This is a genomic window from Clostridium sulfidigenes (assembly GCF_052067195.1).
In the GTDB taxonomy this organism is placed as follows: domain Bacteria; phylum Bacillota; class Clostridia; order Clostridiales; family Clostridiaceae; genus Clostridium_J; species Clostridium_J sulfidigenes.
In genome coordinates, this window is the sequence record NZ_JBQHQR010000009.1 from 1 (window position 1) to 57,671 (window position 57,671).

Sequence of the window (57,671 nt, forward strand, 5' to 3'; positions counted from 1 at the left end):
TAGCTATAGGTGATTGAACTAATCCACAGCGTCTTATGTTAAGTATAGTAAAAATTATTATGAAAGGGAAAGTATAGTGAATTTTTACTATGAGTTCATTATACAAGGTGATTTTATGAAATCTGTATGGAGTGAAAGCTGTAATTTTAAAAAGAGAGAATCCTTAAATGGAAATATAGAGGCAGATGTGGTAGTTATAGGAGCTGGTATAACAGGAATATTAACTGCCTATATGTTAAAGAAAAAAGGAATAAATGTAGTTATAATTGAGGCTGAAGAGATTTGTAGTGGAAATACAAAAAATACTACTGCCAAGATAACTTCTCAGCACTCCTTAATTTATGATAAGTTAATTAAAGAATTTGGAGAAGCGAAGGCAAGACAATATGCAAGTGCCAATGAGTTGGCTATAAAAAAATATAAAGAGATAATAGAGAATGAGAGAATTAAGTGTGACTTTGAAGAGAAGGATGCTTATCTATATACCATGGATAATGTTGAAGCTTTAAAAAAAGAATTAGAAGCAGCAACTAAGTTAGGAATAAAAGCTAAACTTTTAGAAAATACAGAGCTTCCTTTTAAAGTTAAGGCAGCTTTGAAATTTTATAATCAAGGTCAATTTAATCCTCTTAAATTTTTAGAAGTTATTACTGAAGACTTAACCATTTACGAAAATACTAAAGCTTTAGAAATTAAAGAGGATCTAGTTATTACGGATAAAGGGATGGTTGCGGCTAAGGTAATAGTAGTGGCTACTCACTATCCAATTATGAATACACCTGGGTATTATTTCATTAGAATGCATCAAGAAAGATCCTATGTTATAGCTTTAGAGAATGCTCAAGATGTCAATGGAATGTACATTGGTATTGATAAATGGGGATACTCTTTTAGAAATTATAAGGACTTATTATTACTTGGTGGAGGTTCTCATAGAACTGGTAAGAATGAAGCTGGTGGTAAGTATGAAGAATTAAGACAGGTAGCAAGGGAGTTATATCCCAATGCTAAGGAAAAATATCATTGGTCTGCTCAAGATTGTATTCCTATAGATGAAATACCTTACATAGGTCAATATTCCACTGAAACTCCTAGTGTATATGTGGCAACGGGTTATAAAAAATGGGGAATGACATCTTCTATGGTGGCAGCTATGATTTTATCTGATATGATATCCGGAAATAAAAATGATTTTGCAGAGATATTTTCTCCTACAAGATTTGATATGTCAGCATCAAGTAAAAACCTAACCCAGGATGTAATAGAAACTACAAAGAATTTTATAGCACAAAAAATTCACATTCCAAGTGAGCAGGTAGAGAAGGTAGAAACTGGTCATGGTGGAATTGTAGAATATAATGGAGAGAAAGTTGGGGTATACAAAGATAATAATGGTAATATATTTACTGTAACTACAAAATGTCCTCATTTAGGCTGTGAGCTTCAATGGAATCCTGATGAGTTATCATGGGATTGTCCATGTCATGGCTCTAGATTTGATTACAAGGGTAATTGGATAGAAAGTCCAGCTATTAGAGGTCTATATGATGAGTAGTTTCAAAGCTTATGCTAGAAAAAAGGATTTCTTTGAAGGCTGGTATTTTAAACATCAGAAGGGTGAGGATACTATATCCTTTATACCTGGCATAAATATAGATAGTAAAGGAAATAGATCAGCCTTTATACAAGTTATAACTAATAGAAATTCATATAATATAAATTATAGTTTTTCTAAATTTATAGTTTATAAAGATAAGTTAAAAATTAAAATTGGAGATAGTATTTTTTCATCTAAAGGCATTGAAATCCATATTAAAGATGAGGGCTTAACTATATATGGGAAAATAGAATATGACTTATTGACTCCTGTAAAATATGACATCATGGGACCTTTTAGCTTTATACCTTTCATGGAATGTAGCCATGGCATTATTAGTTTATATCATAAATTAAGGGGAAATTTAATTATTAATGGTGAAGATGTAAGTTTTAATGATGGAGTTGGATATATTGAAACAGATAGAGGCAACTCTTTCCCAAAAACTTATTTATGGACCCAGTGTAATGATTTTAAAAATGAAAAGATATCTATAATGGCAGCTATAGCAGATATACCTTTTATGGGAATAAATTTTAAAGGATGTATATGCGTTGTATATTATAAAGGAAGAGAATATAGATTATCCACCTATAATGGAGTTAAGATTCTTAAATATAATTGCAAGTCACTAATGTTAAAAAGAGGTAAGTATGAACTACAGATAAAAGTTACTGATGGAAATCCACAAAAGTTATTAGCACCCTCAAGTGGTAATATGTGCAGAACTATTCATGAAAATGCAGCTTGCTCAGCTAACTATAAGTTTTATATAGAGGATAATTTAGTCTTTGATATAGAAAGTGATAACTGTAGTTTTGAATATGTGGATAGATAGGAATTTAAATGTCTCGAGACCTGATAAAAACTAAATTCTAAACTAATATTAAACTAGCATTAAAAATATAAAGATGCTAGTTTAATATTTTTAAAAAGACTATTTCATAAATATATATCTATATGGTATATTAAAACAATAGCAAAAAAATATATATGGAGGGTTTATTCATGATATTTTATTTTTCAGGCACAGGAAATTCTTTGTACGTAGCAAAAAATTTGTCTAGTAACCAAGGAGAAGAATTAATTGCAATTTCAAAGGAAATGAAACAAGATAAAGATTTTTATGAATATGACTTAAAACCAGGAGAAAAGATAATATTTGTTTATCCTATCTATGCTTGGGCACCACCAGCACCAGTAGTTAAATTCATTAGTAAATTAAAATTAAATAACTATAAGAACAATTATTTATCAGCAGTAGTAACCTGTGGTGAGAACATAGGAAATAACATGAAAATACTAGAGAAAAAGCTAGGAGCTAAGGGGTTAAAGTTAAATAGTGGATTTTCAATTGTTATGCCTAATAATTATATTATCCTTGGAAGAGCAGATGAAGATGATATTGTGAATAGTAAGATGTCTAAGGCTTTGGAGAACATTGGAGAAGTAAATAATCTTATAGGTGATAAAGTTAGAGATGTATTTAAAGTTGAAACAGGACTAATGCCTAAGGTTATGACAGCTATAGCTAATCCTATATTCAATAAGTTAGCTATAAATACTAAAAAGTTTTATGTTACAGATGATTGTATAGGATGTAAACTTTGTGAACAGGTATGCAATACTAAATGCATTAAAGTTGATAAAGTTCCTAAATGGGGAGATAACTGCTGTCAATGTTTAGCATGTATAAGTTATTGTCCTAAGGAAGCCATCCAATATGGAAAATATACAATTAATAAAAAGAAATATAAAAACCCTAAAATTGCTGTAGGTGAAATGAAAATATAACTGGCAATAATCCTATATAGCTCAGTGAACTTTTAAAGACTCTCTTTAGGACTATGACTTTACTTTTAAAACATGTATATATTTTTATAATAAAAATAATAATAAGAGTACGAAATTTAAAAGGGGAGTTCATCCATGAAAAACTTACTTAGAGTTATTTTTGTATTACTTATTTTCAATTTTATATTATATGATATAGCTTTTGCTAAGGATAGAAGTTATGCTTTAGCACATAGAAAAGAAGGTAATAAAATTGAGGTAGCAGTAGTTATAAAAGATGATGGTATTTGGGCAGTGAATATAAATAACCCTTCAGAGAAAATAATGCTTAACAAAGGGGCTTATAGAGAGCCAAATATAAGTGGAAATGGTTATGTAGCCTATAGGGATATTAAGAATAACTTGTATGTAACAAAAATAGATTTTTATAAAAAGGTAGAAAATACTACTAATGTAGATGATAGTATTACTGCATATCAATGGGATAAAGATGGAAATTTAATTTATTCTAAGTCCACAGGTGGAGTATATATATTTGGAGTTAAAGATAAAACTAAAGAAATTTTCACTGCAGGGAAAGAGTTTTATACACAAATTTTATTAGGAAAAGATAACTCTTTATTTGCAACAAAGAATATTATGAAAAAAAGTAATTCGGATAATTATTCTTTTCCTCTAGGAATAGTTAAGTTAGATTTAGCAACTAAAAAAGAAAAAGTAGTGATACCATATATACCTATAAGTTCCCAAAATCATGATTTAGGGTTGGATCCAAAGATGGCTACCATCTCAATTAATGGAGTTAATTTAATTGTATGGTGTAGGCCTAATTCTGCATCTATGACAGCAGATGGAGTGCCCATAGGAGTTTATAATGATGAAAGTAACAAGTGTAGAGAAGTACTTAATGAAGAGATTATAGTTTTAACTTATGAGGATATGATGTCTATATCACCAATAGATGATAACTTAGTGGCTATTATAAATGGTGCATATAGGTTTATGAATGTAGATAAAACTTTAGGAATCTTAAATTTAGAAGATGAAAGTTTTAAAAAAATCACTAAGGATGGAGAAGTAGCTATGACTCCAAGTTATTCTAGTGATGGTAGAAAGATAGTATATTCAGCCTCAACTTATAGTGAAAATCTTCAGCAATGGGAAAATTCCAACAATCAACATATATATGAAGTAAACTTAGAAAATAATGAAATTACTAAATTGACTAACTCATCTGTAGGATGGGATTTTTATCCTAACTATATTAATGATGATAGTGAATTTGTATTTATAAGGAAAGATAAAGAAAATAAATTTTCTTTAATTAAGGGAAATAGGGAGGGGAAGGAACAAGTTATTATTGATAACATTTTACACTTGGATGATAGTGCAAGTATAAACGAGTATTTTTGGTATTATGGACATTACGATATGAAGAAGGTGTTTCATAATATGGAGATAACTCAATGATTTAAAAATTTAATATTTACACACTAAGATACACATATGATGAGAGGAAAGATAAATTTATGGAATTGACATTAGACATATTTCAAACAATGGCATTAGCTTCTATAGTTTTTTATTTTGGAAAATATTTAAAAGAAAAAATATCTATATTAGAAAAGTATTGCATACCTGCACCAGTTGTAGGAGGTCTTATTTTTGCAATACTTATGCTTATATTTAGGCTGACAGGATTTATCACTATTAATTTAGATACAACTCTACAAAATATTTTTATGACTGCATTTTTCACTAGTGTTGGGTTTACGGCTAGTATTAGAATATTAAAAAAAGGTGGTATAAAAGTATTAACATTCTTAATTTTATCAGTGTTTTTAGTAATTCTACAAAATACAGTTGGAGTTGCTTTAGCAACCTTGTTTAATTTAGAACCCTTATTAGGAATTTGTACAGGCTCTATTCCTATGATAGGGGGACATGGTACAGCGGGATCATTTGGACCTATTCTAGAAGAAATGGGAATTGCAGGTGCCACAACTGTATCCTTTGCTTCTGCGACTTTTGGACTGGTTATGGGAAGTATAATTGGAGGATTGGTTGCTAGAACATTAATTATACGTCATAAGCTTAATACTCCTATGAAGGAGGATGATGATAATACCTGTATGCCACTAGGAGATTTTAATGAAGACAATCAAGATATACTATGTCATAAAAGATTAATGTCAGGTGCATCTTGGATTTTTATAGCAATGGGAATAGGATCTATAATATCTAATTTTATTCAGGGAATTGGTTTAACTTTTCCATCTTATATTGGAGCTATGCTTGTGGCTGCAATTATAAGAAATATTTGTGATGCCACAAATATTGAGTTAGTAGAAAAAGAAATTGAAAATCTTGGAGGTATCAGCTTATCATTCTTTTTATCTATGGCTCTTATGGGATTAAAGTTATGGGAACTTCTAGATTTAGCAATTCCTATGGTTGTTATGTTAATAGCACAAACAATTCTCATAGGTATATTTACATATTTTGTAACCTTTAGAATTATGGGTAGAGATTATGAAGCGGCAGTTTTTGCATCTGCAAACTGCGGATTTGGAATGGGAGCTACACCTAATGCTGTAGCTAATATGGATGCACTTTCAAATAAATTTGGATTTGCACCTACCCCATATTTTGTAGTACCAATTGTAGGATGCTTATTCATAGATTTCGTAAATTCTGCAATTATTACACTATTTATAAATATAATTCATTGAAGCCATTGATATAGGTAATCATAGAACAACGACACATTAAAATATTAGAATATAAAAGAAAAAGCAATATACTATTAAAATGTAAATAGTATGTTGCTTTTCTTAGGTTAAAATGTATGAAATTAATTCATAAAAGATATAATAATTATGAGAATAGAAAAAGTTGTTATAAAAAGGTAGCATAAATTCTTTCTATTAACATAGGTATTATATAGAATTATATTTTAAGAAATAATAAATAATACTATTTTTATAAATACTTTTTTTAATTATATAAAATATAAAAAATTTAAATGAATTATTAAATGGGTTATAGGTAATATTTCAAAAATAATTATTTTGTATATGTTGACTTTATAAATTTATAAGTATAAAATTAATATAAATTTGCAAGTCGAAAAACGTAATAAAATGTTGAAATATATAAAAAATACATATTAATTATAAAATAAATACAAAAAATGGAGGGATTTTTATGTCTATATTAAAAGGATTAAATCCAGAAAAGGTTCTAGGCTATTTTGAAGAATTAACTAAAATACCTCATGGTTCAGGCAATGAAAAGGTTATCAGTGATTATTTGGCTAACTTTGGTAAGGAAAGAGGATTTGTAGTAATACAAGATGATGAGTTAAACGTAATCATTAAAAAACCTGCTACTCAAGGATATGAAAATGCACCAGTAGTAACAATCCAAGGTCATATGGACATGGTTTGTGAAAAGAACAAGGATAAGGTACATGATTTTGAAATAGATCCACTAGAGCTTAGAATCGATGGAGACTATCTTTATGCTAATGGAACAACACTAGGAGCAGATAATGGAATAGCAGTAGCTTATGGATTAGCTATTTTAGATTCAAAAGAGTTAAAACACCCTGCTATAGAATTATTTGTTACAACTGGTGAAGAAACAGGTATGTATGGAGCAATAGCAGTAGATCCTAAAAAGCTTGATGGAAAAATACTATTAAATATTGATTCAGAAGAAGAAGGAATATTCCTTGTAAGTTGTGCTGGTGGAGTTACTAACTATGTAAATATAAATAATCAATGGGAAGATGCTTCTAATGAGGCTTTAAAACTAGAAGTTAAAGGCTTAAAAGGCGGACACTCTGGTATGGAAATAATAAAACAAAGAGGAAACGCTAATAAACTTATGGGAAGATTATTAAATGCCATATCAAAAGAGGTAGATTTTAATATTTCTCATATAAGTGGAGGAGCTAAAAACAATGCAATTCCACGTGAGGCAGAAACTACAATTACAGTAGCTACTAAAGATGTAGAAAAAGTTAGAGAGATAGCTAATAACTCATTAGAAATTTTTAAAACTGAATTAAGAATACAAGACCCAGATGTAACTGTAATAGTTGATAATGCTGAAGCCAATAGACAATTAACTAAAGAAGTAACTGAAAAAATTGTTTCTTATTTAATAGTTGCTCCAAATGGAATTCAAACTATGAGTGAAGATATTAAAGGGTTAGTAGAAAGTAGCCTTAACTTAGGAGTTATAGAATTTAGTGAAGAAAAAGTTACCTTTGTTTCTGCTGTGAGAAGCTCTGTAAAAACATTAAAAAATGCCATTACAGATAGAATAGATGTTGCAGCAAAATTAGTTGGTGCTGAGGTTGTTAATGATTCTGATTATCCAGAATGGCAGTATGAACCAAACTCACCAATAAGAGATTTATGTATAGAAACTTATAAAAATGTTACTGGTGAAGAACCAAAAATAGATGCTATCCATGCAGGACTTGAATGTGGACTTTTAAAAGAAAAAATGCCAGATGTAGATATGATTAGCTTTGGACCAAATTTATTTGATGTACACACTCCAAATGAACATATGAGTATATCATCTGTTGAAAGAGTATGGAATTTTATAAAAGCACTATTAGAAAATATTAAATAAATGCCTAAGGTAAATTTTACTTTAGATATTTAATATAAAAATAAACAATTTGATTTAGGCATCCTGAAGAGTACTAATTAATGTGTTTATATTTTTATCAATATTATTAATTAAAGATAAAGATAAAGCTTGCAAATAAATTAAACTTTAAAACATGGTAATTAGTGGCTTTTTTAGGGTGCTTTATTAAAGAGTACAAAGGAGGAGAAAAGTTTATGAGCCAAGAGAAAAGAAAATTATCTCAAAGTGCTTATGGTGGATGCAAAGGTGAAGAATATGTTCCTTTTATTCCAACATCAATGGCAATGCCAGAAACAACAGGTTATTCAATTATTTTAGGTATTATTTTAGCATGCGTTTTTGCAGCAGCTAACACATATCTTGGTCTGAAAGTTGGTATGACAATATCAGCTGGTATTCCGGGTGCTATTATTGCAACTGGAGTATTAAAAGGAATGTTTAGAAGAAATAACATTTTAGAAGCAAACATGGTAGCATCTTTAGCTGCTATGGGAGAATCCATTGCCGGGGGAATTATATTTATTTTACCAGCATTAATTTTATGGGGATTAAAATTAAGTATTCTAACTGTTGTTATTGTTACAATAATTGGTGGAGTTATGGGAGTATTTTTCATTACACCCCTTAGAAGATACTTAATCGTGGAAGAACACGGAAATTTAGTTTATCCAGAAGGTATGGCTGCAGCTGAAGTTCTTGTAACTGGTAGTGAAGGTGGACAAGGATTCAAAACAGTTATGACTGGTCTTGGAGTAGGAGCTGGATATAAACTTTTCTCAGGTGGATTTGCACTTTGGGGAGAGCAAGCTACTTATGTTATTAAAAGTTATCAAGGTACAATGATGGGATTTGACACTTTAGCATCACTTCTTGGTGTTGGATTTATAGTTGGTACTAGAGCATCATTACTTATGTTTGGTGGTTCTGTTATAGCTTGGTTTGCACTTATACCATTAATTAAATTCTTAGGAGTTGGACTAGCAGAGCCTTTATTCCCAGCTACTAAAGTTATAGCTGAAATGAGTGCTAACGAAATTTGGGCTAACTATATTAAATATATAGGTGCTGGAGCCGTTGCAATGGGAGGATTTATTTCCCTTGCTAAGTCTATTCCTACTATTATCACAAGTTTTAAACAAGCTATGGGTGGAATAGGCGCAGGTAAAAATGATAAAGTAAGTAGAATTGATTTAGAAGCACCTCTTACTTGGGTTATTCTAGCAGCTGCTTTTGGATTCGCATTAACTTGGTTATTACCAATGGTTAACGGTGGATTTATAGGTGGAATCATGGCAGTTTTATTCAGCTTCTTCTTTGCTGTTGTTTCAGCTAGAATGGTTGGTATAATTGGAGCATCAAACAATCCAGTTTCAGGTATGACTATAGCTACAATGTTATTTGTAACTACTGTAATTAAATTAACTGGTGGAGTAAGCCAAGAGTATATGACTAAAGCTGTATTAATAGGTGGAGTTGTATGTGTTGCTATAGCAGTAGCTGGTGGAGCAGCACAAAGTTTAAAAACTACATTTATTATAGGTGGTACTCCTAAAAAGGTTCAAATAGGAATGTTTATTGCACTTTCAGTAGCAGGAGTTTTTGCAGCACTTGTAATTAACATGTTAAATACTGCTTATGGAATAGGTTCTGCAGATGTAGCAGCGCCTCAAGCTACACTTATGAAAATGATAGTTGAAGGTATTATGACAGCTCAATTGCCATGGACACTAATAATAATTGGTGCTGCAATTGCATTATTCTGTGAATTAGCTGGAATAGCAGTATTACCAGTAGCTCTAGGTATATACCTTCCAATAACTTTAAATGCTGCTATCTTAGTTGGTGGAATAATTAGAGAAATCGTTGAGAGAAAATTTGCTAAGGATCAAGATAGAAGAGGAGAAGTTGTTGAAAAAGGAACTCTTCTTGCATCAGGCTTAGTTGCTGGAGATGCATTGATGGGTATAGTAGTAGCTGGATTAGTAGCTGCTAATGTAAATATAGCATTCGGTAAGAATTTCTTAACAGGAATAACTCAAAGCAATCTATTTGCTTGTGTAATGTTCTTATTACTAGGATTATGGATTTACATGTTCTCTTGTAAAAAAGACAAAGCCGTTAAATAGTAAATTATAAAATAATTTAAAATCGCTTTGCCACAGGTAAAGTCTATCTGTGGACAAGCGATTTTAATATATGGTAATACTTAAAGTATATAATAAAGTATAATAAATTGAATTAAAGAATATCTTATATTTAATAGTTATAAAAAGTTAGGAGGAATTTTGCATGAAGAATAAGAAAACACAAGAAGAAATAGAAAAACAAGCTCAAGATACAAAGCATAATTTTGCCCTTTATGTACCTGAAATTAAACAAGAAAATTGGGAAGAAAAAGATGGTAAAGTTGTTATACATATAAAAGTTACTGATCCAGTTAAAAAGTTTCTAGCTTGGATGGTTAAAAGAACTCCTGAAACTAAATTAGAACTAGATGAGAGATGTTCTACAGTATGGAAGTATATAGATGGAAACAGAACCGTTTATGATATTGCAAAGCTCATGGCAGAAACTTATAAAGAAAATATAGATGGAGAGCTATATAGATTAGTAACTTATTTAAAATACATATCTAAAAGAGGATGGATAAAGTTTAAAGAATATGATAAAGAAGTTGAAGTTTAGTATACATTATATTTAATTAACATAAAATTTAAAATTATAAAACCTATGTAAATACAAGGGTTATAGGTATTAGAGAGGATAACCTTACATCATTGAAAGATATATGTAAGGTTATCCTCTTGTTCTATTTATACATGTAAGGTAAACTATATGTATGTCAAAATTGGTACAAGTAGCAAGGAGTGAAAATTAGTGGGTTTAGATTTGATAATTATAATAAAAGCAATAATTATTGCAATAGTAGAAGGATTAACTGAGTTTATTCCAGTATCATCTACAGGACATATGATATTAGTTGGCAATGCTATTAACTTCCGTGGTGAGTTTGCTGATATGTTTCAGGTAGTTATTCAACTAGGGGCCATACTTGCAGTAGTGGTATTATATTGGAAGAAGATTAGTGATAGTGTAATAGAATTTTTTAAATGCATATTCACATTGGGTAAGAAGGGTCAAACTGGATTTAAATTTGGAATTAATGTATTAATTGGATGTATTCCAATGGGAGTAGTAGGAGTTATTTTTTATAAGCAAATTAAAAGCTTATTTAATCTTCAATCAGTAATTGTTGGATTATTAGTGGGAGGATTCTTACTACTTATAGTGGAAAACTTCTTTAGAAAGAGAAAAAACAAAGCTGTTAAAAACATAGATGATATAACACCTATGCAAGCATTAAAGGTAGGAGTATTCCAAGTTCTTGCTGTATGGCCAGGAATGTCAAGAAGTGCATCTACCATAATGGGAGGTTGGGTTGCAGGTCTCTCAACTCCAGTAGCAGCAGAATTCTCATTTTTCTTAGCAGTACCTGCAATGGTAGGATCATCAGCTAAAGATTTATTTGAATTTAACTATTCTATTATGACTCCAACCTTATGGGTTGCATTAATAGTTGGGTTTATTGTTGCCTTTGTTGTATCAATAATAGTTATGGACAAATTTGTTACTTTCTTAAAGAAAAAACCTATGAGGGTATTTGCTATATACAGAGTAGCAGTAGGAGTACTACTTGCTGTGCTAGTATTTACAAAGGTTATTACTTTAGTAGCTTAAATTAAATGATAACTTTAATAAAAAAGAGAACAAATTCATTGCAAAAATGAATTTGTTCTCTTTTTTTATAACTACCAACTACCAGATGATCCACCGCCACCGGAAGAACCACCACCGAAGCCGCCAAAGCCGCCTCCACCGGAAGAACCACCGCCACCGCCGAAGCCACCAAAGCCACCGCCACCTCTAGGACCTCTTCCACCTCTACTAGTCCAAAACAACATTCGTAGTAATCTACCCCTATTGAAGATGGAATCTATAAATACAATGATGATGATAGCTATAAATATAAATATATTAAAACCATCATTATCCTCATAATCTTCTTCACTAGGCATTGTCACATTCAAAGACTTATCTAAGGTTACACCGTATTCTTCACTAGCATAATCACATAAAACACTATAACTATTTAGAATTCCTTCACTATAATTTCCATTTTTAAAACTTGGTTTTGCAATGGAAGTCATAACTCTACTTGAAAGTGCATCAGGTATAGCACCTTCAAGACCTCTTCCTACCTCTACTCTCCATTGCCTGTCATCTATGGCTACAAGAATTAAAAGACCATTGTCTTTGCCTTTTTCACCTATTCCCCAGGTTCTAAAGAGACCATTGCTATAATCTTCAATTGGAGTATTGTTTAGGGTGTTCATTACAACAACTACAGCTTGAGCACCTGTTTTATCCTCAAGCTCCTTACCTAGAGAAACAATTTTATTGGCATCTTCACTATCTATAATACCTACATAGTCATTTAGATATTTATATACAGTTGGACTAGGATAAGTATCCTGTGCTAATGCATTAAAAGAAGAGAGTAGTAGTATAACAACAAGCAAAGAAAGACAGTGTTTTAAAAATTTAATTGTACTCTTCATCTTTATTTAGAAAAGTCTACAGAAGGGACTTCTGCAGCACCTGCACTTGCTTTATAAAATGGTTTCTCGTCAAATCCAAATAATGAAGCAATTATGTTGGTAGGAAATCTTAAGATTTTAGTATTATAATTTGTTACTACATTGTTGTAATCTTGTCTAGCAATTGTAATTCTATTTTCTGTTCCTTCTAATTGCACTGATAAATCTAAGAAATTTTGATTAGATTTTAAGTCAGGATAATTTTCAACCACTACTAACAATCTAGAAAGAGCGTTAGATAGTTCAGTATCTGCAGCTGCTTGGTCAGAGATATTTGTAGCTCCTGCAAGTTTAGCCCTAGCATCAGCTATTTCCGTAAATATTTCCTTTTCTTGAGTTGCATATCCTTTTACTGTATTAACTAGGTTAGGGATTAAATCTGATCTTCTTTGAAGCTGAGTATCAATATTTGATTCCGCTGCACTAACTCCCTGTTTAAGAGTTACAAGATTATTGTAATTTCCAACTAAAAATACAGTAATAATAATCACAATAATTATTATAGGAAGGAAAACCTTCATACCTTTTTTCATAATTTATTCTCCTTTCAATCTTTAAATTAGTATATGTTTTAATTTCACATATTATATATGAATTAATCTTATTCTTAACAAGATTAATTAGAAACATAAAGTAATTAGTGATAAATCAAAACTATTGCTTTACATTATATTCATTATAATCAAGAAAATTTACAAAATCAATGTAAATAAGAAAATCCTGTGATTTACACAGGGTTTTCTTATTTGAGGGGTTAATTTTTAGCTTCACTTATAATCGGGGGATTATTTATGAAGTACTTTTTACTTAATACTTAGGGGTTCCACTTTTAATATTACTAAAAAGTAATATTAAAAGTGGAGATACTTATTCCAGGGGTTAACTTATTTGCTTTAAATATTAGGAAATTAATTATCTCTTATATAATCTTGGGGGAATTACTTACGAAATATTTATTATCTCCTGTTGATATTTATAATAAGGGTATATTGTGACATCTGTGTGACAAAATTATGATTAGATTATAAATAATTTTAGAAGGAAATTAATGAGATTAAAAATTAGGTGTGTAAATTGAATACAGTTATTTAATTAAATAAGTAGCATAAAGTATAATATATATAAATTTAATAAATAACTATGGAATTATATTGAAAATAAAGATATAATTAGTACAACGAAAATTATGTAATACAAGTTATAAGGAGTGGGGAGAATGGAGAACATTAATGAAAAATTAAATGAAGTAAAGGAGCATATTAAAAACGTAACTTATTTAATTCATGCAGAAAGCTTAATACATTGGGATATGCAAACAGGAATACCATCTAAAGCTATAGATGGAAGAATTGAAGTAGTGGGATATCTATATTCAGAGTGTATAAAACTTATGACTTCTTCAAAAATAGGGGAATGGATAGAGTACTTCTCAGATAAAATGGACAAATTATCTTTCAAGGATAAAAAGATTATAGAAAATTTAAAAAGAAACTATGATGAACTTATAAAGATACCACCTGAAAGAAATAAAGAGTATCAAATATTATGTTCAACATCAGAAGCATTTTGGAAACAAGCTAAGGCAAACAATGATTATGAAGGCTTTAAGCCATATCTAGCAAAGATAATAGAGTTTAATAAGGAATTTGCTGAATATATAGGATATGAAGGAAACATATATAATAAATGCTTAGATGATTATGAAAGAGGATTGACTGTAGATAGGGTAGATAAAGTATTTAAAGAGCTTAGGGATGGTATAGTAGAGCTTTTAGAGAAGATTAAAGCCTCTAAGATAAGTATAGACGAGTCCTTCTTTAAAAAGCAATTTCCTACTAAAGATCAAGATGAATTTGGTAAATTTGTTTTAGAAAAATTAGGATATGATTTTGAGGCAGGAAGACTAGATACTACTGTTCACCCATTTACAACTAACTTCGGAAATAAAGATGTTAGAATAACAACTAATTATGATGAACATGATTTTAGAAGTGCTTTCTTTAGCAATATTCATGAAGGTGGACATGGTATTTATGAGCAAAACTCAGCAGATGATTTAGAATATACAGGTGTTTCAGGTGGAACTTCTATGGGTGTACATGAATCACAATCTAGATACTATGAAAATATTTTAGGAAGAAGTAAGGAATTTTGGGCTTATTTTTATCCAGAGGCTCAAAAGAGATTCCCTCAATTTGAAGGAGTTAATTTAGAAGATTTCTATAAAGCTATAAATAAGGTAGAACCTTCTTTAATTAGAACAGAATCAGATGAATTAACTTACAGTATTCATATTATAATTAGATATGAGTTAGAAAGAGCTTTCATGAATAATGAAATCACAGTAGAAGAGTTGCCAGCTGCTTGGAATAAAAAATACAAGGAATATTTAGGTGTAGAGCCTAAAAATGATTCAGAAGGAATTCTTCAAGATACTCATTGGGGTGCAGGTTTAATTGGATATTTCCCAAGCTATGCTCTTGGTAATGTATATGGAGCTCAATTCTTAAATAAAATGAGACAAGATATACCTACCTATGACGAAGAAGTTAAAAATGGTAATTTTGCAGTGATAAAAGATTGGTTAAGAGAAAACATACATCAGTTTGGATCTCTTTATACTCCATCAGAGCTTATTGTAAAAGTAACAGGAGAAGAGTTAAATCCTAAATATTTCTTAGAGTACCTAAATAAAAAATACGGAGAAATCTACGAAATATAAGTGACACTCCAAATTTTATATTTGGTCAGTGGAACTTAAGTGAGACTCTAAATCTATGATTTAGTTAGTCGAACTTACTCATTCGAATATGTATGAGAAGGAGTTTCCTTAAAACAGTGCATGTGAGAAGGAGTTTCTTCGAGAGCGAAGCGAAAGGTTGCTTTAGCAACATCACTCTAAATCTATGATTTAGTTAGTCGAACTTACTCATTAAAATATATATGAGAAGAAGCTTCCTTTAAAACAGTGCATATGAGAAGGAGTTTCCGTAAAATACAATAGATTTAGCATGCATAAAAGAAAGTGAGATATGATGAATTTTTTAAAGAAATTAGTTGGAGATAAATGTTACCTTTCTCCAGTGGATGATATACTAGCAGATAAGGTAGCTCAATGGAGTAATGACTTGAGAGTTTCCATAAGAACTGGAGATATATCAGATATGATAACAGTTGATGTTCAAAGAGAGTATTTAAATGGTATGAATGAGAGAGGATATGCATTCTATATAGTTGACGCTGAAAACGACGAGGCTATAGGGGTCATAAGGCTTATGAGAATAAGCCACATACACAGAAATGCTGTTCTTGGAATGTTTATTGGAGATTCGAATCATAGAAATAAAGGTATAGGAACAGAAGCAACAAAGCTAATATTGGATTTTGCTTTTAATGTGATAAATCTTAGAAACATAATGATAGAGACTTTTTCTTTTAATGAAAGGGCTATTAACTTATGCAAGAAGATTGGCTTTAAAGAGATAGGAAGAAGAAGAAACTCTATTATATATGGAAATAATGAGTTTGATGAAGTCTTCATGGATATATTGAATACTGATTTTCATGAATCAATTATATGTGAAGCGATAAAATAGAAAGAAGACATTATATAACATTAGGCTGTCAAAAAATAAGGGCTATAAACTTTCAGTTTTATAGTTCTTATTTTTTTATTGAATTTTATATGAAAATTAGTTAAATCTAAATTTAGTGACTGCAAAATCCATCTGACCATTAATAATAAACAATAAGTGATTAACTCACATAAATAAAATATTAAAAAGGGTAAAATATATGTATAATAAAAAGCAGATTTTGAGTTATCATATATAGGGAGGCGTTACAATGTTTAACTTTTTTAAAAAGGATAATGGAAAAGTAATAAGTATTAATGATATAGATAGTTTGTTAGGTAAGATTAATTTAATTGATGTTAGAGAAATATATGAATATAGAAATGGAAGTTTAAAAACAGCTAGAAATATTCCAATGGGAAATCTTTTAAACAATCCAGATAGATATCTTAAAAAAGAAAATGAATATTACCTTATGTGTCAAACAGGTTCGAGAAGCTCACTTGCTTGTAGGAGATTGACTAAAGAAGGGTTTAATGTGATTAATGTTAGAGGTGGTATTGGAGCATATAAAGGGGCTAAAAGAAAATAACTTTAATTATTGTATAGAATATTTTAATTTTTAGTTGATATAATCACTTAAGAGTAATATAATTTAATTAAGTTAATGCTTAATTAAATTATATTATAAAAGGAGTATATATGATAGAAAGTGTAAAAGTTTTTAAAGCTATTGGTGATGAGACAAGGATAAAAATACTAATATTATTATCTAAGAAGAATATTTGTGCAAAGGCAATAGCTAAGCATTTACAAATTTCTGAAGCTGCAGTATCACAACACATTAAAATTCTTAAGGAAGTAGATTTAATTGTAGGTTACAAAAGAGGATATCATGTAATCTATGACTTAAATAAGAAAGTTTTAGAAAAAGCTATAGAATTTATTAATGTATTAATTACTGATGACATATGCTCAATAGATGATAAGTTTAATGTAAGTTTAGAGAGCTTTCATGCTTTACAATGTGAAAAAAATTGTAAGGTGGTAAAGAAATGCTGTAAAGAGAGATTAAAGGAGGAAGAGTAATGAAGGTTTGTTTTCCAGTTAAATCTAATGAAGGTATGGAGAGTGTACCATATGGACATTTTGGAACAGCTCCAATGTTTGTAGTATGTAATTTAGAAACTAATGAGGTTAAGACTATAGGAAATGGTGATTTAGGTCATCAGCATGGTATGTGTCAACCAATGAAAGCATTATCAGGAGAAGTAGTAGATGCTGTGGTTGTAGGTGGTATTGGTCAAGGGGCTATAGTTAAGTTAAACTCCCAAGGAATAAAGGTATATAGAGCAGCAGAAGGAACTATAAATACAAACTTAGAGAAGCTTAAAAATGGTGAGTTGTCAGAATTCGCTATGAATCATACTTGTAATCATGATGGATGTGACCATCATTAAATATAATTAAGAATTGAAAGAACTGTATGAAAATAGAAATAAGTGCTTCTATTTTCATACAGTTCTTTTAATAATGGCTCTGTTGAAAACTATAGTGATAGAATATACAATCTATAACATGTTTACGGATTATTTTTACACAGTCCAACTATACATTTAATCTATCCTCTAAATTAAGCTAAACTGTTTTAATGTGAATATCCACAGGAATACTGTAAGTATACAAAAGGCTGAAGTAAATACTACTATTTGGGCAGCTAATTCACTATCACCATCCATTTTTTGAGCCATAGTGAAGGAAGAAATAGCAGTAGGGGATGCAAAGATAAGCATTAACGCTATAAGTTCTATATCTCTAAAACCTAACCATATACTTATAGGCATATGAATACTAGGAACTACAATAAGTCTACCAGTTACACCTATAATAGTTTGTTTCAAGTGAGCTTTTACATCGGTGAAAGAAAAGGAACCACCAAGTAAAATAAGGGAAAGAGGTGTAGCAATTCGTGATATATCACTTATGGATTTTTCGATAGCTGTTGGAAGTTTTATTCCAAAGATAAGAAAGAATAGTCCAATTGCTGATGTTATAATTAAAGGATTAGTAATAATTCCTTTTAGAGTATTTTTAATATCTAGCTTTCCGCATCTAAAAATTTCTAAGGATATCACTGCTAACATATTAAAAAAAGGAACAACAGTGGCTATTAGTATAGCTACAACACCAACTTTGTCCTCACTAAATAGGGAACATGCTACAGGTAGACCAAATATTATAAAGTTGCTACGAAATATACCTTGTATTAAAACACCACGTTTTTTATTATCCTTTTCAATAAGGGGAATGAGAATGCATAGTACTATAAAGGTAAGGGTAACACTTATAAGTGCAAAGCAAATAAGTTTGGGATTTATAGCTCCTTTTAAATCTGTTTTATATATATTATAAAATAACAATAGAGGCAAAAAAGCCTTAAAGGTGATACTATTCATAACCTTTAGAGTATTGTCATCAAACATTTTCAATCGCTTTAATACATATCCTAAAGCCATGGTAAGAAACAGTGGTAAAACTACATTAATTGATAAAATCAAATTTTCCATAATTAATATCCTTTCTAGTCTTTTGTTAATCTATTTCTCATATTTTATATGGTTGTCCCAATTAATTGTATACAAAGTTAAAGTGTTTTTCAATGTATAAGTAATAATTGATAATATTTGTAATAGGTGTTAAAATAAAAATGTAGTCTTACTCTAAGGAAGTATCCAAGGAGGAAGAGTAATAGATTTAAATCGTTCTGAATTACATGAGGGTTAGCCCAAATGATAAGGCGGTGTCATAGGATAGCGATATACTATCTCTGCTCTCTATTGGGACGCAGAGAGTATTTTTTTGAGAGGAGCTTAAGCTTTGGAAACAAGAATCGCATTGATTGGAATTATAGTAGAGGATACTACAGCTACAGAAAAATTAAATAATATTTTACATGACTATGGACAATATATTGTTGGGAGAATGGGGGTACCATATCGCGACAAGGAGGTGTGTGTTATCAGCGTAATTATAGATGCAACTAATGATATTATTAGTTCATTATCTGGTAAGTTGGGTATGCTTGATGGTATTACTGTAAAAACGATCTATTCAAAGAAGTAGAGTAAATATATAAAATCAGAACGATTAGGTATATATTAGAATAAAGCACTTAAAATCTTATTAAGAAAGAAGAGTAGATGTATGTATAATGTAAAATCTAAGGTAGCAACTGAATTTATTGAAGATGGAGAAATATTATCAACCATTGAATATGCTAAGAAAAATAAAAATAATAAAGAGTTAATAAATAGTATTATAGAGAAGGCTAGAGAATGTAAAGGTTTAAACCACCAAGAAGCAGCGGTACTATTAGAATGTGATTTAGAAGAAGAAAATAAAAAAATAGAAGAACTAGCTATGGAGATAAAGAATAAATTTTACGGTAATCGTATAGTTATGTTTGCTCCATTATACCTTTCTAATTATTGTGTTAATGGATGTATATACTGTCCGTATCACCATGGAAACAAACATATAGCTAGAAAGAAACTTACTCAAGAAGAGATTAAAAAGGAAGTAATTGCATTACAGGATCTTGGACATAAAAGACTTGCACTAGAAACAGGTGAAGATCCTATAAATTCTCCTATAGAATATGTATTAGAAAGTATAAAGACTATATATAGCATAAAACATAAAAATGGTGCTATAAGAAGAGTGAATGTAAATATTGCTGCTACTACTGTTGAGAATTATAGAAAATTAAAAGAGGCTGGAATAGGAACATATATATTATTCCAAGAAACTTATAATAAAAGATTATATGAAGAATTACATCCAACAGGACCAAAGCATGATTACAATTATCACACTGAAGCTATGGATAGAGCTATGGAGGGTGGTATAGATGACGTTGGTATAGGAGTTTTATTTGGATTAAACATGTATAAGTATGATTTTGTTGGATTACTTATGCATGCAGAGCATTTAGAAGCAGCCATGGGAGTAGGACCACATACTATCAGTGTACCTAGAATTTGCCCTGCTGATGAAGTGAATCCAGAAGATTTCACTAATGGAATTTCTGATGATATATTTGCAAAGATTGTTGCAATCTTACGTATTTCAGTACCTTATACAGGAATTATTGTATCTACAAGAGAATCTCAAAAATCTAGAGAAAGAGTGCTTCATCTTGGAGTTTCTCAAATTAGTGGAGCTTCATGTACAAGTGTTGGAGGATATGCTCAGAAGGAAAAAGAAGAAGAAAATTCAGCACAATTTGATATCAGTGATACAAGAACTCTAGATGAAATTGTAAATTGGTTACTTGGTATGGGATATATTCCTAGTTTCTGTACTGCTTGTTATCGTGAAGGTAGAACTGGAGACAGATTTATGCAGTTAGTAAAATCAGGTCAAATTTCTAACTGTTGTTTACCTAACGCCCTAATGACTTTAAAAGAGTATCTAGAGGATTATGCATCTGAAGATACAAAAGCTAAAGGCGAAGAAGTCATAAAAAATGAAGCTATGAAAATTCCTAATCCTAAAGTTAAGGGTATTGTAGAGGAACACCTAAAAGAACTTAATGAAGGAAAACGTGATTTTAGATTCTAGATATAATAGAAATAGAGGGCTAGCCCTCTATTTTTTCATATCTTTAATTATACAAATTCCTTGAGTCATGGTACCCATTGGACAATAAACACACCAAGAACGCGGTTTATAAAGGGCCATGGTAATTATACCTAGGAGAGTTGAAGTTAACATTAAGCTATAGAAGCCAAAACTAAATTGAGCTATCCAAGGAGAAACATAGGATAAATCTGTGAAGTTCCAAGGTAATTTAAAGGTCCAAAGTATAGTAAGAACTTCTTTTAGAGTATTTGTCCCTTGGAAAACTAAATATGTGTTAAATACCATATTAATGAACATAGTTAAAAAGAAAATTAAAAATCCGTATCTAAAATATTTAGATTTTAAAAATTTAGGCATAGGCTTATTTCTTGATAATTTTAATTTATTACCTAATAAATCTAATAGTTGTCCTCTACCACAGTATTTATTGCAATAGCCTTTATTTCCTTTAACTATTGAAATTAATAAAGGTACGATGAAACAAATTAATCCTAGCCAAGCAAAGAGTATATTAAATAACCCTAAAATTAAATATAGGGATGATAATATCCAAAGATATTCATAAAGATGCTTTTTCTTCTTTTTCATTAGTTACCTCCTTGTTGTTTAATTTCTATAGTAGATGCAGGGCAAGCTTTAACACATTTTCCACATCCAACACACTTATCATAATCAACCTTTGAAAAAATACCCTTGTTAATAGCAATGGCTCCAAGGGGACAGACTTTTTCACAAGCACCACAGGCTACACAGTAGCTAGTATCCACATAAGCCTTTCTTTTAACAATTTTCTTTTCCATAAATTTATATCCTCCTGTTTTATAAATGTTGTAGTAAGCATATTATAACTGTATAATTAAAAGAAAATATGTGATATAGTCACACAAGCAATTTTTTTAGGAGGATAATATGTTAAATAGTTTAGATGTATTTAATAAAAGACTTGAAGCTTTGTATGATGCTTATCCTGTATTAAAAGAAATAGATGACAGCCATGAAATTATAAGAAAAAATGTAATTTTTAAAAGTTTATTAAGTGAGGAGTATTTAAAAACAGATAGTGGAAACTGCATAGGTATGTTATTTGTTATAAGTGGAATTATAAAGGTTCAAAAAGTAACAGAAGAGGGAAATGAAACTAATTTATACAATGTAGAGCGTGGTGAGCTATGTCATGAAGCATTAAGCTGTTTTGTAAATTGTCAATCACTAAATATTGAAGGCATAGCCATGCAAGATTCTTTAATTGCTATTTTACCATCAGATATAGTGAAAGCCTATTTATTAAGTGATTTTAGATTTATGCAAGTTATATATAAAGATCTATATGCAAAATTTAGAGGGGTTATAGAAAACAAAGAAGCTAGAATTCATGAATCTTTAGAAAGTAGATTGGTTAAATTATTACTTAGTAAGAATACTAAAATAATTTATACAACCCATGGGGAACTTGCTTTTGAATTAGATTCTTCAAGAGAAGTAATAAGCAGAAAGCTTAAGGAACTAGAGAAAAAAGGGTATTTATTAATATCAAGAGGTAAAATTCAATTACTAAAAGGTTTAGAAGAACTATATAATTAGTAAGGAAATTACAATACAAAGATAACTACATAAACAAAAGAAAGGGTGAAATTTTTAATATGAAAGACAAAAGTTTAAGTAATGGTTTTTTAAATATAGTAAAAAAAATGAATAATGAAATAATAGGGCAAGGAGAATTCATTCATAAATTGTGCAATTATTTCAAAGAAAAGTTTGAAGAAGATAAGAAGGGCATATTACTTTTAGCTGGTAAACGAGGAACTTTTAAAAAAGCTAGTGTAAGGCTATTATTTGAAAAACTTAATGAGGAAGGAATAACTGAAGATTATCATATAGATGAAATAGATTTAGCCTCTTACAATTTTAATTTAGGATATAATGCTTTTCTAAGTGACTTATATGAAAAACTAAATAGTAGTTCACAGGTTATAATGTTTAAAAATACTGAAAAAGCTTCAGAAAATATTTTAAAGGTATTATCAGAAATATATCCTAATACTTGTTTAAAGTTAAAAGATAACTATATTATGAAAAATAAGTTTCTTATTGAAGCAAAGAGTAAGGATAAAGACAATATAGGAGAATTCATCTGTCATAATAAATTTTTCATATTTATTTATAATAGTGATGATAATGTAATAGAAGATGGAATTTTAGATAATAGGGAAGAGGTATTATATACTGAAAGCCTTACAGAAGAGGAACAAAATAAAGTAATTAGAAGAGAAGTGTTAAGGTCAATAGATGGTATACAAAAGCATATGCAAGGAAATATAGTTCTTGGAATAGAAAATAAAGATGAAGAGGAAGATAACTTTGGAATTTGTAGTTTTCTACAAGAAAACTTCATAGAAGATAGCAATTTTGGAATCAGTGAATATATATCCTATAAAATTTATAAACCAATTATGAATCTAATACAAAAGGAAGGACTTTATAGTGAAAGTCAGATTTTAATATATGTAGATAAGAATGAGATATATTGCAAATCAGATGATGAAATATACAAGTTAGAAAACTATCTAGTACCTACCCTTGAAGAAGTAAAATATAAATTGGATTCTATAATAGGTATAGAAGAACTGAAGAATTTTATAATAAATGTTGAAAATAATTGGAAAGTACAAAAAATAAGAAAAAGACTTGGACTAAAAACTTCAAAGATATCTATGAATATGATATTTACAGGAAATGCAGGCACAGGAAAGACTAATGCAGCTAGGGTTACCTTTGAATATTTAAACGCCTTAGGTATATTATCTAAGGGTGTATTTGTAGAGGTGAGTAAAGCAGATTTCGTTACAGAGAATATTAATGATACAGCTAAGAGAACAAATGATATAATTAATTCTGCCTTAGGAGGAGTACTATTTATAGATGAAGCATATTCCTTATGTGAAAGTGAAGAAGATAAGGTTGGTAAGGAAATAGTAGATGCATTACTTAAGGGCATTGAGGATAATAGAGATAATTTAATAGTCATATTAGCTGGTTATGAAAAGGATATGGAAAGATTTCTAACTATAAATCAAGGTCTAAAATCTAGATTTTCAAATACTATACACTTTAAAGATTACAACCCAGTAGAAATGTATGAAATAGCAGTTAACATAGCTAAATCTAAGGGGTATAGAATAGCCAAAAATGTAAAAGCAGGGTTAATAGATTTATTTACAAGAAACCAAATTATAGGCAAAAATGATTTAGGTAATGCTAGGTTTGTAAGAAATATAGTGGAAAATGCAATAATTGATGCTTCTAAAAAATATCTAACTAATAATGATAAGGAAATTGATTTATTAGATAGAGATAACTTTAACTTTAGAGCAAATGCAAAGTTTGATTTAGAAGAAAAATTAAATGAAATAATAGGACTTGATGACGTTAAAAAACTATTAAGAAGTCAATATAAGCTTATAGTTGCTCAGGAAAAAAGGAAATCTGTTGGAGTAAATACTAAGATAGAGCAAAATTTAAATATGGTATTTACAGGTAATCCAGGTACAGGTAAAACAAGCATAGCAAGATTAGTAGCTGAAATGCTAAATAGTATGGGATTATTAAAGGTAGGTCAACTAGTAGAAACTGATAGATCAAGTTTTGTATCAGAAGTTCCAGGGGAAACCCCAAAGAAAACAGAAGAGAAGTTTAAAGAAGCTTTAGGAGGAGTATTATTTATTGATGAAGCATATACCCTTGCCAATGATTCATTAGGAATTGAAGCCATAGAAACTCTGTTAAAGTTAATTGAAGATTATTCTAAGGAAGTAATAGTGATATTAGCTGGATATGAAGAAGAAATGGAAGAATTCTTTGATGTAAACATAGGTTTAAGGTCAAGATTTCCATTATGGACTAATTTTGCAGATTATAATCCCAATGAACTTTTTGAAATGGCTGTAAAACTTGTTGAAGCAAAGGGATTTAAGTTATCTAAGAATGGATATATAGCTTTAAAGAAAAGCTTTGTTGAAATCTACAATAACTCAGATGCACAATCAGGAAATGGTAGAATGGTTAGAAATTACGTAGAAAAACTAATTAGAAATCAAAGCATAAGAATTGTAGAAGAGGATATCAGTGTCTATGAGATGAACCTTATAACTGCTAAGGATGTAGAAAATATAAATGTTATTGAAGATGATAACATATTTAATCTAGATAGTAGATTAGAGCTATTAGTTGGTAATGAAGATGCAAAGGAATTTTTAAAAAATCAATATAAGCTTTTAAAAGTTAGAGAAAGAAGAAAAAAAATAGGATTAGGCTCAGATATCAATAGATATATGAACATAATATTTACAGGGGAAAATGGAACAGGGAAGAAAACTGTAGCTAATATTCTCTCAGAAATGTATTATAGTATGGGAATAGTTAAAGCTAAAAACATTGTAGAAATGGATAAATATGAATTCATGGCAATGATTAATAAGGGAATAAAAATTGAAGATATATTTAGTAAATTTTCAGGGAAAATGCTATTTCTAAATAGGGTAGACCTTCTCCTAGAGGAACAGCAATATAATAAAATAGTATCAGATATAATTAAATTCTTAGATAAAAATAATAAGGTTATATTAATTCTTTCAGGAGAAAAAGAAGGGGTGAAAAAACTAGTATTATCTAATCCAGCATTTAACTATAGATTTCCAACTTGGTTTGATTTTGAAGATTATGATTATATGGGACTATGCAATATAGCATTAAGTATATTAAGTAAAAAGGGATATTCTTTATCGAAGGAAGCAGAAGAGGAAATTAATAAAACTATAATAGACATATATGGTAATCCAAATTTAGTAATAAAAAATGGATTAATGATAAAACAGTATTTAGATAACCTTATAAGAACTCAGAGTATTAGAATATGTGATGAAGAATTTAATAGAAATAGTATAAATTTTATAACTTTAGATGACATAGTAAATAGTAAAAAAGAATTTTTAAAAAGAAATATTGTAAAGTAGTAAAATAAAGCAGTAAAGAACTATATCAAGATATGTTTTGATATAGTTCTTTACTTTAGTATAAAATTTATAAGCTTGATATATAATTTGTATTAACAATTAATAAGTATTAAAAGTATCTAAGTAGGCATTATTATTCCACAAGCTAATCGTTTCCCAGAATTACCAGAAGGTTGACTAGTAAAGTCATCAGCATTTTCATGGATTATGATAGCTTTTCCAATAATATCTTTTATAGAAAATCTGCTTAAATAAACATCCATTGCAGCAATACCATTTGATGACATTAGTGGTGGAAGATCCCCATAGTGATAAGGGTGAGGTTCATTTGTTGGATTCCAATGTCCACCAGTAGTTTTAAAAGGATCACCTGGATCACCTATATTACAATTTTCAAACTCATGAATATGAAATCCGTGGAAAAGTGAAGGTTCTCCTTCAGAAGTATATACGGGAATGCCAGTAACATATACTCTAAGAATAATACCATCATCTAAACAGCAAAATAATGCTCTGCCACGTAGTTCAGGAGCTAAAGGTCCACCTTGGATTACTGCATAGGCCGTTGGTTCAGGCATACCGTGATTCATAATTATATCGCTAATACTAAATTTATCATTAGCCATTCTCATATTAATACACTCCATTTTATTGATACAATATAATTTATAATATGTTGTAGTAAGTTGGTGTGTGTACACGAAATATAAATATTTCATGCATTTTATTAAATTTAGTTTAATTAAATAAAATTTATGTAAATTTGATTTTAATCAACTGAAAATATATAATAGATATATAAGGAAGAGGAGGGATATAAATGGAAGTTCTTATATTTGTATTAAATGACCCAAGAGATTTAGAGGAGATAATGGTTGAATTCACTAACATAGGTATAAGTGGGTCTACAATTATTGATACTGTAGGGATGGCTAATATTTTATCTAGTTGTGAAGATGCAAGTATGTTTTCTTCACTTCAATTGTTATTAAACAAAGGAAGGGCATCTAATAAAACAGTATTTACCGTTTTAAAGAAAGAAAGAATAGAACAAGCACTAGAGATTATTAACAAAGTAACTGGAGGATTAAATGGTCCAGGTAATGGAATAGCATTTACAATTCCGGTTAATAGGGTATTTGGAGGTAGTTTTCAACAAAAATAGGAGGGACTGAAGTTAAAGATGAATTGGTTATATGTACTAGGGATAGTAATACTTGCAGGTATATTTTTAGGATTACTAGTAAGTTATATTAAACTACCAAAGGTAACAGGATACTTAGTAGCAGGGATAATAATAGGACCTTTTGTTTTAAAGATTGTACCTACTGAAGCTATCCATGGATTAACAGTTATTTCAGAGGCTGCCTTAGGGTTTATTGCTTATAGTATAGGTAGTTCTCTTAATTTTAAGGATTTAAAGAAAATTGGTTCTGGAATTATAATTATAGCATTATTTGAAGCACTTATGGCAGTAGTAGTTGTAACTTTAGTTATGATAACAGTATTTAAGCAACCATTAGCTTTTAGTTTATCTTTAGGCGCAATAGCTTCAGCAACAGCACCTGCAGCTACAATTATGGTTCTAAAGCAATATAGAGCTAAGGGACCCTTAGTAAATACTCTTATACCAGTAGTTGCTATAGATGATGCCATTGCTGTTATAGCTTTTGGAATAGCTTTATCTATTGCAAAAGCTTTAACAAATGGGACAGGAGCTTTGACAGTGATGTCAATAATGAATCCTTTTATAGAGATTATAGGATCTGCTGTTTTAGGAATAATACTAGGATTTGTGTTAGCATTTATTAATAGGTTGTCTAACAGTAGAGAGCAAACTATGAGCATGGCTATAGGTGTAATTTTATTAGCTATAGGCCTAGCTAACAAATTACATTTGTCTGGATTATTAACTTGTATGGTTATGGGTGGAACCATCAGTAACATTACCGATGGTAAAACTAAATTACTTACTGTATTAGATGAGTTTACTAATCCAATATTTATAGCATTTTTTACCATATCAGGATTAGAACTAGATATGTCAGTTTTGAAGACTGTAGGTATAATTGGAGTTGGCTATGTAATAGCTAGAGTTATTGGTAAAGTTTTAGGAGCTTATTTAGGAGCTAAGATAGCTAAATCAGAGCCTATAGTTCAAAAATATTTAGGATTAACTTTAGTACCACAGGCAGGAGTAGCTATTGGACTAGCACTTATAGTTCAAAATGAATTGCCAGCTTATGGTACGCAGATTAGAACTATAATATTAGCAGGAACTGTTATATATGAGTTAATAGGCCCACTGTGTACTAAAATAGCTATATTTAAAGCAGGTGAAGCAAATAAAGCTTAATAATAAAATATTAGGAATTATATAAGAAAAAAGTGCTAGTCTTTTGTAAGAATAGCACTTTTTTAAATTTAAATTTCATTTTACATTAGCCATTTACTACAGCTAAGATAGTGTCCTCAGGAGTAAGAAGTGTTACTTCACTTGGAATATTAATATCTTTAGCCAGTAGTTTATCATTAAATTGCATATTAGCTACATTCACTTCAATATATTCTGGAATCTTTTCTACATTGCCTTGAAAATCAAGATATGGTCTAAAGGTTTCTAAAACTAGTCTTTTAGATTCCAAATTTTCTTGACCTATATAATTTATAGGAATAGTTAGTTTAATTACTTCATTTGGTTTTACATATTGTAAATCAAAATGTATAATTTCGTGTAGGTTGTTTTTTTGAATATCTTTAACTACACAGTTTAGAGTTTTTCCCTCTAAATCAATTGGTATGATAGAACCACTAAAACTGCCTTTTAACATTTTTAACAGTTCAGATTTACTCATCTTAGCAGAGATAGGTTCTTCTAAAAATTCACCATAGATTACGCAAGGTACTTCTCCCAAATTTCTAAGCTTCTTTAAATTCTCCTTTGAGCTTCTTTCATATACTTTAAATGTTGTACTTTTCATAATAAATCCCTCACTTATTTTTAATAATTTTTTGTTGATTTATTAAGCTCAGTATATAAAATTGTCACAGTAAAATTCATAAATGAATCTAAGCACTATTAATTACACACAGAGCTTATACAAAGCCCACATATGCATCAACCTCCTTAAATATACTTATACCATGATAACATATATTAAGGAAAAAGCAAAATTCATAAAATATTAGAATAGATAATACTTTACAATGTAAATATATACATATATAATTATACATAGATATACTATGTATAGTAAACCGAGGTAAGGGGTGGAATTATGAAAATAAATAAAGAACTTTTGAAAGGAAGCACGACAATACTTATATTAAGTCTGCTTAATCGAAAAAATATGTACGGGTATGAAATGATTAAGGAGATAGAAGAAAGGTCTAAGGGTATTTTCTCTTTTAAAGAGGGAACGCTATATCCTATTCTTCATAGTTTAGAAAATGAAAATTTTATAGAAGCTTACTGGGATGAAGGCGAAGGAAAGCGTAAGAGAAAATATTACAAGATAACGGAAAATGGTAACAAAATTCTCAAAGAAAAAGAAGCAGAATGGAAATTGTTTAGTTCTACAGTTAATGAAGTATTAGGGGAGGGAGATTTATGTCTACAGTAAACCATCCGAAGGTAGAAAAGTATATAGAAGAGGTATGTGGATTAATTAAAAATAAAAAAGTCCATAAAAATATAAAAGATGAACTTATAGATCACATAGAAGAGATTATACAAGACTACAGAGATGTTGGAATAACGGAGGAGGAAGCTATAGATAAAGCTATTATGCAAATGGGTTCATACGAAGTTATAGGAAGGGATTTGAATATGGTTCATAAAGCATCTCCTGATTGGATGCTTTTAGGTATAACCGCTCTATTTATATTAGTTAGCATATTTACTTTAGGCTTCATTCAGAAGAATAATGCATTGTCACACAGTTCATATGCTAATTTTTTAGGTAAAACTATAGTTTATGCATCAGGAGGAATCATATTAGCAGCAGTTTTACTGAAAATTGATTATAGAAGATTAAAAAAGCACTCTAAATATGTTTATAGTGGAGTAATAATTCTGTTAATATCCCAAATCTTTATAAACACAGGCTATATAAATGGAGAAATGGGCTGGATAGTTATTGGGCCAATTAGTTTTAATGCTTTTAATATAGCACCTTTTTTTCTAATCATTGCTTTAGCTGGAATGTTTGATAATTGGAATTGGAATGAGACTAAAAGTATATTAAAAGGGGTTTTTATTGCTTTTGTACCAATAATATTTTTTATTATTGGAAATGCTTCAGTTAGCATTATTATCTATGCCATATCAGCTATTACTTTGATGATTATATCAGGTGTGAAATTAAAGCATATTATAACTTCCTTTGGAGCTATAGGGGTTATCTTTTTATCTTGTATGTTTATTGAACCTTACAGAATAAAAAGATTTTATGTGTTTTTTAATCCTTCATTAGATGTAGATGGAATGGGATGGATTTATAATCAACTAGTTAACTTAAGGGAATCGGCGGGATTATTTGGACAGGGATCAAATTTTATACCAAATATGTTGCCAGAAATTCATACAGACTTTATATTTACCTATATAGTTTATTCCTTTGGATGGATTGTTGGAATAATACTAATTTCTTTAATTTTAGCATTCATAATAAGAATAGGTTTAATAGGAAAAAGTACTAAAGAAACCTATGGTAAATTACTAGTAAGTGGATTTTGTGCATTATTTATAGTGCAGTTTTTACTAAGTATTTCTGTTAGCTTGACATTAGCACCTACAGTTTCAGTAAGCATGCCATTTATTAGTTATGGTGGAAGCCAACTTTTAATTAACATTTTATCTATAGGTTTAGTATCTAATGTATGCAAGTGGAGAAATACGCCATATAATACAGAAATTCAATAGTTTTTAATAATATAAAGATTATAGTTTGATATTATTATATAATAAAAATATTAGCATGAAAAATATTTGACAAGCTTAAATATCCATGATACTATTTATTAAAATATAACACTTAGGAGAATTAAAATGAGTAGAGAAATTAACTTTAAATCAACAAAAGTTAATATGGCATATTATCTTAGCTATTATAGATAGGGTTTGTATTTATAAACAATTATAGATGCAAGCCAGTTTAACAAATTTGGTTTGTGTCTATGATGGTTAGGAAGATTTGCTATACTCAAATGTTTAGTGATTAGACCACATAGATATATCTATGTGGTTTTTATATTTGATGCCTTCTTATTTAAACCACATGGAATCAATCTATGTGGTTTTATTTATTTTAGGAAGGAGATTAGAACATGAAAAACAGAGAGAACTTTACAAGTAGAGCAGGATTTGTGATATCTTGTATTGGCGCAGCAGTAGGACTTGGAAATATATGGATGTTTCCTTACAGGTTAGGTCAAAATGGGGGAGCTGTATTTTTAATACCATACTTTATTTTTGTACTTATACTAGGATCAACGGGGTTAATTACAGAGTTTGCCTTTGGAAGAGGTGCTGAGGGAGGAGCTTTAACAGGAATTAAAAAAGGATTTAAGAATAAAGGTTTAAAGGGAGGAACTCTCTTTGGATTTATACCAGCCATAGGACTTGCAGGAGTGTTTATGTTTTATAATGTGGTAGTAGGTTGGATAATTAAGTATTTAGGACTTAGCCTTAGTGGAAATATAAAAAATATTGATATACCTAAGTACTTTGAAAGTTTTGCAGGAAGCACCCAAACTATACCATGGAATTTACTAGCCATAGTACTAGCCTTGGTAATTGTATGTATGGGTATATCTAAGGGAATTGAAAAAATAAATAAAATTATAATGCCTATGCTTTTTGGAATTTTTATATTGTTAGCTATTAGATCATTAACTTTACCTGGAGCTATAGATGGGGTGAAGTACCTATTAACACCACAATGGTCATACCTATTTAAAATAAATACATGGGTAATGGCACTTGGTCAAGCCTTCTTCACAGTATCTTTAAATGGATGCGGAATGGTGGTATATGGTAGTTACATAGAGAAGGATTTAGACATTCCAAGGTCTGCAGTGAGTACTGCTGTACTTGATACCATTGCGGCATTATTAGCATCCTTTGTTATTATGCCAGCAGTATTTTCCTTTGGCTTAGATCCAGCAGCAGGTCCACCTCTATTATTTATAACAATACCAACTATATTTAAAGCTATCCCTGGTGGACAAATACTTATGATACTATTCTTTTTAAGTGTATTATTTGCAGCAATTAGTTCTTCAATAAATATGCTAGAAGGGCCAGTAGAATCTTTTATGGCAGAAACAAAATTAAGCAGAAAAACCGCTACTATTTTAATAGCTGTAGTGTCATTTGTATTATCAATACCTTTAAATTTAAATATGAATTTGTTTAGTAATTTTGCAGATGTAATTACTATAGTAATTTCACCATTAGCAGCACTACTAGTATTTATTGTATTTTACTTTATGTACAACAAAGAACAGGTGTTAGAAGAAATAAATAGAGGCGCTAAGAGAAAGTTAGGAAATAAATTTTTTATGTTTTCAAAATATGGGTTTACTCTTATAACAGTATTGGTAATAATACTAGGAATAATTTATGGTGGGATATAAGTCTGTTTATACTAATTTTAGATGTGGATTTTCCTATTTTAAAGAGGGTAATAACTATATATTCTAAATAGTAAATTCTCTGAAACCCGCATGAACAGAAGAACTAGTTAACTATTTTCATAGTTAACTAGTTTTATATATTAATATTTATATAGTTTTATAGGTTTATAGGTAAATATTTAAATAGTTTTATTCATATACTTTTATGAAATGCTAAAGAATTTTTTTATTTCATCAATTCTTTCTAAAGCTATATTATATCCGTGGTTATAGGCGTGTTTAATTTTATTAAGATCTTTTTCAAAGCTATCAATACCATCTTCTGAAGTAGGTCTTAAAATTATAGCTTTGCCATCTCTTTCAAGTTGTTCGCAATACTTAACTCTATCATTGTAAAGCTCATGACGTGTAAGAAGAGGCTTTACTAAATTAGGATATTTCTTTTTTAAAACTTTAGCAGCAAAAATATTGCCTTTACCTAATTCTTTAATATACCCCTTAGGTCTAGTTAGAATAATTAGATGCTTTTCATTTCCATCTTCCATGGCTTTTAATACAGGAATAGGATCACAGATGCCTCCATCAAAATATTCATTATCATTAATTATAGCTGGAGGAAAGAAAAGAGGTATAGCACAACTAGCTCTTAACATATTGCATTTTTCATCTAAATCTTTACCATTTAAATATTCGGTAACTCCAGTTTTAGCATTAGTCACACCAACTAAAATTTTACCTTCATAGCTTTTAAAGGTATCCATATCAAAGGGATAAATCTTATTAGGTAACTCATCAAAAGCAAAATCTAAACCAAATAAGCTTTTACATTTAAAAAAGTTTCTAAAGCCTATATATCTTTTATCATGTCTATGGTTAATTAGAATGTCATAATTTCTTTTCTTTTGTTTTGATATATATGAAAAGCCATTGGTAATACCTGCTGAAACACCAATGCAATAAGGAAACATAATATCATTATCTAAAAGAGCATCCATTATACCAGCGCTAAAAATAGGTCTAAAGGTTCCACCTTCAAGAATTAAACTAATCATGATGTCAACTCCTTAAAATTAAATTTGTTAGATTGTTTTCTTACATAATTAAATTTAGATATTATTTTAATTACGATTCTTTAGAATAAACTCCATATTTTATTATACCTATATATCCATAGAAAGTTAAGATATATTAATTTGAAAATAAGCTATGATATAATTATATCTATAAATTACTATTAGGTATTGTAGTATAAGTTAAAGATAAAAAACAAAGGAGGACTATATATGTATTTAGTAAGTTCATGTTTAGCAGGAATTAATTGTAGATATAATGGAAGTAATAGTGAGAATAAATATGTAGCCGAATTAGTAAAAGCAGGGAAAGCTATAGCGATATGTCCAGAACAATTAGCTGGTTTGCCTACTCCAAGGGCTTGTTGTGAGATTTTTATAGATGAAAATTCTAATAAAAGAGTAATTAGTAAGGATGGTAAAGATTTAACCGAAAGTTTTTTAAAGGGAGCAGAGAAAACTTTAGGAATTATTAAAGCTGCTGGTATAAAGAAGACAATACTACAGTCTAGAAGTCCTTCATGTGGGTACGGTATGGTATATGATGGGAAATTTTCTGGAAAGTTAATAGAAGGTAATGGAGTGGTAGCAGAATTATTAATGAAAAATGGAATTGAAGTCTATACAGAGAATGACCTAGATAAATTGAATTTAAATAACTAATATTTAAGCTGGGGTGATTAACATGGAATATATATCTGCAAAAAAATTAATATCTCAATATATACCTAATAATTCATGGTTTGATATCAATTATAATATGAATATCTATAAAGGATGTTGCCATGGATGTATTTATTGTGACTCCAGAAGTGAATGTTATCAAATAGAAGACTTTGATAGAGTTAGAGCAAAAGAAAAAGCTGTAGAAGCTATAGGAAAAGAACTTAAAGGGAAAAGGAAAAAGGGTGTAATAGGAACAGGAGCTATGAGTGATCCATATAATCCCTTTGAAAAACAAAATGAGCTAACAAGGGAAGCTTTGAAGGAGATTAATAGAAATAACTTTGGAGTTTCCATTGCCACAAAGAGTCCTTTAATTACAAGAGATATTGATATATTAAAGGAGATTTCAAGGCATTCTCCTGTGTTAATAAAAATAACTGTAACTACCTTTGATGATGATTTATGTAAAAGGGTAGAACCTAATGTAGCACCTAGCAGCGAAAGATTTAAGGCTATAAAACAGCTTAGTGATAGTGGGATATATACAGGAATATTGCTTATGCCAATTCTTCCTTTTATTAATGATTCAGAAGATAATATAAGAAATATAGTTAGAGAAGCTCATAATTCAGGAGCTAAATTTATATTTGCCTATGGAATGGGGCTCACCCTTAGAGGGAATCAAAGGGCCTATTACTATGAACAATTAAGTAGACTATTTCAAAGGGAGAACTTAGTTAGAAAATATATTCATACCTATGGTGATAGATATGAATGTGAATCTTCTAATGCAAAGAAGCTTTGGAAGACTTTCACTGAGGAATGTGATAAATATGGAATTATATACAAAATGAAAGATATAATTAAAGGTTATAGAAAGAATTATGAAGAAGAGCAGTTGAGCTTATTTTAAGACTATTAAGATAAAATATTAGATTTACCTTACTTAACCTATATTTCAATATATGGTAAAATGTATATAGTATTTAATCAAAAGGGGGAAAAGTTTTGCCTTATATATGTTAAGACAAAATCTATATAATTAAAATGAAGGATATTAAATCAATAGTCTATTGGATAATAGGATTTTTACTTGCGGATGGCTTTAGGTATCTACTTAGGGATGTAGATATTCCAGAGATTTTTAAATGGGCATTAGGAATAGTTATAATTCTTGAAGGCTATATTCTTATAAATAAATTATTTAAAAAAGATATAACCAAAGAAGAAGTATAAGTTAAAGGGATAAATTTATTTTAAGGGGATGAAGGTATGCATTTTGATGAGGAGTCCCAAAAATGGGATACAAAATATAGGGTTCAAAGAGCAAAGAAAATTAGTACTGAAATAGAAAACTATTTGGATAAAGAGAACAATTTAAAAGCCTTAGAATTTGGATGTGGTACAGGGCTTATATCAGAAAATTTAACTCATAGATTTTCTGATATATTGATGATGGATTTATCTGAAGGAATGATAGAACAGTTAAAATTAAAAATAGAAAAAAACGAAATAAAAAATATGAAAACTTGGTGTGGAGATTTATTTCAATTTAACGATAATGAAAAATTTGATGTGATTTATACATCCATGGTTTTTCACCATATAGAAGATCTACCAAAGGTAATAAAGAAGCTATATGATTTGCTAAATAAAGAGGGCAAATTAATAGTTGTAGATCTATGTCCTGATAATGGTGGTTTTCATGATGAAGTACAGGATTTTAGTGGACATAATGGATTTAAGCTTACAGAAATGGAACGCTTAATAGAAGAAGCTGGGCTTGAAGTCATAGGTTCAAAAATATTTTATTCAGGAATGAAGAAAAGTGAAGGTAAGGAGCAACCATATCAGTTATTTAGTATGTGTGGTATAAGAAAGTAAATATATGTTACGAAGTTTTCTCAATTATAGATTGGATTTTAGAGTATATGCAATATTTCTTTTCTGTTGAAACTACATTATTATTTATTGACTTAATTTCAAATATTTGCTATAGTAATTTTATCAAATATAGGAGGTACAACAATGAAATTGTGTAATTGCTAATTAATTTTCATAATTGAAAATTGATGAAAGAAAGAATAAAATGCCTAATCATTAGGTTTTTTTGTGTACTTCTTTTAAATTAGCAATTAAAAGACATACCTCTTATAGAACTAAAATTGTATTTATGTTTTATATAGACGTTAAGTTTATTAGGATAGGGGCTATAGTAATTGGAGATTGTATATATTTATTTTTATTGCATTAAATATATAGTTCGTATAAGATAAACTTATTTAAGTATAAAATTGATTACAGATTTTTAGGCTACAAGAAAGCAGTGCTTTTTTGTAGCCTTTTGTTTTATATTTAATAAATCGATGGTTAGGCCTCAAAACTTATTTTAAGGAGGTCCTATCAATGGATACAACATTGAAGCTTGCACATGAAGAAGATGTAATTTGTGCAGTGAAGTTAGTTTATGAACATGAAATCAAAAATATGTTAACTTCAAATATATTTGGTTTAAATAAAGCATTAGCCTTTATTAATTTTGCTTGCATTAATGATACTGATAATGTAATCACAATAGGTTCACATTTAGAGATTACCACATTACTAATATCATATATCTATACACCACAAAAATTAGTGACACAAACTTCAGATACAAGTTGCTGCATTAATAATAGATTATTGAAAAATATCAATGAACTTTTATCAGGTTATAAATATACAGAAATTATTAGCTCTAATTTGCATAAAGGACTTATAGAATATGAGAAGGAATCTTTTGACGTAGCAATTTTGGGTTTTGCTAATTTAATTAATATCTCAGAAGAAGTACAGATAAACAGGTTTAGTCTTGAAACTGGAATAGAATATGAGATGTTTGAAAGGTTATTAGCAAAGTACAGTAAGTTGTTAAAAAAAGATGGAAGATTAGTAGTACTGACAAAACCAGGATGGATATTAAAGTTATGGAGTTTAATTCATGACCTTGGTTTACAATTAGAATATAATAGCTATAGTCTATATGTTGATAGTAATAGGCATCCTAATGGATTTATTTGGTTAAGGTTCATTAAAGGAGATGTAAATGTTAATTTGGAATTGCATAAGAGGAATATAATATCTTTAATGAATGATAACAACATTGATAGACTGTATGCTCATAGGAATAATTTAATATTTCCATATGTGGAGCTCTCCTATAGCAATTCTGAAGCCTATGTTAAATTAAATCAGAATTTAGAGTATATGCAATATTTCTTTTCCGTTGAAACTACAGCAAATCTAGCGGAATTGTGTGAAGGATATACAGCATGTCTAGTTACTCCATCTGTAGCACAGTATGCATATAAGACAAATAAAAACATAGTTCTTTTTGAACGAGATAATAGATTTAGAGAAAATGGAGGTCTAAAGTTTGTAAAATATGATTTAAATATTGGTTTAACAAAATTTTTACAGAATAAATATTTAAAAAAATTTGATAGAGTTATATGTGATCCTCCATTCGATATCAAATTGGATGTTTTAGCAAATGATATTATTGAATTGTTAAAGCAAGATAGAAAAAGTGTTGTTTATATAATATTTCCTAATAACAGAAAGATTAGTTTAATTAATGTTATGAAGGCTAGAGGGCTATTATTAGAAGAGGAAACTCAAAAAATAAGTATAGAGTATGCTAGGCCACCTAAGATAGTTAGGGTTAATGGGAAAGATGCCATTCAATTATATAAGTTTATTTATGTAATTTAAAACATTTTTATGGAAGATGGAGCAGTTAAAGTTAAAAATAGATAAGAATAAATGTCTATTAATAATTATCAGTAAATTTAATTATTTATATTATTGACCACTTGGTTTGTTTTTGATAAGATATAATAGACCACATGGTCAATATTTATATTTGGAGGATATTATGAATCAAAAAGAGAAAAGTCAGATAAGTAAAGATAAAATATTAAATGCTGCCATAGCGGAGTTTGGAACAAAGACATATGAAAATGCTTCGCTGAACAATATATGCAACGATAACAAAATTTCAAAGGGACTTATCTATCACTATTTTAAAAATAAAGATGAGTTATTTTTAAAATGTGTTAAGGTTTGTTTTGATGAGCTTGTAGATTATCTTAGCAAAGAAGAATTTGACCAATTGGATTTTCAGAAGTACATGCAAAATTATTTTGACTTAAGGTATCGTTTTTTTAAAGAGAATATTTATTACAGTCATATATTTTTTCACGCAATTTTACAACCACCTGTACATTTGAAAGAACAGATCAAAGATTTAAGAGCTGATTTTGACACACTTAATATAAGTCACTATCGTATGGCGTTAAGTAATGTAACACTACGAGATAATATTACAGAAGAAGAAGCAATGGAATACTTCCTTGTTTTTCAAGAAATGTTCAATGGTTATTTTCAAAGTAAAGCTTATGAAAATCTGGACTTTAATTCACTAATAGAAATGCACGAACTGAAACTGTCAAAGATACTGAATATTATGCTTTATGGTATTTCAAAGGAGGAGTAGAAACAATGATATTATTAATTTTAAGGCTTTTAGTGGCAATTGCAATTGCTTTTATTGTAGGTAAGCTTGTTTCAAAGATAAAGTTGCCTGCTATTCTAGGATGGTTACTTACAGGTATGATACTTGGACCACATGCATTTGGAGTTGTAAATGATGCAGTTTTAAATGCTCATTGGTATGAACCGATTATGCATATTTTAGAATGTGTAGTGGGACTTTTAATAGGCACGGAGCTTGTTTGGAAGAAAATTAAAAAATCGGGCAAGCAAATTATCATAACAACATTAACTCAATCATTAGGAACATTTTTTGTTGTTAGCTTGGTATTTGGGGTTGTATTTTATTTTGTAGGATTTCCTATTTATCTTGCATTTATATTTGGAGGTATTGCTCTTGCAACTGCACCAGCACCAGCACTTTCTATTGTACGTGAGTTTAAAACAGACGGACCTGTAACTAAAACATTAATTCCTATGGCAGCCCTTGATGATATGATAGGAGTAATTGTGTTTTTTTCAACTATATCTATTATCTCTGCCAATCTATCTGAGCAAAAACTACCGGCTTATATGATATTACTTGTAGTTTTATTACCAATTATTATTGGGGTTGTTACAGGACTTCTTGCAGGAGTTGTATTGAAAAGAGAACGTTCACCAAAAGTAACAGTATTGATGCTGAGTGCAACCATACTAATATCAGCAGGTGTTGGTTTTATATTTAATGATTTAGTTTTACCAAAGCCTGTACTTAACTTTATGCTTATTGGTATGGCTTTCTCAGCAACATTTTCTAATATGATTTCAGAAGAACGTCTAGAGCGGATTATGAACTCATTTTATCCTATTCTTGGTATTTCTATGATTGTAGTTATCTTAAATCTGGGAACACCACTTGACTATCATCTGATTTTAGGTGCCGGACTATTTACTGCAATTTATATCATCTCAAGAGCTGTAGGAAAATGTGGTGGAGCATTCATTGGAGCTGCTATAACAGATTCACCAGAAACTGTGAAAAAATATTTAGGACTCACATTGCTTCCTCATTCAGGTGTATCTCTCGTATTTACAGGTATAGCGGTTTCTGTTCTATCAGGACCAGCACCAGAATACGCTAAGGTCATCCAAGGAACAATTGCGGCGGCAGCGGTTATTAACGAGGTTATCGCAGTTATAGCATCTAAAAAGGCTTTTGAGTGGGCAGGAGAATTTAATAAAAAAGAGGAAATTAGCAATGAATGAGATAATATATAGAGAAATCAAAAAAGATCATTATGAAACCATTAAATAAATCAAGCCACTTAATATGAAGAAATTCAAATTGAGTGGTTTTTGTAATAGAGATTTTAATTATTATAACAATATTAGATTGTTATAATATATCTACTAGTAAAAAGTAATTTATATAAATAAAGTTTTAGGGGAAGTTGCATTTATAACTGAAACATAAAAGAATATTGTGGTAAAATAAATCTAATGATATTGTACAATAAAGGGGAAGTTTATAGTGAAAAAAACCATAGGAATTTTTGCTCATGTTGATGCAGGTAAAACTACATTTTCTGAGCAATTACTTTATCATACAAAGAGTATAAAAACTAGAGGAAGAGTTGATCACAAAGAAGCTTTTCTAGATAGTCATAATATAGAAAGAGAAAGAGGTATTACAGTTTTTTCTGATATTGGAATTTTTAAATATGAAGATTCAGATTATTATTTAATAGATACTCCAGGACATATAGATTTTTCGCCAGAGATGGAGAGAGCTATGGGGGTTCTAGATTATGCTATCCTTTTAATAAGTGCAGTAGAGGGAGTGCAAGGTCACACAGAGACAGTATGGCAGCTACTAAGAAAAAATAATATACCTACTTTTATATTTATAAATAAAACAGATAGAGAAGGTGCTGACTTACAAAAGGTTATCCATGAGATAAGAAATAACTTAAGTAGTGAAATTTGTTTAGTTGAAGAAGATTTATATAATTTAAGTAATGAAAATATAGAATTTATAGCTGAAAGAAATGAGGAATTACTGGAAACCTATCTAGATAAAGGCTATAACAACTACTTATGGGTAGATAAATTAAAGGAGCTTATTAAGTCAGAAAAAATATTTATAGTTTTAAAAGGGTCAGCTTTATTAGATGAAGGTGTAAAAGAGTTTTTAGAGATCTTTAATAGTCTTAGTTATACTAACTATGAAGAGATAAAAGATAATAAATGCTTCAAAGGTAGAGTATTCAAGATTAAATATGATGAAAAAGGTAATAGAATTACCTTTATAAAAGCATTACAGGGTGAGTTAAAGGTAAAGGATGAAATTATATATAGTACAAATGGAGAAGAGATAAGAGAAAAAATAAATGAAATTAGAAGTTATAATGGAAATAAATATGAGAGTAAAGATAAAATTGTTTCAGGTGAAATTTTTGGAATTATAGGCATAAGCTCTTTAAGAGCTGGTATGGGCATAGGAGTTTTAGATTTAAATGAGTTTTTTATGATTCCAACCTTAAGAGCAAAGGTAGAGTTTGATAAAAGTATAAACCCTAGAGAAGTGTTAGGATGCTTTAAAATTTTAGAAAGTGAAGAAAATAGTCTGAATGTAGTGTGGAGCGAGGAGTTACAAGAGCTTCATATTAGTATAATGGGAAAAATACAACTAGAAGTCTTAAAGGAAATATTAAAAGATAGATTTAACTTATTAGTGGATTTTGGAACCCCAGAAATATTATATAAGGAAACCATGGAAGGGGAAGTGGACGGCTTTGGACATTTTGAGCCTCTTCGTCACTATGCAGAGGTTTATTTAAAGTTAAAAGAAGGGACTAGAGGATCAGGGATTACTTTTAAAAATAAATGCCACAGTGATTTTTTAACTACAGGAAATCAAAATCTTATAAGAACTCACATATTTGAAAGAGATCACAAGGGAATACTTACAGGAAGTACAATTACAGATATAGAAATAACCCTTATGAATGGAAGAGCACATTTAAAGCATACTGAAGGTGGAGATTTTAGAGAAGCAACTAAAAGAGCCCTTAGACAAGGATTAGAAAGTGCTAAAAATCTATTACTAGAGCCCTATTACAAATTTAAAATAGATGTAGAGATAAACTTAATGGGTAGAGTTATCAGTGATATTCAAAAAATGAGTGGTAGCTTTAATGAGCCTAAAAGTTATGGAGAAAGAGTTATAATTGAAGGAAGAGGTCCTGTAGCTACCTTTATGAATTATGCTTTGGACTTTCAAGCATTCACAAAGGGGAAGGGCAGCTTAAGTCTAGTATTTCATGGGTATGATATATGTCATAATCCAGAAGAGGTTATAGAAGCTAAAAGCTATAACAAGGATGTAGATCCTGAATACACATCATCTTCAATTTTTTGTGCTAAGGGTGTAGGGTATGCAGTACCTTGGTATGAAGTTAAGGAACATATTCATTGTCTTAAATAAATATTGTTAGAAATTTAATATATTAGGAGTGATTAATTATGGAAAAAGAAATTAATGTAGTTGTGTTAATGCCTATGGACGATAGCCATAAAATTGATTTAATGTCAGTGGCGCCTGGATCTAATTTTATATTTACTTCAGCTAAAGAGATAAATAGGGAGACTCTTCAAGATGCTCACATAATTATAGGTAATCCTCCATTAGATATGGTTAAAGGATGCAAAAACTTAAAGTGGTTACAACTTGATAGTGCAGGAGCTGATTTATTTGTAAAAGAAGGGGTGCTTCCAAGGGGAGTAAAACTAACTAATTCAACTGGAGCCTATGGACTCGCTATATCAGAACATATGATAGGTGTTCTACTTTCTATATATAAAAAGTTATACCTTTATAGGGATAATCAAAATAATAGTCTTTGGAAGAATGAGGGTGAAGTTAAATCTATTTATGGATGTACTGCTTTAGTTATTGGACTTGGTGATATTGGAGGAGACTTTGCCAAGAGAATAAAAGCTCTAGGGGGATATACTATAGGAGTAAGAAGAAGTGATACTAATAAACCTGAATATTTAGATGAATTATATCTTATGGATAAGATTGATGAGTTATTACCTAAAGCAGATGTGGTAGCATTAAGTTTACCAGAAACTAAGGAAACCTATAAATTATTCTCTAAAGATAAAATTTCTAAGATGAAAAAGGATTCTGTACTTATAAATGTAGGTAGAGGTACAGCTATAGATACTGAAGCACTTTGTGATGCTTTAGAAAGTGGGAAACTTTTAGGAGCAGCTTTAGATGTGACAGACCCTGAGCCACTGCCAAAGGATCATAGGATTTGGGGAATAAAAAATGCAATAATTACACCTCATGTTTCTGGAAATTATAATCTAAAGGAAACCCACCATCGTATAGTTAAAATTGCTGTTAATAATTTAGAACGCTTTATAAAGGGAGAGGAACTCAGGAATGTAGTTAACTTATCTACAGGATATAGAGATTTAAAGACAAAGTAATATTTAAATTAAGGCTAAAGTTAGAACTTTAGTTATACATTGGTTAAAGGAGAGAGATACAATGGAGAAGCTTTATTATAAAGATCAATATATTAAAGAATTTGTAGCTGAATTAGAGAAGGTAGAAGAGAAAGATGGGAAGTTTCATGTGGTTTTAGATAAAACAGCTTTTTTCCCAGGAGGTGGAGGTCAATTTTGTGATCTAGGATTTATAGAAAATGAACCAGTAATAGATGTTTACGAAGAAGAAGGTATTATATATCATGTTCTTAATAAAAAGCCTATAAAGCTTCATAAATTAAAGTGCTCTATAGATTGGGAAAGAAGAAGGGATGGCATGGATCAACACCTTGGACAGCACGTTTTATCAGGGTGTTTTTATAAAATATTTAATGCAAATACAGTGGGCTTTCATATGGGAAGAGAAATATGTACTGTAGATATAGAGGGAATATTAGAAGAAGAAAAGATAAGAGAAGCTGAAAATGCTGCAAATCTAATTATAGGAGATGATCTCCAAGTAGAATTTTTAGTGCCAGATAAAAAAGAGTTAAAGAAGATGGGATTAAGAAGAGCATTACCTAATACTAATGAAGAAATAAGAGTTGTTAAGATTTCAGATTTAGATATTAATGCATGTTGTGGAGTACATCCAAAGTCAACCTTAGAACTAAGAATGATTAAGGTAAGAAGATGGGAAAAACATAAAGGAGCAACGAGAATAGAATATGTAGCAGGGAAAAGAGCAATAGAAGATTCCTTTAGAAAAGATAAATTTACTACAAGGGTATGTAGATATTTAAATGCCAGTGAAGATGAGGCTATAAATGGCATAAAAAATATGAACGAAAATCTTAAAGCTGCTCTAGATAAAAATAAAAAGCTAAGTGAAGAAGTGGCTGCTTATGAAGTAAAGGACATGGTTGAAAAAGGGGAGAAAGTAGAAAATATAACTATAGTTAAAAAAGTTTATGATAATGAAGATATTAAATATGTAAATAAGGTAACTTCAAAGATTATTGAAAATAACAATACTATAGCATTAATGGCAATTAAAAATGGAGAAAGAGCAAACCTTATCTTTGCAGCATCAAAGGATTTTAAAGGAATATCTATGAATGAACTATTAAAAGATGCAATAACTTTAATTGATGGTAAAGGTGGCGGAAGTAGTCATCAAGCTCAAGGTGGTGGAAAGAATAATAATAATTTAGATGGAACTCTAGATTATGCTATAAATAAAATAAAAGGTAAATGATGAAAAATTATTAAGTTAAAGGTTAGGTTATTAAATTTAAATAAAACCTAACTTTTTATTTATTTAAAATTTAATAATGCTTGAACATTTGTTATATCTGTTATATATTATATATAACAGATATAACAAATAAGGTGGTATGTAAAATGTTAAAGATAAATAATTTTTCAAAGTCTTATAGTGGTAGTAAAAAAGCTGTAGATAGTATATCTCTTGAAGTGAAACCAGGAGATATATTTGGATTTATTGGTCATAATGGTGCTGGAAAAACTACTACCATTAAAGCTGCAGTAGGAATTTTAGATTTTGAAGAAGGAGAAATTTTAATAAATGGTAATTCTATAAAGACTAGTCCAATAGAGTGTAAGAAGGATATAGCGTATATTCCGGATAACCCGGATTTATATGATTCCTTAACAGGTATACAATATTTGAATTTCATAGGAGATATTTTTAAGGTATCAAAGGAAGAAAGAGAAGCACTTATAAAAAGGTATAGTGAAGCCTTTGAACTTACAAAATCTTTAGGAGATTTAATTTCATCCTACTCTCATGGTATGAAGCAAAAACTAGCTCTTATATCAGCACTTATTCATAAGCCTAAATTATTAATTTTAGATGAACCCTTTGTTGGATTGGATCCTAAAGCAGCACATATTTTAAAAGGATTCATGAGGGAATTATGTAATGAAGGAGGAGCTATATTTTTCTCTACTCACGTACTAGAAGTTGCTGAAAAATTATGTGATAAGATAGCTATCATTAAAGGTGGAAAGATAGTAGCTTCAGGAGACACCAATAAAGTTAAAGGTGATGGTAGTCTAGAAGAAATATTTATGGAGTTGATTGACAATGAGTAATTTAAAAGTTCTATTAAAAAATAGCATTATGAATACTTGGGGAATAAATAAATTCCTAAAGGAAGAATCAAAGAGTGAAAAAGTAAAAAACATATCCATATTTTTAGCAATACTACTAGGCATATTTTCTATAGGTATGTTAATTGTAATGTATTCCTTGGCTATAGTAGAGCAATTAGGACAGTATGGATATTTAAGCCTTATTTTGATGAGTGCAATGATTCTTAGTACTATGTTTTCATTTTTTACATCTGTATACAAGGCTCAGGGTGTTCTTTTTTCTTCAAGGGATTTTGAAACCTTAATGAGTTTACCAATAAAACCAGGTATCATCTTAGCTAGTAAGATGATTGAATTATTATTATTGAATTATTTATTTGTAGCATTAGTAACAATTCCACCAGCTATAGTTTATTTTATGAAATCTGGTACAAGTATTATATTTTTTATTTATTTATTAATAGGAATAATTTTTATTCCACTTATACCTATAGTTATGGCAGCTATTATAGCCTTTGCTCTTAGCTATGTATCTTCCAGAATGAAACGTAAAACTTTAATTTTAAATATAGGAACCTTGATAGTTGTAGTTATAGTAGTGATAGGTTCATTTAAAATGGATAAGATTATAAATATAGTTATAGAGAACAGTACATCTATAATCCAAGGGATAAAAACTATTTATCCACCTTCTTATTACTTTACGGATGCTTTAGCTAATTTAAGCTTATTATCTATGACTAAATTTATTTTATGGTCTATAATTCCTTTTATAATATTTTTAATAATCTTTGCTAGAAGCTTTAAGTCAATAAATTTAAGACTAGGAGAAACCTTTAAAAGATCTAATTATAAATTAATGTCTTTAAAAACTAATACTTTAAGGGTAGCGTTAATAAAGAAAGAATTAAAAAGATATTTTTCATCTTCTGTATATGTTACAAACACAATAATAGGTATAGTTTTAGTAACGGTAGCTGCTGTATCATCTGTAGTTATGGGAGGAGATTTTCTCATAGATCAGATGGCACAATCTAGTGATTCAGACCTTCAGGTACTAGCACCACTATTAAAACAGGTAATGCAATTTGCACCACTTATAATATTATCCTTTGGTATAGGATTAACTTGCACTACAGGTTCCGCTATATCAATTGAAGGAAGAAATTTGTGGATTTTAAAATCATCTCCATTAGAAGTTAAAGACATATTTATTGGTAAGATAGGAGTTAATATTCTTTTACTAATACCAGCTATAATAGTTGATTCAATTATGTTTGCCATAGCCTTTAAGTTAACCCTAATAAATTTTATGTGGACTATATTAATTCCTACACTATTAGCTATTTTAGTATCAGTTGGGGGCCTTTTGATTAACTTATTTTTCCCTAAGTTAGACTGGACTTCAGAAGTACAGGTTGTAAAGCAAAGTTTAAGTTCTATGATAAGTATTCTTATGGGAGGAGTACTTGTAGTTGTAGTGATTTTTATAACTATTGGAATTAACAAGGTATTTGCGATTACAAATATAAATTTATATCTAGGGGTTATAGCATTATTACTATTACTTTTGATATTATTAGTATGTACATTATTGAAAACTAAGGGAGAAAAGTTGTTTAATAAACTAAGGAGTTAAATAGGAGATGAGATTTTGATTTTAAAAATAGACTTTGACTCAGATATACCTATATATGTCCAGATAAAGAATCAGGTAGTTGAAGGTATAGCAAGAGGGGAACTAGAAGAAGGAGAAGAACTTCCATCAGTTAGAGGGTTAGCAGATGATATTGGAGTGAATATGCATACAGTTAATAAAGCATATTCACTTTTAAAGGATGATGGATATATTAAAATAGATAGAAGAAAAGGAGCTTTTGTTTCTCTTAGCTTAAAAGGCTCTAATGAGGTGTTTAGGGAAAGTTTAAATTACGAATTAGAGTATTATATGGCTGAATGCTTTAATAGAGGCATAAGTAAAGAAGATATAAAGATCTATATTGACACTATTTTTAGTGGATTTAAGAAGGAGGATAGCTAATATGGATAAGTGGTTATTCTTAGTATTTATGAATTTTATGTTATTATTTATATTTTTAACTAGTTTTTTTGTGAACAAAACATCTAATAGTGGCATTTTCTTTGGAGTGAGATTTCCTAAGGAATATCAAGAAGAAAAGGAGCTAAAAGATATAGAAAAATCTTATAGAATAGTTATTTCAATCATATTTTTTATTATGCTTTTAGGAGTAAATATTTTATTCTTTAATCTTGATAACTATAGTGAAAACACTTTAGGATTTATAATGGCAATACTTATTATAGGTAGTTTAATAATAAGCTTCATAGTATATATTCCATATTATAAAAAGGTTAAAACCTTAAAAAAGCATAGAGACTGGACTTATACTAAAAGAAATGTAGTAGTGGTAGAGACTACTCTAAGAAAGCCTAAAAAGGATGAAAAGATAAAACCTATAGACTCAAAATGGTTTTTATTATTATTTATCTTTCCTTTAATAAGTATTTTAGTAACTATGTATAGATATGATGCATTACCTAAGGTGATGGAGATTCCTTATACTAGCTTTGGGGTGTTTAAAAAGGAGACTTTAAGAGGTCATTTTATAATATATCAATTTCCAATTGTTCAAGTTTTTTTAACAGCATTATTATATGGAATAAACAAAGTGATTATTAATTCTAAGGTGGATTTAAATAGTGGAAGTATTGAGAAGGCCATTATTCGAAAGAGGAAGTTTAAAAAAATAGGGTCAATATTAATGATGGTAATGATACTACAAATGCTTATTATGTTTTCCTTAATTCAAGCATCTATATTATTTAACTTTGATCCTATGATAATTAACTATGTATTTATGGTAATTTTCATGATAACTATGATTATATTTATCATTATTTTTATCAAAATTGGTCAAGGTGGAAGAAATATCGAAACAAAAGATGAAAAAGATGAGTTATATAAAGATGATGATGATAAATGGATACTAGGAAGCATTTATTATAATAAAAATGATCCAGCTTGGATGGTAGAGAAAAGATTGGGTGTAGGTTGGACAGTAAACTTTGCTCATCCAAAGTCTTGGATAGCTGTGGGAGGACTTATAGTATTTATAATAAGTAATATAATTATGTCTATATTGCTTACTTGATTGTATTGTGTATAAAAATTAAATCAGAATTAAAGGAGTTACTAAAATCTTAGTTGATTTAGTAACTCTTTAATTTTTATATTTCTTAAGTATCATAACGTAAATATAGATTATCTATATCTTCTTTTTTCATAATCCCTTCCACTAAATAACCCATTATGATGACTCCAGGTACATCAATTACTAATCTAGATAGGGTAAAGGCATAACCTATAGCGGAAATTTCGAAGAGTAATGTAGAAATTTTAGTAACACACCAAGCATTCATAAAAATAATAATATTACTAAATTTAACTCCTTTTTTTAAAAGCACTGCAGTAAAAGGAAATGCAGCATACATGGGTCCAGCAGCTATAGAGCCAATAAGAATAGCAATTAAAACACCAGTAAATCCGGAGTTCTTCCCCATATATTTCATTAATGCTTCTTTTGGAACCCACACATCAATAAGGCCAAGAAGAATCATAATAGGTGGAAGTACAGATAACATCTGAATAAAGCTAGATTGAGCATTAATAAAGCTTTTAGTTCCTAAGTCCCAATTAAAGACGAATACTAAGATAAGTATTAATAAACTTAAAAGGAAAAAGGAATACCTTTTTAGAAAGTTAAGTAGTTTAATCAAAATAAAGTCACCACCTTTCCAATAAAGAAAGCTACTACAAAGGAAAAGACAAAGGCTATAAAATTTCTAAGAAAGGCAGCTTTTTTACCTATATATTTTGACTCTAAGCTATATGTCATGATACCAACCATGGTTAGAGTAGAAATTAAAGCTCCCACTTGTGGATAACCCGCTCCACTTTCAAGTAGTGTATTACCTAATGAAAAGGCTACAAAAGTTGGCATCATAGTTATGGAACCAGTAATAGAAGAAATAATAACTCCTAAAAATCCAGAATTAGAACCCAATAATTTTGATATGGTAGCTGAATCTACTATAGCAAGGAGAATTCCTACAGTGATAATGATACCTAAAAATTGAGGCATTATGTTTTCAAAGGATTTAAGGGAAATTTTTAGAGCCTTAATAGTTTTCTTCTTATCTTTAATTAAAGAAATAAGAAGTAGCACTAAAGCTAAAGTGTATAGAATAACACCTGTCATAACATCACTTCCAATAACTCTATAAAATCATATTATGCTCATAAATTTGTGAGGTTACATAATTATAGTATAATAAGTATTATCAAGGGTATGAAAAGAGAAGAGTGATGAATAATATAGATTATACTAATGAAGGAAGAAAAGATTATGCAAATATTTACAATAGGACATTCTAATTATACTGTAGAGAAGTTAATTCACATGCTAAGACATTATAACATTGACTGTGTAGTAGATATTAGAGGAACTCCATATTCAAAGTATAATATTCAATTTGACAAGGAAACAATAAGGGAAACTTTAAAAAAGGAAGGCTTTATTTATATCTATATGGCTAAAGAGTTAGCTGCTAAGAGAGAAAATAAGATATCCTACTATGATGAAGGGTATTCAGATTTCGAGAAGGTAGTATATGAAGAAGATTTTATAAAAGGTATTCAAAGGCTAAAGGATGGCTGTGAAAAAGGATATAGAATAGCATTATTAGGTGCGATGCAAGATCCTATAAGATGTCATAGAAGCATCTTAGTGGGAAGGGCTTTAAGAGATCATGGATTCACTGTAGGACATATATTAGACGATTATTCTCTAGCGTCTCAGGAAGATTTGGAAAGAAATCTATTAGATAAATATTTTAGTGATAGAGATCAAATTACTATAGATAATATCCTTGGAACTGCACCTACAGAGAAAGAATTAATAGAAGAAGGATATCGATTGGCCAATAAAGAAATCGGATATCGGATTGAGCATTTAAAATAAAAGGATATCTATAAAATAATTCAAGTCCAAGCGTAAGTAATTTTTATTATTAATTACTTATACTTGGACTTATTATTATTGATGAATAATTTGGATGTATTCATTTGCCTATGCTTTGAGAATTTCACTTTCATCACAAGTAGTGTCATTTTTATCTACTATAAGATTATAGGCCAATCCTATAAGAACTAAAATACCTCCAATAACTTTTCCTGTAGATGCTTTACCTAAGGTGATATAGTCAATTACTATACCCATAAATAATTGCCCGATAAATATAAAGAGAGTTAGATAAAAAGAAGATATTCTCGGAGTCATGTAATTTGAAATAACTATGGTTATAACTCCTAGGAGTCCTCCTAAATATGCTAAGAAGGGTATTGTGCTAAAGCTACTAAAGGATGAAGGAAAGGTTTCTTTGCTGAATAGAAGAAATACTACTGAGAAAAACAGTCCAACTACATAGTTAAAAAAGGTTCCTTGAAATATACCGATTTTCTCTGCTAATTTAGAATTAATAGTTCTACCTATAACAATAGTTACACCAGCTAAAATAGAAATTATAATATATATCATTATTTATCCTTAATAAGGTTATAGATTAAATAACCTTATTAAAGTTCACCTCCTATCATTATTTAAAAATAGTCATAATTATGATACCTATAATCATAATTGATAAACCTATGAACTTCTTACCGTTAAATTTAATCTTTTTCATTCCAAGTAATCCATAGTTATCTATGATAATAGAAGAAATTGCTTGACCAAGTAATCCTAGAGAAATGCTTAAAGAAGCGCCAAGAGCCACAAAACTTATATTACTAAAAAGCACTGTAAATACTCCAACGGCTCCAGCACTGTACCATAAAATAGGAATACCCTTTTGAATTTTCAATTTTGACTTAGTAGCAAATAATACAGTAATAATAGTAATTAATCCTATTATGTGAATGAGTACACTGGAAGAATAATTACCAATAGTCCTTGATAAGGTTCCATTAAACACAAGCATTACTGAAATTAATGCACCTATAAATATAGAAATAAAAATATTCATGACAATCCCCCTTTTAGTTACATATTGAATTTATCATAAAGTAGTTGAGAAGTATTATGACATATGTCATAGTTGTATTAAGAAAGTATTTAAGATGAGAAATGATTTTTATAAATAATTTATATGATTGATATGATTTAGGAGAAAAATATGAAGAAAATAAATAACTCAGAACTTATGAACACATATATAAATAAATACAATATTAATGATATCTTTACCAGTGATATGAGAGAGTATATGGAATTATTTCACTTTAAGAGAAATGAATTTTTATGTAAGGAAGATGAGCCTATAGATTATTTATTCTTTTTTGTAGAAGGTAAGGCTAAAGTATATATTAGTTTAAAAAATGGTAAATCGCTTTTAATATGTTTTTATTATCCACTTATGGTACTAGGAGATTTAGAACTAATCAATTTTACAAAGGCAACTACAAATATGGAAGTTATAGAGGATGCTTATTGTATTGGGTTATCTTTTAAAAAGGTAAGAGAAAAGTTATTAAATGATGCTAAGTTTCTAAGATTTATATGCAGTTCCTTGGGAAATAAAATGGATACTTCATCTAGAAATGGATCAATCAATTTACTATATCCACTGGAAAACAGATTAGCAAGCTATATAATGGCAACAAGGGAAGAAGGAAATAGAGTTGTATTTAATGAAACATTAACAGAAATTGCTGAGTTGCTAGGAACTAGCTATAGACATCTATTAAGGACTATAAATAATTTAATAAATAGGGAAGTATTAAAAAAAGACAGTTACGGATATGAAATTATGAATGAAGAAATACTTAGAAGTTTAGCCGTGGATTTATATAAATAGGTAATAAAGATGGACATATAAGTATTTTAAATTATATAAAATTCTAAAAATTAAAAATATTTATAGAAATTTGTCATTTAATTATTTACAAATATGTATATTTGATGTATGCTTAATATATGTATTGATATTATAAATATATAAATCGAATTTGAAAGGAGTTGTTGTATTATGATGAACAGAGAAAGATTAATATTAGATGAAGTATATACAGCCACTCCAAATTTAAGATTTAAATGTTAGTTTCAGTGGATTAATATTAACAATTATATTCAGTTTAAAACCTTAGAAGTATAATAATATTATAATCCTAATTTTATAACTATATTTAATTTGAACTTATGCCTTGGAGTAGCTTAATCCAAGGTTTTTTTGTATGCAAAAATAAAGTTTTTTAACCAATAAGTTTATTATAAAAAAGCTAAATGGCATAAGTTCAACGTCTTATTAAATGAAAATAAATTAAAGTATAAAGTTAGAAAGAGGGATTATATAGTTGAGAGAAAATAATATAAATGAATATTCAATAGGAAGAGTGTATGCTCAGCATAGAAATTTATACAAGATAATAACTGAAAAGGGAGAAATATCAGCTACCCTATCGGGGAAGTTACAATATGAATTAATTAATAAAAAGGACTATCCAGTTGTAGGGGATTGGGTTAATTATGAAGAGCTTGGTTATGGAGAAGGAATAATACATCAGATTCAAGAAAGAAAAACTCTTATTTGTAGAAAGGTAGCAGGAGTTAAAAGTGAAGAACAGGCTTTAGCTGCAAATATAGATAAGATTTTTATAACAATGTCTTTAAATAATAATTTTAACCTAAGAAGGTTAGAACGATATATTAATATAGCATGGGATAGTGGTGCTACACCTGTTATCTTATTAACTAAATTGGATTTATGTGAGGATTTAGAAGATAAATTATTATCCTTAGATCAGGTGGCATTAGGTATAGATAAGATAAGTGTAAGTTCTTTAACTGGTGAAGGTGTAGAGGTAGTAAGAAATATTATAAAAAGCGATGATACTGTAGTTTTTATTGGGTCTTCAGGGGTTGGAAAATCTACTATAATAAATAAATTGTTAGAAAAGGAAGTACAAATTACTAAGGAAGTTGGTGAATATGACAAAGGAAGGCATACTACAACCCATAGAGAGTTGTTTGTGCTGCCAACAGGGGGAGCTATAATAGACACTCCAGGAATGAGAGAACTTCAGCTAAGTCAGGGAGACGTAGAAGCCACCTTTAAGGATATAGAGGATCTTGCATTGAAGTGTCACTTTTCAGATTGTAAGCATAAAAGTGAACCTAAATGTGCTGTTCAACAAGCCATTGAAAGAGGAGAATTATCTAAGGAGAGATTTATAAGTTATGAAAAAATAAAAAAAGAAATAGCTAATGAAGAAAAACGCAGAAGGGCTAAAGAGAGAATAAATGAAAGAAAAGCTAGAATAAGAAGATAGATGAAAATATGTATTTTGGAAGTTGATGAAATTTTCTAAGAGCATAAATAATTTTATTAATATATTCATAATAAAGAAATTAGCATTAATATATTTATTATTCTAAAATAACCATACATACCATGCACATTTGTAGAAATATGTATGGTTATTTTATATGTGAAATATGGTATAATTATTTTATTAAATTGGATTAATACGGAGAATATTTATATGAAAATAACTACAGATAAGAAATTTTACAGATTACTTTTTAGTATATCAGTACCTATAGCTATACAGAACTTAATTACTTTTGCAGTAAGTATGATAGATACCTTAATGGTAGGATCTTTAGGGGAAGTCCAATTATCATCAGTAGCTTTAGCAAATAATTTATTTTTTATTTTGATGATTCTACTTTTTGGACTAGCTAGTGGATCAAATATTATGATATCTCAATATTGGGGGAAGAAAGATGTAAATTCTATTCATAAGATACTTGCAATTATGTATAGAGTTTGTACTGTTATAATAATTATATTTATATCCATAGCAGCACTATTACCAACACAGTTTATGAGTATATTTTCTAATGATATGGCTGTTATACAAGGTGGGGCTAGCTATCTTAGAATAGTCTGCATAGGATACATATTCTATGGTTTAACAAACTGTACAATAATGATGCTTCGTTCTGTAAAAACAGTAAAAATTTCAATGTTAGTATATAGTGTGTCATTGTTGGTAAATGCTTTTTTTAACTGGGTATTTATTTTTGGAAAATTTGGATTCCCAGCCTTAGGCATAAGAGGAGCAGCTATTGCTACCGTTATGGCAAGAATCACAGAATTTATAATAGTTATAATATTTATGATTTATTTTGAGAAGAAGATAAAATTACGACCTAAGCATCTATTAAAGGTGGATAAGGTTATATTAAAGGATTATGTATCTACATGTACACCAGTATTATTTAATGAATTGCTTTGGTCTACAGGCTCCTCTATGATTTCAGTTATTGTAGCAAAAATGGGAACAAGTACAGTAGCAGCTAATAGTATAAATGGAGTTGCACAACAATTTGTAACAGTGTTTATATTTGGATTATCTAATGCTGCAGCTGTTATTATTGGTAATACCATAGGTGAAGGTAAAAAGAATAAAGCCATGGAATATGCCTTTACAATAGGTGTATTTAGTGTAATTACAGGGCTTATTGCCAGCGGAATAATATATGTTATTAAGCCTTTAATAGTAAACTTCTACAATGTTCCACAAAGTACAAAATTAATTGCTATGGAAATCATGAGTGTAACCTCTATTATTGTTATATTCCAAGCTTTAGGAAGTAATATGATGATGGGAGTTTTAAGAGGTGGAGGAGACGCAAGATTTGTATTATTAAATGATATTATATTTATGTGGTGTGTAGCTATTCCAGGAGGATTCATAGCAGTAGATATATTAGGGTTACCAATAGTAGCTGTATTTTTTATAATTAGGTGTGATGAGATAATAAAATCTTTGGTTAGTATAGTAAGAGTAAGTAGTGGGAAATGGGTAAGAGATGTTACTAGAGATTTTGCCATAGAAGAAGAGGAATAATTAATACCTTATAACATAATAAAAATAGGGGGTTATGAAATCTATGTACAAAGATTCAAAAGAAGATGTACTAAATAGACTTAGGGAAGATTCAGATTACATAGACCAATTTATAGAGTATGTTAACGAACAGCTAGTAAGTAACCTAGACAATGCTAAAAGTATATTAGATGAAGGTTTAAAAATATGTACTGAAAATGAAAATATCAAAGGAGTAGCTTGGTGTAGTGGAACTATAGGGTGGTATTTTAATTATTCAGGTACATATGAAAAGGGAGTACAGTGGCTATTAAAAGCTAATACATTATTTCAAAGCATAAGTGATGAAAAAGGGAAATTATATGTATCAAATGGTCTTATGAGTGCCTACTTTCAATTAGGATTATGTGAATTGAGTACAAAATGGGGAAAGATTGCTTTGAAAATAGCAAAAGAAATAAAAAATGATAAGTTTTTTTTTATAATATTAAATAATATTTGTGTTAATTATTTAAATTTGGAAAAATATAATGAAGCTAAAAAAATTATAGATTCATTGCAAGACATACCTTATGGTTATAATGATAATATGAAATCAAATATGTATCAAGTTATTGCTGAAATTGAATGTGAACTTGGCAATTTAGAAAAGGCCATGAATTTCATTAATGAATCTATTGAAATTGGAGAAAAGCTAAATTATGAAATTATTAGAAGTGAAGCTTTAAGGATAAGGGGAAAAATTAATTTTAAAGCTGGTAATCAAAAGGAAGCAGAAGAAGATTATTCAGCTGCATTAGAGTATGCCACAAAGAGGGATTATTATGAAGTTCAAGCTAGCATATTAGAGTCTTGGGCTCAGAGTGATATAGTTAATAATAAATATGATGAAGCTATTAATAAGCTATTAAAGGCATTAGAAATATCTGAAGAAAATAAATGCGTACTAATTAGTAGAAATATATATAAGCAACTGTATTTATCTAACAAGGAGATTAATAAATATAAGGAAGCCTTAGTGAATTATGAGAAGTATGTTGAGATAAATAATGAATTGAACTGTATAACTAGTGAATTAAGTCTTGCTGATTTAGAAAATGAAAAGAATAAGCAAGAAGCAGCTATATTTAAGTCATTATATGATGATATTAAAGTAATATCAACTATAGGGCAAAAAATAACTTCAGATCTTAATTTTGAGAATATATTAGAAAATATACATAAAGAAATATCAATGATTATTGATGCAGAAGTGGTTGGTGTTTCTACCCTTAAGGAATCAGAAGGAATTTTAGATTATGCACTATTTATAGATAGAGGAAATAAGCTGAAGTTAAAGAATGTTCATATAGAAGATGAAACTAGCATAGGAGCTTATTGTGTTATAAATAGAAGCACTATTTTAATTAATGATCTGTATAAAGAATATAAAAAGTATGTACCAACCCTTAAAGTAAAAGTAAGTGATAATAATACTCAATCAGCAATGTATTGTCCTTTAATTCTAGAGGATAAGGTTAGAGGATTTTTAAATGTACAAAGTTATAAGAAAAATGCATATACAGAAAATGATTTAAACAAATTAAAGATATTAGCATCCTATGTTGCTATAGCTTTAGAGAATTCTTGCCTTTATAATAGAACTAAATATTTTTCTTCTCATGATTTTTTAACAGGATTACTGTCCAGAATGGAAATTTTTGAAAAAGGAGAAAAGATATTTAAGGATTGTCAAAGAGAACGAAAGAAATTAGCTGTCATAATGATAGATATTGATGATTTTAAATTAATCAATGATAAGTATGGACATAGTTATGGAGATAGTGTATTAAAAATGGTTGGAGGCATAATTAGAAATAATGTTAAAAATCATGGAATTGCAGGGAGATATGGTGGGGAAGAATTTTTAGTGATTTTACAAGGTATAAGTGAAAGAAAGATTTATTCAATCTGTGACAATATAAGAACATCAATCGAAAGAGCTAATATATATTATGGAGAAAAGTTTAAATTAAAAGTGACATCTAGCCTAGGTGTATTTATCTATTCAGGTAAAGAGAAGAGCATTGAGCAATGTATTAATTTTGCAGATGAAGCATTATATATAGCTAAAGCGGAAGGAAAAAATAAACTTGTAAAATATGAAAATTATTCTTAGTTATATAAATTTATATAAATTTAGTTAATTAGAAAATGTACATAAAAATAAAAAAGTTATTCTATAATGATAAAAGGAATTATA

The 57,671-nt window shown here is 29.3% G+C and carries 52 protein-coding genes and 1 pseudogene; 41 read left to right on the forward strand and 12 right to left on the reverse strand.

Annotation, left to right across the window (positions count from 1 at the left end; all coding sequences use genetic code 11):
• The first annotated feature begins 115 nt into the window (after positions 1–115).
• From ACTNBA_RS11490 to ACTNBA_RS11530, 9 genes are all read left to right on the forward strand, one after another.
• A complete protein-coding gene (locus ACTNBA_RS11490) occupies positions 116–1,555 on the forward strand; it encodes an FAD-dependent oxidoreductase (RefSeq protein ID WP_441074197.1) in 1,440 nt (479 codons plus the stop codon).
• Positions 1,548–2,435, forward strand: a complete 888-nt coding sequence (locus ACTNBA_RS11495) for a tocopherol cyclase family protein (RefSeq protein ID WP_441074198.1) — start codon at positions 1,548–1,550, stop codon at positions 2,433–2,435. The genes ACTNBA_RS11490 and ACTNBA_RS11495 overlap by 8 nt, the downstream gene beginning before the upstream one ends.
• A 170-nt stretch (positions 2,436–2,605) precedes the next feature.
• Positions 2,606–3,391: an EFR1 family ferrodoxin gene (locus ACTNBA_RS11500; RefSeq protein WP_441074200.1), complete on the forward strand. Its 786-nt coding sequence runs from the start codon at positions 2,606–2,608 to the stop codon at positions 3,389–3,391.
• A 135-nt stretch (positions 3,392–3,526) separates the two neighbouring features.
• Positions 3,527–4,861, forward strand: coding sequence for a TolB family protein (locus tag ACTNBA_RS11505; RefSeq protein WP_441074203.1), 1,335 nt, complete (start codon positions 3,527–3,529; stop codon positions 4,859–4,861).
• 59 nt (positions 4,862–4,920) lie between these two features.
• The gene (gene gltS / locus ACTNBA_RS11510; protein WP_441074205.1) at positions 4,921–6,123 is read left to right on the forward strand and encodes a sodium/glutamate symporter; all 1,203 of its coding nucleotides are present in this window, start codon (positions 4,921–4,923) and stop codon (positions 6,121–6,123) included.
• A gap of 475 nt (positions 6,124–6,598) precedes the next feature.
• Positions 6,599–8,041 (forward strand): aminoacyl-histidine dipeptidase, encoded by a 1,443-nt coding sequence (locus ACTNBA_RS11515; RefSeq protein WP_441074207.1) that lies wholly within the window; start codon positions 6,599–6,601, stop codon positions 8,039–8,041.
• A gap of 215 nt (positions 8,042–8,256) precedes the next feature.
• Entirely contained in the window at positions 8,257–10,188 is a 1,932-nt protein-coding gene (locus tag ACTNBA_RS11520; RefSeq protein ID WP_441074210.1) for an OPT family oligopeptide transporter, read from the forward strand.
• A 163-nt stretch (positions 10,189–10,351) separates the two neighbouring features.
• A complete protein-coding gene (locus tag ACTNBA_RS11525) occupies positions 10,352–10,747 on the forward strand; it encodes a PqqD family peptide modification chaperone (RefSeq protein ID WP_441074212.1) in 396 nt (131 codons plus the stop codon).
• Positions 10,748–10,939: 192 nt separating this feature from the next.
• Complete coding sequence (locus ACTNBA_RS11530; protein WP_441074214.1) at positions 10,940–11,800, forward strand: undecaprenyl-diphosphate phosphatase; 861 nt, start codon at positions 10,940–10,942, stop codon at positions 11,798–11,800.
• A 71-nt stretch (positions 11,801–11,871) separates the two neighbouring features.
• On the opposite strand, the gene ACTNBA_RS11535 is transcribed toward ACTNBA_RS11530, so the two are convergent.
• Together ACTNBA_RS11535 and ACTNBA_RS11540 are read right to left on the reverse strand one after the other, a co-directional pair.
• Positions 11,872–12,681 (reverse strand): TPM domain-containing protein, encoded by an 810-nt coding sequence (locus ACTNBA_RS11535; protein WP_441074216.1) that lies wholly within the window; start codon positions 12,679–12,681, stop codon positions 11,872–11,874.
• Positions 12,682–12,683: 2 nt separating this feature from the next.
• Positions 12,684–13,253 carry a LemA family protein gene (locus tag ACTNBA_RS11540; RefSeq protein WP_441074218.1) on the reverse strand — a complete coding sequence of 190 codons (570 nt, stop codon included), beginning with the start codon at positions 13,251–13,253 and terminating at the stop codon, positions 12,684–12,686.
• Positions 13,254–13,936: 683 nt separating this feature from the next.
• Between ACTNBA_RS11540 and ACTNBA_RS11545 the strand changes: the two genes are divergently transcribed.
• From ACTNBA_RS11545 to ACTNBA_RS11560, 4 genes and pseudogenes are all read left to right on the forward strand, one after another.
• Complete coding sequence (locus ACTNBA_RS11545; protein ID WP_441074220.1) at positions 13,937–15,442, forward strand: carboxypeptidase M32; 1,506 nt, start codon at positions 13,937–13,939, stop codon at positions 15,440–15,442.
• A gap of 310 nt (positions 15,443–15,752) precedes the next feature.
• Entirely contained in the window at positions 15,753–16,316 is a 564-nt protein-coding gene (locus tag ACTNBA_RS11550) for a GNAT family N-acetyltransferase (protein WP_441074222.1), read from the forward strand.
• A gap of 250 nt (positions 16,317–16,566) precedes the next feature.
• A complete protein-coding gene (locus tag ACTNBA_RS11555) occupies positions 16,567–16,887 on the forward strand; it encodes a rhodanese-like domain-containing protein (RefSeq protein ID WP_441074224.1) in 321 nt (106 codons plus the stop codon).
• 110 nt (positions 16,888–16,997) lie between these two features.
• A pseudogene (locus ACTNBA_RS11560) lies at positions 16,998–17,755 on the forward strand (metalloregulator ArsR/SmtB family transcription factor).
• A gap of 168 nt (positions 17,756–17,923) precedes the next feature.
• Here the strand turns inward: ACTNBA_RS11560 and ACTNBA_RS11565 are convergent.
• Entirely contained in the window at positions 17,924–18,862 is a 939-nt protein-coding gene (locus ACTNBA_RS11565) for an AEC family transporter (RefSeq protein ID WP_441074225.1), read from the reverse strand.
• 310 nt (positions 18,863–19,172) lie between these two features.
• Here ACTNBA_RS11565 and ACTNBA_RS11570 point away from each other — a divergent pair, with 310 nt between their 5' ends.
• Complete coding sequence (locus tag ACTNBA_RS11570) at positions 19,173–19,418, forward strand: TM1266 family iron-only hydrogenase system putative regulator (RefSeq protein WP_150845249.1); 246 nt, start codon at positions 19,173–19,175, stop codon at positions 19,416–19,418.
• Between the two features lie 81 nt (positions 19,419–19,499).
• Positions 19,500–20,918: a [FeFe] hydrogenase H-cluster radical SAM maturase HydG gene (hydG, locus tag ACTNBA_RS11575; RefSeq protein ID WP_441074228.1), complete on the forward strand. Its 1,419-nt coding sequence runs from the start codon at positions 19,500–19,502 to the stop codon at positions 20,916–20,918.
• Positions 20,919–20,945: 27 nt separating this feature from the next.
• Here hydG and ACTNBA_RS11580 read toward each other — a convergent pair whose 3' ends face one another.
• Entirely contained in the window at positions 20,946–21,527 is a 582-nt protein-coding gene (locus ACTNBA_RS11580; protein ID WP_346866997.1) for a 4Fe-4S binding protein, read from the reverse strand.
• Positions 21,527–21,739 carry a DUF362 domain-containing protein gene (locus tag ACTNBA_RS11585; RefSeq protein ID WP_441074229.1) on the reverse strand — a complete coding sequence of 71 codons (213 nt, stop codon included), beginning with the start codon at positions 21,737–21,739 and terminating at the stop codon, positions 21,527–21,529. The genes ACTNBA_RS11580 and ACTNBA_RS11585 overlap by 1 nt, the downstream gene beginning before the upstream one ends.
• A gap of 109 nt (positions 21,740–21,848) precedes the next feature.
• Between ACTNBA_RS11585 and ACTNBA_RS11590 the strand changes: the two genes are divergently transcribed.
• Positions 21,849–22,520, forward strand: a complete 672-nt coding sequence (locus ACTNBA_RS11590; RefSeq protein WP_346885520.1) for a Crp/Fnr family transcriptional regulator — start codon at positions 21,849–21,851, stop codon at positions 22,518–22,520.
• Between the two features lie 59 nt (positions 22,521–22,579).
• Positions 22,580–25,948 carry an AAA family ATPase gene (locus tag ACTNBA_RS11595; protein ID WP_441074230.1) on the forward strand — a complete coding sequence of 1,123 codons (3,369 nt, stop codon included), beginning with the start codon at positions 22,580–22,582 and terminating at the stop codon, positions 25,946–25,948.
• 119 nt (positions 25,949–26,067) lie between these two features.
• On the opposite strand, the gene ACTNBA_RS11600 is transcribed toward ACTNBA_RS11595, so the two are convergent.
• Positions 26,068–26,580, reverse strand: coding sequence for a superoxide dismutase family protein (locus tag ACTNBA_RS11600; RefSeq protein WP_441074232.1), 513 nt, complete (start codon positions 26,578–26,580; stop codon positions 26,068–26,070).
• Positions 26,581–26,768: 188 nt separating this feature from the next.
• On the opposite strand from ACTNBA_RS11600, the gene ACTNBA_RS11605 reads away from it, so the two are divergent.
• Together ACTNBA_RS11605 and ACTNBA_RS11610 are read left to right on the forward strand one after the other, a co-directional pair.
• Complete coding sequence (locus tag ACTNBA_RS11605) at positions 26,769–27,113, forward strand: hypothetical protein (protein ID WP_441074234.1); 345 nt, start codon at positions 26,769–26,771, stop codon at positions 27,111–27,113.
• A gap of 18 nt (positions 27,114–27,131) precedes the next feature.
• Positions 27,132–28,304 (forward strand): cation:proton antiporter, encoded by a 1,173-nt coding sequence (locus ACTNBA_RS11610; protein WP_441074235.1) that lies wholly within the window; start codon positions 27,132–27,134, stop codon positions 28,302–28,304.
• 85 nt (positions 28,305–28,389) lie between these two features.
• Here ACTNBA_RS11610 and ACTNBA_RS11615 read toward each other — a convergent pair whose 3' ends face one another.
• A complete protein-coding gene (locus tag ACTNBA_RS11615; RefSeq protein WP_441074237.1) occupies positions 28,390–28,929 on the reverse strand; it encodes a 50S ribosomal protein L25 in 540 nt (179 codons plus the stop codon).
• A 297-nt stretch (positions 28,930–29,226) separates the two neighbouring features.
• Between ACTNBA_RS11615 and ACTNBA_RS11620 the strand changes: the two genes are divergently transcribed.
• The 3 genes from ACTNBA_RS11620 (at position 29,227) to ACTNBA_RS11630 (ending at position 32,587) form a co-directional block, all read left to right on the forward strand.
• The gene (locus ACTNBA_RS11620; protein ID WP_035133937.1) at positions 29,227–29,571 is read left to right on the forward strand and encodes a PadR family transcriptional regulator; all 345 of its coding nucleotides are present in this window, start codon (positions 29,227–29,229) and stop codon (positions 29,569–29,571) included.
• Positions 29,559–30,872: an FtsW/RodA/SpoVE family cell cycle protein gene (locus tag ACTNBA_RS11625; protein ID WP_441074238.1), complete on the forward strand. Its 1,314-nt coding sequence runs from the start codon at positions 29,559–29,561 to the stop codon at positions 30,870–30,872. Before ACTNBA_RS11620 ends, ACTNBA_RS11625 begins: the two co-directional genes overlap by 13 nt.
• Before the next feature lie 404 nt (positions 30,873–31,276).
• Positions 31,277–32,587, forward strand: coding sequence for a sodium-dependent transporter (locus ACTNBA_RS11630; protein ID WP_441074240.1), 1,311 nt, complete (start codon positions 31,277–31,279; stop codon positions 32,585–32,587).
• A 203-nt stretch (positions 32,588–32,790) separates the two neighbouring features.
• On the opposite strand, the gene ACTNBA_RS11635 is transcribed toward ACTNBA_RS11630, so the two are convergent.
• A complete protein-coding gene (locus tag ACTNBA_RS11635; RefSeq protein WP_441074241.1) occupies positions 32,791–33,639 on the reverse strand; it encodes a patatin-like phospholipase family protein in 849 nt (282 codons plus the stop codon).
• Between the two features lie 231 nt (positions 33,640–33,870).
• Here ACTNBA_RS11635 and ACTNBA_RS11640 point away from each other — a divergent pair, with 231 nt between their 5' ends.
• The 14 genes from ACTNBA_RS11640 (at position 33,871) to ACTNBA_RS11705 (ending at position 48,632) form a co-directional block, all read left to right on the forward strand.
• Positions 33,871–34,320, forward strand: coding sequence for a 2-thiouracil desulfurase family protein (locus ACTNBA_RS11640; protein WP_150845239.1), 450 nt, complete (start codon positions 33,871–33,873; stop codon positions 34,318–34,320).
• Between the two features lie 22 nt (positions 34,321–34,342).
• Positions 34,343–35,236, forward strand: coding sequence for an SPL family radical SAM protein (locus ACTNBA_RS11645; RefSeq protein WP_150845238.1), 894 nt, complete (start codon positions 34,343–34,345; stop codon positions 35,234–35,236).
• 134 nt (positions 35,237–35,370) lie between these two features.
• Positions 35,371–35,559 carry a hypothetical protein gene (locus tag ACTNBA_RS11650; RefSeq protein WP_150845237.1) on the forward strand — a complete coding sequence of 63 codons (189 nt, stop codon included), beginning with the start codon at positions 35,371–35,373 and terminating at the stop codon, positions 35,557–35,559.
• Positions 35,560–35,595: 36 nt separating this feature from the next.
• Positions 35,596–36,207, forward strand: coding sequence for a class I SAM-dependent DNA methyltransferase (locus tag ACTNBA_RS11655; protein ID WP_441074244.1), 612 nt, complete (start codon positions 35,596–35,598; stop codon positions 36,205–36,207).
• A 522-nt stretch (positions 36,208–36,729) separates the two neighbouring features.
• On the forward strand, positions 36,730–38,076 hold the full coding sequence (locus ACTNBA_RS11660; RefSeq protein WP_441074246.1) for a hypothetical protein: 1,347 nt from the start codon (positions 36,730–36,732) through the stop codon (positions 38,074–38,076).
• A gap of 163 nt (positions 38,077–38,239) precedes the next feature.
• Positions 38,240–38,860, forward strand: coding sequence for a TetR/AcrR family transcriptional regulator (locus tag ACTNBA_RS11665; protein ID WP_441074248.1), 621 nt, complete (start codon positions 38,240–38,242; stop codon positions 38,858–38,860).
• A gap of 5 nt (positions 38,861–38,865) precedes the next feature.
• A complete protein-coding gene (locus ACTNBA_RS11670) occupies positions 38,866–40,104 on the forward strand; it encodes a cation:proton antiporter (protein ID WP_441074250.1) in 1,239 nt (412 codons plus the stop codon).
• 265 nt (positions 40,105–40,369) lie between these two features.
• The gene (locus ACTNBA_RS11675) at positions 40,370–42,325 is read left to right on the forward strand and encodes a GTP-binding protein (protein ID WP_441074252.1); all 1,956 of its coding nucleotides are present in this window, start codon (positions 40,370–40,372) and stop codon (positions 42,323–42,325) included.
• A gap of 38 nt (positions 42,326–42,363) precedes the next feature.
• Positions 42,364–43,341 (forward strand): D-2-hydroxyacid dehydrogenase, encoded by a 978-nt coding sequence (locus tag ACTNBA_RS11680; protein WP_346866977.1) that lies wholly within the window; start codon positions 42,364–42,366, stop codon positions 43,339–43,341.
• A gap of 61 nt (positions 43,342–43,402) precedes the next feature.
• Complete coding sequence (locus tag ACTNBA_RS11685; protein WP_441074254.1) at positions 43,403–44,599, forward strand: alanyl-tRNA editing protein; 1,197 nt, start codon at positions 43,403–43,405, stop codon at positions 44,597–44,599.
• A gap of 146 nt (positions 44,600–44,745) precedes the next feature.
• Positions 44,746–45,459, forward strand: coding sequence for an ABC transporter ATP-binding protein (locus ACTNBA_RS11690; RefSeq protein ID WP_346866975.1), 714 nt, complete (start codon positions 44,746–44,748; stop codon positions 45,457–45,459).
• Entirely contained in the window at positions 45,452–47,098 is a 1,647-nt protein-coding gene (locus ACTNBA_RS11695; protein WP_441074257.1) for an ABC transporter permease, read from the forward strand. The genes ACTNBA_RS11690 and ACTNBA_RS11695 overlap by 8 nt, the downstream gene beginning before the upstream one ends.
• Positions 47,099–47,113: 15 nt before the next feature.
• Positions 47,114–47,500, forward strand: coding sequence for a GntR family transcriptional regulator (locus ACTNBA_RS11700; RefSeq protein ID WP_441074259.1), 387 nt, complete (start codon positions 47,114–47,116; stop codon positions 47,498–47,500).
• Position 47,501: 1 nt separating this feature from the next.
• On the forward strand, positions 47,502–48,632 hold the full coding sequence (locus ACTNBA_RS11705; RefSeq protein WP_441074261.1) for a DUF5808 domain-containing protein: 1,131 nt from the start codon (positions 47,502–47,504) through the stop codon (positions 48,630–48,632).
• 85 nt (positions 48,633–48,717) lie between these two features.
• Here ACTNBA_RS11705 and ACTNBA_RS11710 read toward each other — a convergent pair whose 3' ends face one another.
• Together ACTNBA_RS11710 and ACTNBA_RS11715 are read right to left on the reverse strand one after the other, a co-directional pair.
• Complete coding sequence (locus tag ACTNBA_RS11710; protein WP_441074264.1) at positions 48,718–49,257, reverse strand: permease; 540 nt, start codon at positions 49,255–49,257, stop codon at positions 48,718–48,720.
• On the reverse strand, positions 49,254–49,739 hold the full coding sequence (locus tag ACTNBA_RS11715; RefSeq protein WP_441074265.1) for a permease: 486 nt from the start codon (positions 49,737–49,739) through the stop codon (positions 49,254–49,256). Before ACTNBA_RS11715 ends, ACTNBA_RS11710 begins: the two co-directional genes overlap by 4 nt.
• A 147-nt stretch (positions 49,740–49,886) precedes the next feature.
• On the opposite strand from ACTNBA_RS11715, the gene ACTNBA_RS11720 reads away from it, so the two are divergent.
• Positions 49,887–50,501, forward strand: a complete 615-nt coding sequence (locus ACTNBA_RS11720; RefSeq protein ID WP_441074365.1) for a DUF488 domain-containing protein — start codon at positions 49,887–49,889, stop codon at positions 50,499–50,501.
• A 108-nt stretch (positions 50,502–50,609) separates the two neighbouring features.
• Here ACTNBA_RS11720 and ACTNBA_RS11725 read toward each other — a convergent pair whose 3' ends face one another.
• Together ACTNBA_RS11725 and ACTNBA_RS11730 are read right to left on the reverse strand one after the other, a co-directional pair.
• Positions 50,610–51,077 carry a DMT family transporter gene (locus ACTNBA_RS11725; protein WP_441074268.1) on the reverse strand — a complete coding sequence of 156 codons (468 nt, stop codon included), beginning with the start codon at positions 51,075–51,077 and terminating at the stop codon, positions 50,610–50,612.
• 58 nt (positions 51,078–51,135) lie between these two features.
• Positions 51,136–51,561: a DMT family transporter gene (locus ACTNBA_RS11730; RefSeq protein ID WP_035130142.1), complete on the reverse strand. Its 426-nt coding sequence runs from the start codon at positions 51,559–51,561 to the stop codon at positions 51,136–51,138.
• Between the two features lie 150 nt (positions 51,562–51,711).
• On the opposite strand from ACTNBA_RS11730, the gene yeiL reads away from it, so the two are divergent.
• The 4 genes from yeiL (at position 51,712) to ACTNBA_RS11750 (ending at position 57,587) form a co-directional block, all read left to right on the forward strand.
• Entirely contained in the window at positions 51,712–52,392 is a 681-nt protein-coding gene (gene yeiL, locus ACTNBA_RS11735) for a transcriptional regulator YeiL (RefSeq protein ID WP_441074269.1), read from the forward strand.
• A 496-nt stretch (positions 52,393–52,888) separates the two neighbouring features.
• Complete coding sequence (gene rsgA / locus ACTNBA_RS11740; protein ID WP_051823887.1) at positions 52,889–53,863, forward strand: ribosome small subunit-dependent GTPase A; 975 nt, start codon at positions 52,889–52,891, stop codon at positions 53,861–53,863.
• 213 nt (positions 53,864–54,076) lie between these two features.
• Positions 54,077–55,450 (forward strand): MATE family efflux transporter, encoded by a 1,374-nt coding sequence (locus tag ACTNBA_RS11745; protein ID WP_441074272.1) that lies wholly within the window; start codon positions 54,077–54,079, stop codon positions 55,448–55,450.
• A 43-nt stretch (positions 55,451–55,493) separates the two neighbouring features.
• Entirely contained in the window at positions 55,494–57,587 is a 2,094-nt protein-coding gene (locus ACTNBA_RS11750; protein ID WP_441074274.1) for a sensor domain-containing diguanylate cyclase, read from the forward strand.
• Positions 57,588–57,671 lie beyond the last annotated feature (84 nt).

What these genes read in the sequence shown, in the direction of transcription:
- ACTNBA_RS11490 (WP_441074197.1), top strand. Translation starts at nt 116, where the DNA reads ATGAAATCTGTATGGAGTGAAAGCTGTAATTTTAAAAAGAGAGAATCC.
- ACTNBA_RS11495 (WP_441074198.1), top strand. Translation starts at nt 1,548, where the DNA reads ATGAGTAGTTTCAAAGCTTATGCTAGAAAAAAGGATTTCTTTGAAGGC.
- ACTNBA_RS11500 (WP_441074200.1), top strand. Translation starts at nt 2,606, where the DNA reads ATGATATTTTATTTTTCAGGCACAGGAAATTCTTTGTACGTAGCAAAA.
- ACTNBA_RS11505 (WP_441074203.1), top strand. Translation starts at nt 3,527, where the DNA reads ATGAAAAACTTACTTAGAGTTATTTTTGTATTACTTATTTTCAATTTT.
- gltS (WP_441074205.1), top strand. Translation starts at nt 4,921, where the DNA reads ATGGAATTGACATTAGACATATTTCAAACAATGGCATTAGCTTCTATA.
- ACTNBA_RS11515 (WP_441074207.1), top strand. Translation starts at nt 6,599, where the DNA reads ATGTCTATATTAAAAGGATTAAATCCAGAAAAGGTTCTAGGCTATTTT.
- ACTNBA_RS11520 (WP_441074210.1), top strand. Translation starts at nt 8,257, where the DNA reads ATGAGCCAAGAGAAAAGAAAATTATCTCAAAGTGCTTATGGTGGATGC.
- ACTNBA_RS11525 (WP_441074212.1), top strand. Translation starts at nt 10,352, where the DNA reads ATGAAGAATAAGAAAACACAAGAAGAAATAGAAAAACAAGCTCAAGAT.
- ACTNBA_RS11535 (WP_441074216.1), bottom strand. Translation starts at nt 12,681, where the DNA reads ATGAAGAGTACAATTAAATTTTTAAAACACTGTCTTTCTTTGCTTGTT.
- ACTNBA_RS11540 (WP_441074218.1), bottom strand. Translation starts at nt 13,253, where the DNA reads ATGAAAAAAGGTATGAAGGTTTTCCTTCCTATAATAATTATTGTGATT.
- ACTNBA_RS11545 (WP_441074220.1), top strand. Translation starts at nt 13,937, where the DNA reads ATGGAGAACATTAATGAAAAATTAAATGAAGTAAAGGAGCATATTAAA.
- ACTNBA_RS11550 (WP_441074222.1), top strand. Translation starts at nt 15,753, where the DNA reads ATGATGAATTTTTTAAAGAAATTAGTTGGAGATAAATGTTACCTTTCT.
- ACTNBA_RS11555 (WP_441074224.1), top strand. Translation starts at nt 16,567, where the DNA reads ATGTTTAACTTTTTTAAAAAGGATAATGGAAAAGTAATAAGTATTAAT.
- ACTNBA_RS11565 (WP_441074225.1), bottom strand. Translation starts at nt 18,862, where the DNA reads ATGGAAAATTTGATTTTATCAATTAATGTAGTTTTACCACTGTTTCTT.
- hydG (WP_441074228.1), top strand. Translation starts at nt 19,500, where the DNA reads ATGTATAATGTAAAATCTAAGGTAGCAACTGAATTTATTGAAGATGGA.
- ACTNBA_RS11580 (WP_346866997.1), bottom strand. Translation starts at nt 21,527, where the DNA reads ATGAAAAAGAAGAAAAAGCATCTTTATGAATATCTTTGGATATTATCA.
- ACTNBA_RS11585 (WP_441074229.1), bottom strand. Translation starts at nt 21,739, where the DNA reads ATGGAAAAGAAAATTGTTAAAAGAAAGGCTTATGTGGATACTAGCTAC.
- ACTNBA_RS11590 (WP_346885520.1), top strand. Translation starts at nt 21,849, where the DNA reads ATGTTAAATAGTTTAGATGTATTTAATAAAAGACTTGAAGCTTTGTAT.
- ACTNBA_RS11595 (WP_441074230.1), top strand. Translation starts at nt 22,580, where the DNA reads ATGAAAGACAAAAGTTTAAGTAATGGTTTTTTAAATATAGTAAAAAAA.
- ACTNBA_RS11600 (WP_441074232.1), bottom strand. Translation starts at nt 26,580, where the DNA reads ATGAGAATGGCTAATGATAAATTTAGTATTAGCGATATAATTATGAAT.
- ACTNBA_RS11605 (WP_441074234.1), top strand. Translation starts at nt 26,769, where the DNA reads ATGGAAGTTCTTATATTTGTATTAAATGACCCAAGAGATTTAGAGGAG.
- ACTNBA_RS11610 (WP_441074235.1), top strand. Translation starts at nt 27,132, where the DNA reads ATGAATTGGTTATATGTACTAGGGATAGTAATACTTGCAGGTATATTT.
- ACTNBA_RS11615 (WP_441074237.1), bottom strand. Translation starts at nt 28,929, where the DNA reads ATGAAAAGTACAACATTTAAAGTATATGAAAGAAGCTCAAAGGAGAAT.
- ACTNBA_RS11620 (WP_035133937.1), top strand. Translation starts at nt 29,227, where the DNA reads ATGAAAATAAATAAAGAACTTTTGAAAGGAAGCACGACAATACTTATA.
- ACTNBA_RS11625 (WP_441074238.1), top strand. Translation starts at nt 29,559, where the DNA reads ATGTCTACAGTAAACCATCCGAAGGTAGAAAAGTATATAGAAGAGGTA.
- ACTNBA_RS11630 (WP_441074240.1), top strand. Translation starts at nt 31,277, where the DNA reads ATGAAAAACAGAGAGAACTTTACAAGTAGAGCAGGATTTGTGATATCT.
- ACTNBA_RS11635 (WP_441074241.1), bottom strand. Translation starts at nt 33,639, where the DNA reads ATGATTAGTTTAATTCTTGAAGGTGGAACCTTTAGACCTATTTTTAGC.
- ACTNBA_RS11640 (WP_150845239.1), top strand. Translation starts at nt 33,871, where the DNA reads ATGTATTTAGTAAGTTCATGTTTAGCAGGAATTAATTGTAGATATAAT.
- ACTNBA_RS11645 (WP_150845238.1), top strand. Translation starts at nt 34,343, where the DNA reads ATGGAATATATATCTGCAAAAAAATTAATATCTCAATATATACCTAAT.
- ACTNBA_RS11650 (WP_150845237.1), top strand. Translation starts at nt 35,371, where the DNA reads ATGAAGGATATTAAATCAATAGTCTATTGGATAATAGGATTTTTACTT.
- ACTNBA_RS11655 (WP_441074244.1), top strand. Translation starts at nt 35,596, where the DNA reads ATGCATTTTGATGAGGAGTCCCAAAAATGGGATACAAAATATAGGGTT.
- ACTNBA_RS11660 (WP_441074246.1), top strand. Translation starts at nt 36,730, where the DNA reads ATGGATACAACATTGAAGCTTGCACATGAAGAAGATGTAATTTGTGCA.
- ACTNBA_RS11665 (WP_441074248.1), top strand. Translation starts at nt 38,240, where the DNA reads ATGAATCAAAAAGAGAAAAGTCAGATAAGTAAAGATAAAATATTAAAT.
- ACTNBA_RS11670 (WP_441074250.1), top strand. Translation starts at nt 38,866, where the DNA reads ATGATATTATTAATTTTAAGGCTTTTAGTGGCAATTGCAATTGCTTTT.
- ACTNBA_RS11680 (WP_346866977.1), top strand. Translation starts at nt 42,364, where the DNA reads ATGGAAAAAGAAATTAATGTAGTTGTGTTAATGCCTATGGACGATAGC.
- ACTNBA_RS11685 (WP_441074254.1), top strand. Translation starts at nt 43,403, where the DNA reads ATGGAGAAGCTTTATTATAAAGATCAATATATTAAAGAATTTGTAGCT.
- ACTNBA_RS11690 (WP_346866975.1), top strand. Translation starts at nt 44,746, where the DNA reads ATGTTAAAGATAAATAATTTTTCAAAGTCTTATAGTGGTAGTAAAAAA.
- ACTNBA_RS11695 (WP_441074257.1), top strand. Translation starts at nt 45,452, where the DNA reads ATGAGTAATTTAAAAGTTCTATTAAAAAATAGCATTATGAATACTTGG.
- ACTNBA_RS11705 (WP_441074261.1), top strand. Translation starts at nt 47,502, where the DNA reads ATGGATAAGTGGTTATTCTTAGTATTTATGAATTTTATGTTATTATTT.
- ACTNBA_RS11715 (WP_441074265.1), bottom strand. Translation starts at nt 49,739, where the DNA reads ATGACAGGTGTTATTCTATACACTTTAGCTTTAGTGCTACTTCTTATT.
- ACTNBA_RS11720 (WP_441074365.1), top strand. Translation starts at nt 49,887, where the DNA reads ATGCAAATATTTACAATAGGACATTCTAATTATACTGTAGAGAAGTTA.
- ACTNBA_RS11725 (WP_441074268.1), bottom strand. Translation starts at nt 51,077, where the DNA reads ATGATATATATTATAATTTCTATTTTAGCTGGTGTAACTATTGTTATA.
- ACTNBA_RS11730 (WP_035130142.1), bottom strand. Translation starts at nt 51,561, where the DNA reads ATGAATATTTTTATTTCTATATTTATAGGTGCATTAATTTCAGTAATG.
- yeiL (WP_441074269.1), top strand. Translation starts at nt 51,712, where the DNA reads ATGAAGAAAATAAATAACTCAGAACTTATGAACACATATATAAATAAA.
- ACTNBA_RS11745 (WP_441074272.1), top strand. Translation starts at nt 54,077, where the DNA reads ATGAAAATAACTACAGATAAGAAATTTTACAGATTACTTTTTAGTATA.
- ACTNBA_RS11750 (WP_441074274.1), top strand. Translation starts at nt 55,494, where the DNA reads ATGTACAAAGATTCAAAAGAAGATGTACTAAATAGACTTAGGGAAGAT.